Genomic DNA, 57,201 nt, shown 5'->3' with positions numbered 1-57,201 from the left:
CCTGCTCAGCCAGCAGGCGGCAGGCCAGGCGGTTGCCGCGGGCCAGGGCGTGGACCAGCGTCTGCGCGGCATCGGTCAACTGACGGCGAGCACGCAGGTCCCAGGCGACGACGCAGCCGGCCCGGTCGTCCACCCCCAGGCTCACTCCGTCGCCGCGGTGCAGCTCCCGCGCCTGCTCATCCAGCAGGGACAGGCCCAGGGCCAGGGCCTCGGCCACCACACAGCCCTGGGCGGCGGCCAGGTGCTCGCCTTCGGCCAGCCGCAGGTTCCAGACCCGGGCCCCCGCCTGTTCTGGCAGGGCCAGGGGAGGCGGCGCCAACCACGGAGAAGGCGCGTCGGCCGTGGGCAGCAGGCCGGGCAGGCGCTGCTGCAGGCGCGCCCACAGCTGTTGAAACAGCGGCTCGGCAGGCCCGGCCTGGCGCATCAGCCGACGACGCTGCTGCATGGCCTCTTCCAGGCAGCCAGGCAGCGGCCAAGTGGTGGGATGTTTCCAGATGCTAACGACGTAACTCATGGGTGATGCATGGCCCTTGGGGCCCAAGGGCCGAAGCCCCACCAGACAAGGCGCGAGAGGCTATCGGAAGGGCAGTGGCCTGCCCATCGGCCAGGGGGCGCAGGTCGCGCCATTCATCGCGGCCCGGGCACCATCTGGCCCGAGTGGCGTTCGCTGACGTGTCAGCGGTGGCGTTCGGGACCGGGAAAACGCCGAGCTCTCGGCCTGGGACGGTCCTCACCCGGACCAGGGGCCGGGCGCCCGCCTGTTGCAATTTCAGGGCAGGTTGGCCGCCTGCACCTGTGCCGCCTGCAGCGGCGCGAGGCCGCCCTGCGGGCGCAGCAAGGCGGCCCACAACAGCATCCACGCCTGGTCCCAGCCGGCGGCGGGAGACGTCAGCACCACCTCGGCGGTGTCGGTGCGCAGACGCCGGCCATGCGGGTCTTGCCAGGTCAAGGACCAGCGCAGCCGGGTCGGGCCCACCGGGAGGTTGGCCGTGGCCGGGGCGGGCGGGGTGGCGCGGCCCGGTGTCTTGAGGCCGCCGATGCCGTTCTGGACCACGCCCATGGTCACCTTGGGCGCGCCGGCCCGCAGCACCCGACGCACCGGAGCCAGGTCGGCATGGCTGAGGGCGGGCGGCTGCGCCTGCAGGGGGTCGCGAATCCGGGCGTCCGCCGCCCAGGGGCCGGGCGGTTCAAACGCGGCCAGCGCCGGCCGCAGGTCCAGCGGCGCACCGCCACCGTCGAACACCGCCTGCGGCGTGCCCAGCAGCACGGTCAGGCCGCAGTCCCGGGAACGGGGCGGCCGCCCCATGCCTTCCAGCTCCACCGCCACCGCCGCCAGGGCGCGGGCCTCCAGCGCGGTGCCGGCGCCGGGCTCGGCCCAGCGCAGGCACACCGTGGGGTCGGCAGGGACCGGCTGCGGCACAGGGGCCAGGAGCAGGGTCAGACCCGCTGGGGGCGCGGAGAGGGCGGCCGTTGGCCCCTGGGCACAACCCCCGCACAGGCCCGCCAGGGCGAGCAGGGCCAGCCCCCAAGGGACCCGGCGCAGGCCGGTCATGACCCGTCCCGTGCGGGCGGGGGCGGCGGAACTTCCTGGCCATCGGCCGGGCCTTCGGCCCGCCACTGGGCCAGCGCGTCGTCCATGCACTGGAGCTGGTGGGCAAATCGGGCGCAGTGGGCGCACATCCGCTGGTGCAGACCCATGCGCAGGCGCTCACCCAGGCGCAGGGGCCGGTCCTGGGCGGCCAGGGCCAGGGCAGTGGTCTCTCGGCAGTTGGGCAGCAGGGCCATGGCGGGGGACTTGGAGGGGAAAAGGAAAATGAGAACCGGGCGTCAGCCGCGGGCCAGGCCTGGGGTGGCCGCCCCGGGCACCGGCAGACCCGCCGGCGCGAACCAGTGCAGCTGCAAGCACTCCCGCAGGCGCAGCCGGGCACGGTGCAGCAGCACGAACAGGTGGGCGGCGTTGACGCCGGTCTGCTCGCAGATTTCGGCGGTATCCAGCTCCAGCCACTCGCGCATCAGGAACACGCGCCCTTGCTGACCAGGCAGGCGCTCCACGCAGGTCTCCAGCACCGCCATGAACTGCTTCTGGGCCAGCAGGGCGCCGGGTGCGCCCCAGTCGGCGGGCGGCTCGCGCCAGTGGCCTCGGGCGTCAAAGAGCAGGTCGTCCAGGTCGGCGCCGCCTTCGTCCTCCGCCGACGGGGTCAGGTCGGCAACCAGCACCTCGCGGCCATGGCGACGGATCTGGTCCACCACCTTGTGCTTGAGGATGCCCACCAGCCAGGTCTTGAGCGCAGACGCCCCGGCATAGGCCTGCGGGCGCTCCAGGGCGGCCACCACGGTCTCGGAGACGGCGTCCTCGGCCCAGGCGGCATTGCGCAGTTGGTGCTGGGCAAAGCGCAGGAGCTGGGGACGCAGGGCCTGCACCTGACGCAGGAATTCCGGCTCGGTCATGACGGCGACGGTGGGGAACAGTGAAGACGATGAGTCTAGGCGCGGGCGGCGGCCCCGGCACATCCCGAACTCCGGCACCCCCGGATGCGCCATCGCCGGCCACGGCCCACAATGCGCCGCTGCCCTGCTCCCACCCCTGCCGACGATGCACGCCCCCCACGTTCCCGCCGCCCCCCGCCGCCGCGCGCTGCACCGCCTGCTGGGCCTGGCGGCCGCCCCGTGGGCGGCCGCCGGCACGACGCAGGCCGCCACGGCAGTGCCTGCCTTCACCGCCGCCGGCATCGTGCTGCTGCAGGACGGCGCCCTGCTGCGCGAACGCCTGGGCGACATCGACCAGCTCCACTTGTACCTGGACGCCCTGGGCGAGGCCGCCGGCCAGGCGCTGGCGCCGCTGTTTCCGGGGCGGCCCGCGGGTGGCTTTGTGGTGGTGGCGCTGCGCCCCGGCGGCGCACGCCGGCTGTGGCTGGACTTCGAGCCCGAGCTGCCGCCAGCGTTGCAGGCCCGCCTGCAGCCGGCTCTCGCCTCGGTGGCCCCGCCACCGGTGCGCGACGGGCTGGTGGTGGCCGCGCTGCAGGCCAGCCTGTGGCGCGGACGGCTGCCCACCCGCCCCGCCCCGGCCCCTACCGAATGGCGCGAAGCCGCTGCCCGGCAGGCCGAGCGCCTGGAGGTGGCCGCGCTGGTGGACCGGGTCTGGCCCCCCTGACCGGCGACCGCCCCTGCCACCCCCCTTCCCTGCGGCCCCATACCCCACCCTGCCCACCCCCCAGCCCTATGCGCGACCTGCCCGACTTCCGCTCGCCCGACTTCCTGCGGGCCCACATCCAGCACACCCTGGCCTTCTATGCCCCGCGCAACCTGGACGCCAGCGGCGGCTTCTTTCACTTTTACCGGGACGACGGCACGGTCTACGAGCGCGTGGAGCGCCATCTGGTCAGCAGCACGCGCTTTGTCTTCAACCACGCCATGGCCTGGCGCCACTTCGGCCAGCCCGAGGACCAGCGCCGCGCACGCCACGGCCTGCGCTTCCTGAGCCAGGGCCACCAGTTCGAACCGGGCCGGGGCTGCCCCAGCCTGGAAGGCCCCAACCCCGGCCATGCCTGGCGCGTGCGCTGGGACGGCCAGCGCGCCGAGCTGCTGGACGGCACCCTGCACGCCTATGGCCAGGCCTTTGTGCTGCTGGCCCATGCCCATGCCCTGATGGCCGGGGTGGACGAGGCCCGTGCCGGCCTGCAGGCCACCGCTGAACGCCTGGAGGCCCGCTTCTGGGAGCCGGCCCAGGGCCTGTATGCCGACGAGATCGCGCCGGACGGCACCCTGCAGCCTTATCGCGGCCAGAACGCCAACATGCATGGCTGCGAGGCCATGCTGGCCGCCCACGAGGCCACCGGCGAGGCCTTCTACCTGCAACGCGCCCTGACGCTGGCCGAGTCCGTCACCCAGCGGCTGGCCGGCCTGGCCGACGGCCTGGTGTGGGAGCACTACCGCCACGATGCCCGGGGCGCCTGGGTGGTGGACTGGGACTACAACCGCGAGGACAAGACCAACATCTTCCGCCCCTGGGGCTTCCAGACCGGCCACCTGACCGAGTGGACCAAGCTGCTGCTGCAGCTGCGTGCCCGACTGGCCGCCGGCGCCCAGCCCGAGCCCACCTGGCTGCTGCCCACCGCGCGGCACTTCTTTGACACCGCCATGGCCCGCGGCTGGGACGGGGTGCACGGGGGCCTGGTCTACGGTTTTGGCCCCGACGGTGCGGTCTGCGACGCCGACAAGTACTTCTGGGTGCAGGCCGAGAGCCTGGCCGCGGCCGCCGGCCTGGCCGTGGCCACCGGCGAGGCCGCGTACTGGCAGTGGTACGACCGCCTGTGGGCCTACGCCTGGGCGCACATGATCGACCACCGCCACGGCGCCTGGTACCGCATCCGCACGCCCGACAACCGGGCCTATTCCGACGAGAAGAGCCCCGCCGGAAAGACCGATTACCACACCATGGGGGCCTGCTACGACGTGCTGCGCTTCCTGGGCGCCTGAGGCGCGGGCCTGCTCAGACCCACAACCGCACGATCCAGAAGGACTCGTCCTCGACAAAGCGGCGCGCAAACTCGCCGGGGGCAAAGCCGGTGATGCGCCTGGCGCTGCGCACCAGATGGGCCTGGTCGGCAAAGCCTTCGTCTTGGGCCAGGCCTGCCCAGTCAAAGGGCAGGCCCTGCGCCTGCCGGTCGCGGGCGGCAAAGAACAGTCCCTCGGTGCGCACCAGGGCCTGCCAATCGCGCAGCGAACGGCCGGTCCATTCCTTGAGGCGCCGCTCCACCTGGCGCGGGCTGCGGCCCTGGCGCCACTGCAGCGCCTGCAGGGCCAACCGCCCCACCCAGGCCCGGCCGACCTGGCGCAGGCTGGGTGCCTGGCCGGCACGGCCCTGCAGCACCTGCCAGCGTGGCCCCAGCGCCGCGGTGATCAGGGCCATGGCCGCTGCCGGCGTGGTGGCCTGCGGCAGGGCCCGCAGCCACGGCTGCCAGCTGCGGTCCAGCACCGCCGCCGCTGGCGCCAAGCCATCCACCAGGGCCGCCGGGTCCAGGCCGAAGAGCGCCTGGGCCACATCCGGGGTGAAGCAGAGCATGCCGCCAAAACCGGTGCGCGGCGCCCAGGTCACCCGCGGCGTCAGCTGGCTGCCAAAGACCACCACGTCGGCGCCAAACGGCGACCAGGCCCCGTCGGGCTGCATGAAGCCCACCTCGGCGCCATGGAACCACGACAGGCTCATCAGCGGCGAGGCCGGAAAGTGGCTCAGCCGCTGGGCATCGTCCAGGGACACGCCACGGGTGTCGCGCATCACCACCGCCACCAGCGCCCCTTGCAGCACCGCCGGCACCGGCTGCAGCCAGGCACAGGACTCGCCCTGGGGATGCCGGGGCGCTCGTTGCATCGGATGCAGCCCCCCGCGAACAGGCGACCTGGAGGCAGGGGCGGGGGTAGCGTGCGGCACAAGGTCGGGCATGTCGTTTGGGTTCAAGACGGCCAGTTCAGCGGCCGGCAGCATGCCATGCCATGAACGCCGACACCACGCCCCTGCCGCCCTGCCCCGCCGCGGCGCAGCCGCCCCGCGGCACCTGCCCGGTGCACACCACCGACACCACCACCGCCACCACCGCCACCACCGCCAAGGCCCCGCCAGCGGCCCGGCCCGGCCCCTGGCCTCCCGGCCCGCCGAGCGGCCCCACCGGCTGGTCCTGGCTGTGGCGCATGCGCCGCGACATGGCCGGCACCCTGGAAGGCCTGCAGCGCGACTGGGGCGACCTGGTGCACCTGCGCATCGTGCCCGAGCAGGTGGTGCTGGTCATGCACCCGGGCCTGGTGCGCGAGCTGCTGGTGCAGCAGCACGACCGCCTGATCCGTGCGGAACGGCCGGTGGAGGTCTTCGCCGGCCTGCATGGGCAGAGTGTGCTGGTGCGCGAAGGCGCCGACTGGCATGCCCAACGCCTGGCCCTGCAGCCCGCCTTTGCCCCCAAGGCGGTCAAGAGCCTGGTGCCGGGCCTGGTGGCCACCGTGCGCGGCCAACTGCAGGACTGGCCGACGCAGCACGCGCGCTGGCCGGTGGAGCAGCGCCTGACCCAGCTGACCATGGCGGTCATCCTGCAGGCAGTGTTCTCCAGCCGCCTGGAGCCGGCCGCGCTGGAGGCGGCCGAGCAGGCGGTGCAGACGGTCAGCCGCATCGCCCAGGGCGAGTTCTTCTGGCCCGCCAGCTGGCCTGACGCCATGCCCTGGAAGGCGCGCAAACGCCACGCCATGGCCGTGCTGCGCGGCCTGGTGGAGAACCACCTGCAGGATCGCCTGGCCCAGCCCGAGGACAGTTGGCCCGATGACCTGCTCAGCCGCCTGATGGCCCTGCACCGCGCCGAGCCCGGACGCTGGACCCTGCGCGCGGTGGCCGACGAATGCACCACCGCCTTTCTGGCCGGCCACGAGACGGTGGCGGCCAGCCTGACCTGGTGGTGCTGGTGCCTGGCCGCCGACCCGCAGGAACAGGACCGCCTGGCCCGGGAGGTGGCGCAGGCGCTGGCGGGCGCCGATCCCGGGCCGCAGCACCTGAGCGCGCTGCCGCGACTGCGGGCCAGCCTGCAAGAGTCGCAGCGCCTGTACCCGGCCGCGCCCATGCTCATCAACCGGCGGGCCACCGCCCCGGTCACCCTGGGCGGGCGCACCCTGCCGGCGCGCACGCTGTTCATGATTCCGGTGCAGCAGCTGCAGCGCGACGCGCGCTGGTATCCGCAACCTGGGCACTTCCGACCCGAGCGCTTCCTGCAGCCCGACGAGCAACGACCGCGCGGGGCCTGGATGCCGTTTGGCGCCGGCCCCCGGGTCTGCCTGGGCCAGCACCTGGCACAAGACGAGATGACGGTGGTGGCCGCCCTGCTGCTGCAGCGCTGGCGCCTGGCGCCGGTGCCGGGCGCTGCCGCGCCACAACCCGAGATGGCGGTGACGCTGCGGCCCCGCACGCCCCTGCACCTGAGCCTGCAGCCCGCCTGAGACGGCCTGCCAACGAGTTGGCGCCCCCTCAGCCGCGCAGGCGGAAGCTGCCCACCACCTGGGTGAGGCGCTCGGCCTGCTGGCGCAGGCTCTCGGCGGCGGCAGCGCTCTGCTCCACCAGTGCGGCGTTCTGCTGCGTGGCCTGGTCGAGCTGGGTGACGGCATCGTTGATCTGGCCAATGCCGCTGGACTGGTCGGCGGCGGCCTCGGTGAGCTGGTGGATGCGCTCGCTGACGCTGCGCACCTGGGCCACGATGTGCGCCATGGCCCCGCCGGCCTCGCGCACCTGGCGGGTGCCGGCGTCCACCTTCTCCACGCTGGCCCCGATCAGGCTCTTGATCTCGCGGGCGGCATCAGCACTGCGCCCGGCCAGGGTGCGTACCTCGCCGGCCACCACCGCAAAACCGCGGCCCTGCTCGCCGGCGCGGGCGGCCTCCACCGCCGCGTTCAGCGCCAGGATGTTGGTCTGGAAGGCGATGCCGTCGATGACGCCAATGATGTCTTGGATGCGGCGCGAAGACTCGGCGATGTCTTCCATGGTCTGCACCACCTGGGTGACCTTGTGCCCGCCCTCGGCCGCGGCACCGGAGGCCTGGCCCGCCAGGCCGTTGGCCTCGGAGGCGGCGCCGGCACTGGTGCGCACCGTGTCGGCCAGCTGCTCCATGGACGAGGCCGTCTGCTGCAGGTTGCCCGCCTGCTCCTCGGTGCGCTGGCTCAGGTCGGCGTTGCCCATGGCGATCTGGGCTGAGCCGGTGGCAATGCTCTCGCTGGCCGAGCGCACCTGACTGACCACCTCGGCCAGGCGGTCGCGCATGGCGCGCATGGCCGCCAGCAGGCTGCTGTCGTCGCCGGCGCGCAGCTGCACCTGCACATCCAGGTGGCCCCGGGCGATCTCGGCCACCACCGCCTTGGCGTACTCCGGATCGCCGCCCAGCTGACGCTGGACCGAGCGGGTGATGACCAGGGCCGCAGCCACACCGGTGAGCAGGGCAGCGGCCGTCAGGGCCAGCATGATCCCGGTGGCCTGGCCGTGCGTGGCCTCGGCCTCGTTGCGGGCCTGCGCGCTGAGCTGCAGGTTGTGGGCCCACCAGGCTTCCACCGCAGCCACGGCCTGGTCAAACACCGCCTGTCGGGCGGGCATCTGGGCCTTGGCCCGCTCCAGCGCGGTCGGGTCCGCGGCCGTGGCCCGGGACAGGGCGCGCATGGCTTCCCAGCCCTGGAAGTAGGCCATGGCCGCCTGCCGGGTCTGCACCTCCAGTGCCCGGTCGCGCTCGTCGGACAGCAGGCCCTGGGCGTAGCGGTCCAGCGCCTCGACAAAGCGCGCCTTCGCCTTGGCCATCTCGGCCTCCACCGCGTCCATGGCCTGCGCGTCGTCGGTCAGCAGGTGACGCAGCTCGTAGCGCCGGAAGGTGCTCAAGGCCTGCCCCATGGTGTTCTGCTCGGTCAGCGAGGGCACGATGTTGGTGCTGAAGGCGTCCGTGCCCGCCTTGAGCCGGCCCATCTGCCCCTGGCCCACCCCCACCATCACCATCAAGAGCAGCAGCATGGCGCCAAAGCCCGCCAGCAAGCGGCCGCGCAACGTCAAGTTCCCAAACATCCAGACTCCCTTCCCGGCCGTTGATGACCTTGTGTCTGGCGGAGATATCGGCCGGCGGCCGCGCCCCTCAAGCGCAATCCGGTGCCAGGGCCGCCGCAGCGCGCGTGCGTTGCCCCAGGTTTGCGGCCGGTCAAGCCGGATCCAGCGCTACGCCACCTGCTGCCAGGCCTGGAGCAGCCGCTCCACGGCGCAGGCAATGCGTGCCTGCGGCGCACAGCCAAAGCCCAGCACCAGGCCCTGCACGCCAGGCGGATGCAGCGGCGCCAGGGCATAGCGGCTGAGTGGCCGCGCCATCACGCCCTGCGCCAGGGCCGCCTGGGCCAGCGCCACATCCGCCGGCCCCTGGCGCCACCAGAGGGTGAGGTGCAGGCCGGCCTCGCCCCCGGTGACCACCGCCCCATGCGGCCCGAAGGACTGCAGCAGGCAGGCGCGCAGCGTCTCGCGCCGCAGTGCATAGCGGCGGCGCATGCGCCGCAGGTGGGTGGTGTAGGCCCCGCGGACGATGAAGTCCGCCAAGGCCACCTGCTCGATCCCCTGGCCCGGGCGCAGCGCCTGGGCCGCCGCCGCAGCAAAGGCCGCCGCCCGCTCAGGCGGCACCACCAGATAGCCCAGCCGCAGGCCGGGAAACAAGGTCTTGGAAAAGGTACCGGCATAGATCACCGGCGCCTGCTCACGCAACCCCAGCAAGGCCGGCAGCAGCGCGCCGCCGCGGCGGAACTCGCTGTCGTAGTCATCCTCCAGGATCCAGGCGCCGTGGGTCCGGGCCTGCTCGATCAGGGCCAGCCGGCGCGGCAGCGACATCACCGCCCCCGTAGGGAACTGGTGCGAGGGCGTGACCACCACCAGCCGCGGGCGGTGGCGCGCCCAGTCTGCCGCCGTGGGGGCCAGGCCCTCGCCATCCACCGGCACACCATGCAACTGCAACCCGGCCAGGGCCAGCGCCGCACGCGCGGCGGGGTAGCCGGGGTTCTCCACCCAGGCGGTGTCACCGGCGTCGGCCAGCAGACGGGCGCAGAGGTCCAGCCCGGCCTGCGTGCCGGCGGTCACGATCACCTGCTCGGCGCGCACCGGCAGGCCGCGCGAGGCGCCCAGGTAGCCCGCCAGCGCCTGGCGCAACACGGGCTCGCCGCCACCGGGGGAATAGCCCAGCTGGCGGGCGCTGGCCTGCCGCCAGGCCCGGTCCAGACTGGCACGCCAGGCACGGGCCGGAAAGTCCGCCACATCGGGCATGCCCAGGGCAAAAGGCATCAGGGCCGGCTCCACCTCCTCACCGCGCAGGGTCTGGGCACGGCGCGACAGCGGCGGCAGGCCATCGGGTGGCGTGGCCGCCGCGGCGTCCGGGCGCCGGCGGGGGGACGGGGCGGTCACCGCCGGCGTGGTGGGCGCCACGGGGGCAATCCAGGTGCCATGCCGGGTGGCACGCAGCACCCCCTCGGCCGTCAGCTGCCCATAGGCCCACAGCACGGTGTTGCGGGCCAGCCCCAGCTCGGTGGCCAGCTCGCGGCTGGCAGGCAGACGGGTGCCCGCGACCAGGCGGCCGGCCAGCACCGCCGCCCGCAGCCGCGCATAGAGCAGGCGCTGCCGCGGCAGGCGGGCCACCGCCTCGGCCTCGGTGGCCGGCACCGTCAACAGCCAACGCCAGTCCATCGCTTCTCCTTGTCGGTGGCTCCATTCATGTCCACTGTGGTGGATCTTTTCATGATGCCACCACCCTCCTACCCTGCCGGCTGTGTTGAACCCCTGGCATGGAACTGGAACCCTGGCATGGCCACCCCGAACGCAGCCCCTTCCGAGCGCACCCGCGTGCGCCGCCTGCCCGAGCGCGCCACCTATGACGCTGAGGCCATCGCCGCCGTGGTCGACGCCGCGCCGCTGGCCCATATCGGCTTTGCCCACGAGGGCAGCGTGCATGTGATCCCCACCGCCGTCTGGCGCGAGGGCGGGCACCTCTACATCCACGGGGCCAAGGCCTCACGCCTGCTCAAGGCCTTGGTGGCCAGTGAATGCTGCGTCACCCTCAGCCTGCTGGACGGACTGGTCATGGCGCGCTCGGCTTTCCACCACAGCATGAACTACCGCTCGGTGGTGGTGTACGGGCGCTTTGAAACGGTGGACGGCACGGCCGCCAAATTCCGCAGCCTGCAAGCCTTCATGGAGAAGCTCTCGCCCGGCCGCTGGAACGCGTTGCGCCCGGTGAGCGACAAGGAGCTAAACGCCACCACGGTGCTGCGCCTGTCGCTGGCCGAAGCCAGCCTCAAGGCCCGCAGTGGTGGCCCCAAGGACGACGACGAGGACATGGCCTGGCCGGTGTGGGCCGGCGTGCTGCCCCTGTCCCTGCAGGCCGGTGCGCCGCAGACCGATCCGCAGAGTGTGGTGCGAGAGGCGCCGAGCGTGCCTCTGCGCTGGGGCTGACCGCAAGCCAGCACAGGCGGGCCGGGTCGCCCAGGAACGGTGGGGCGAGCCCGCATTCAGTTACCAAATCCAGCAGTTGGAGACGCAAGGGGGAACAGAGACTCCGCCCCCCGACACGACGCTGTGCGCAAGTGGCGTGCGGTCTTTCTGCACCTGGATATAAGGACGTTTTCATGCCCCGCCCATTCAAGACCACCGCCCTCACCTTGGCCCTGCTGGCCTGCACCGGCGCCGCGCAGGCTGCGGTCAACACCTATACCGGCAGTGACGACGGCGCGCCCACCTCCGGCCCCTGGACCCAATCCGCTGCCGCAGAAGCTCAATTTCAAGCCGCCGCGATCGCATTCGGCAGCCTGCAGACCCTCACTTTCGAGGGACAGAACCTGGGCATGGGCGGCTTCACCGAAGGCGCTGCAACGGTGTCCTTCTCCGGCAGCAACTTCGGGCCAGACTTCAGCGGCGTCAGCAACGCCAATTGGGGCAACCTGTACGGCTTCAACGTGACCGCCAACGGCAGCCAGTGGGCAGGCGCCCCTCAAGGCGGCATCACCTTCAGCTTCTCCGGTGGCACCCATGCCTTCGGTGGCTACTTCACCGGACTGCAAACCAGCTTCAGCGGCACCACGCAGATGGTCATCACCTTCGACGATGGGCAGACGCAGACCCTCAACGTCCCGGTCAACGTCAATGGCGGCGCCAGCTACTTCGGCTTCACCAACACCAACACCTTCCAGAGCGTCACGCTGAGCAACGTCAGCAGCGATGCTTGGGGCGTGGACAACATCACCTTTGCCACCGCCGCTGCTGTGCCCGAGCCGGCTTCCCTGGCCCTGATGCTGGCGGGTCTGGCCGCCGTGGGGGGTACACGGCGCCGCCTGTGCCGCAAGCAAGCGTAATCTTTCGCAAACAGGCGCAACACGCCGGCATCCCCGTGGACGGATTGGGACGGCGCCTGGCGCGCCCCGCTCAACGCGGGACCTTGACTCCACTGGCGAACCCCACGGGTGGTTGCGTGGGCGCCCACCGAATCGGTGACACCTTCCCGGGCCGCCACCACGCCGGTGTGGGCTGTGGCGCCGCCAACGCAACGCGGGCGCCAAACACCGGCGTCAGCAGCGGCACCTCTTGGGCTTCGGCGGCCTGAGCCACCCGCTCCAGCGGCTCGGTCCAGCGGTGGAAGGCCAGGTCAAAGGTGCCGTTGTGGATGGGCAGCAGCCAGCGGCCGCGCAGGTCGTGGTGGGCCTGCACGGTGTGCTCGGGCAGCATGTGCACCGCCTGCCAGCGGCGGTCGTAGGCGCCGGCTTCCAGCAGGGTCACATCGAAGGGGCCCAAGCGCTCGCCAATGGCCTTGAAGCCGTCAAAGTAGCCCGAGTCGCCGCTGAAAAACAGGTTCAGGCTGGGTGCGGTGGCCGTGGCGGCGGTGCGCAGCGCCCAACCGCACCACAGGCGCTGGTTGCGGTCAAACAGGCCCCGGCCCGAGAAATGCTGCGCCGGCGTGGCGGTGAGCGTGAGCCCGCCCACCGTGGTGTGCTGCCACCAGCCCAGCTCCTGCACCTTGGCCGCCGGAATGCCCCAGTCCACCAGCAGCGCGCCCACACCGGTGGGGGTGATGAAGTGCTGGGTCCGCGGCGCCAGGGCGCGCACGGTGGCTTTGTCGAGGTGGTCGTAGTGGTCGTGCGAGAGGATCACGCCGGCCAGGGGCGGCAGGTCTCCCAGCGCAATCGGCGGCGCATGAAAGCGCGACGGCCCGGCAAACGACACCGGCGAGGCCCGCTGGCCAAACACCGGGTCGGTGATCCAAAAGCCTCCCTCCAGCTTGAGCAGCACGGTGGAGTGCCCCAGGCGCCACAGGCTGCCCACGGGCGCCGCCGCCAGATCGGCCGGGCGGAGGGCCTGCACCGGCACCGGTGCCACGGCGTCGGGCCGGGTGCCTTCCGGCTTGTCAAACAGCATCTGCCACGTCAGCTTGAGGCCTTCTCGAAAACTCATGTCGTCAGCTCCGGCGGGGGTGGGGGTGGTGTCGGGGGGCGGCAGGGTGGCGGAGGTGCAGGCGCCCAGGCCAGCGGCGGCCACCAGCGCTGCCGCTGCGGTGGACCCGCGCCAAGGTAAGCGCAGGCTCACAGCGCGCTTTCCAAAATCTCTTGCACCACCTCACGGGTGTAGAGATCGGCCAGGCCAAAGTAGCGGGCGTTGCCCAGCACGTTCTCCACGGTGGCAGGCAGCTCATCGGGGGCGATGCCCAATTGCGACAGCCGCGTGGGCGTGCCGATCTTGTCGAACCAGGCCTGCAGCGCGGCAATGCCGGCCTCGGCGCCCTGCACCTGAAACACCTGCTGCGCAAAGCGCTCGAACTGCGCCGGGTGGCGGCGGCTGTACCAGCGCATCCACGCCGGCATCACCACCGACAAGCCGGCGCCGTGCGGCACGTTGAACAGCGCCGACAGGCTGTGCTCGATCATGTGGTTGGGGTAGCTGTAGCCGGCGGTGCCGGCGTAGAGCGTGCCGTTCAAGGCCTGGGTGGCGGCCCAGGCGAATTCGGCGCGGGCGGCGTAGTGGGTTGGGTCGGCCAGCAGGGTCTCGGTGGTGTCGATCACCGTGTTGACGATGGCCTCGGTCAAGCGCGAATGAAAACGCGGCTGCACGGTGGCGGTGAAGTAGCCCTCGATGCTGTGGGCAATGATGTCGGCGGCGGAATAGGCCAAGTAGTCACGCGGCACGCTCTGCATCAACGCCGGGTTCACCACCGACACCTTGGGGAACAGCAGCGGCGACTGGATGGCGAACTTCTCCTGCGTGGCGTCATTGGTGACCACGGCGCCCGCGTTCATCTCACTGCCGGTGGCCGCCAGGGTGAGCACCGCAAACACCGGCAGCGCCTGGGTGATGGGCGCCGTGCGCAGGAACAGCTCCCACACATCGCCCGGGTGGGGCACACCAGCGGCAATGGCCTTGGCGCTGTCCAGCACCGAGCCGCCGCCCACGGCCAGCACCCCGTCCACCCGCTCGCGGCGCGCCACGGCCATGGCCTCACGCACGGTGGACAGCAGCGGGTTGCTGACGATGCCGCCAAAGGGCACCACCGCCACGCCCTGCTCGGCCAGGCTGGCGACCACCGTGTCAAACAGACCGTCGCGCCGAATGCGCTCGCTGCCATAGGCCAGCAGCACCTTGCGCACGCCATGCGCCGCCACATGCTGGCCGATCAGGCGCTCTTTGCCGGTGCCAAAGTCAAGCTGCGTGGGGTTGTGAAAGAGGAAGTTGTCCATCGGGCGCCTCGGTCTCAAAAAAGAGGGAATGGCGCCACTGTAGAAACTGCCGGCATCCGCGAATAGGCGGTATTGCCTGAACAGATTGACAAGCTGAGCTTGTCATTGAAAAGCGTAAGGGCTGCATCAAGGCCGCATCAGGGCAGCGCCAGACGGTGCAGGGCCACGTCTTGCAGCGTGTCCACATCCTGCACATAGGCGGGGTCGGACAGCGGCAGGGCCTGCACGGCCTGCGGGTGGGCGGCCAGCCAGGCGCGCACGCCGGCGGGGCCGGCGTCTGGCGGCTGAGCCAGCACGCCGACCACGGCGGTGGGGCTGAGCAGCACGGGGTGGCCGCGCTGGCCGTGGACCACGGGCATCAAGGCGTGCACGCCAGCGGGGCGCTGCGCCCAGGCGGCCAGCAGGGGCGCGAGGTGTTCAGCGCTGAGGTGCGGCAGGTCACTCACCAGCAGCAGCAGGCTGGCGTGCGGGGCGGCGGCGGCGGCGTGCGCCGCCAGGGCCAGGCGTTGGGAGTCGATGAGGCTGGGCCCATCCAGGGTGTGCAGCAGCGGCGTGATGCCGCCCGCCTGGGCCAGCGGCAGCAGGCGCTCGCGGTAGGGGCCGATGACGGCGCTCACCTCGGCCACGCCCGCGGAGCGCAGGGCCTGGGCGTGGCGGGCCAGCAGCGTTTGGCCGTCTGCGGCGTGGCGCAGGGCGGCTTTGGGCACACCGCCCAGGCGGCTGCCCAGGCCGGCGGCCAGGATCACCGCCCGCACTTCTGCCGGAGCCACCGCCTGCCCCACCGGCAAGGTCAACGGTCCGAGCCGAGGCCGGCCCCCAGGCCGCAGGTAGCGGGCACGGCGGCAACGGCCAGCCACGCGGCATGGGCGGCGTCGGCGCCGGCTGCTGCTTCCCGGCGCGCTTTGGCGGCAGCCACCTGGGCTTGGTCAGAAAAGCTCACGCCGTTCTTGGCGGCAACCACTTCGGCCAGGATGGAGAGGGCGATCTCGGCCGGCGTTTGGCTGCCGATGTACAGGCCGGCCGGGCCGCGCAGCCGGGCCAAGGCGGCTTCAGGCACCTCAAAGTGCTCGCGCAGGCGCTCACGGCGCTGGGCGCTGTTGCGGCGCGAGCCAATGGCACCCACATAAAAGGCCGGGGTGGCCAGCGCGTCCATCAACGCCAGGTCGTCCAGCTTGGGGTCATGGGTGAGGGCGATGACGGCGGTGCGGGCGTCCGGGCGCAGGCGCTGCACGCAGTCGTCGGGCATCTCGCGGGTCAGGGTCACGCCGGGCAGCTCGCCGCTGAAGGACCAGCCCTGGGCCTGCTCCTCGCGCGGGTCGCAGACGATGAGTTCAAAGCCCAGGCCCAGCGCCATCTCGCACAGGAAGCGCGAGAGGTCGCCGGCGCCGATCAGGATCAGCCGGTAAGGCGGGCCGAAGGGCGTGAGCAGGCGGCGGGTGTCGGGCGCGCCGGGCAGCGGGTCAAGGCCGGTGGTGGCGTCCCAGCCCGGTGCGTCGGCCGCTGTGGCCGGGCGCAGCGTGACGGCGCCGGTGGCCAGGTCCAGCTCGCGGCACAGGGCCTGGCGCTGCTGGCGGGCGGCCAGCAGCTCGTCCAGGCGGCTGTGGGCGCCCACGGGCTCCAGCACCAGCTCCACCGTGCCGCCGCAGGGCAGGCCAAAGCGGTGCGCCTGTTCGGCCGATACCCCGTAGCGCAGCACCTGCGGGCGGCCGCCGGCACAGACCGCCGTGATGCCTTGGCTGCGGATGCGCTCGATCAGGTCGTCCTCAATGCAGCCGCCCGAGACCGAGCCCACCACCCGGCCCTGGGCGTCGATGGCCATGAAAGAGCCCGGCGGCCGGGGCGAGGAGCCCCAGGTGCGGGCCACCGTGACCAGCACCGCCGCCGTGCCGGCCTGCTGCCAGGCCAGTGCGGCGCGCAGCACGCGGGTGTCGAGATCGTCCATGCGGGGCTCCTGCGGTGCGGCGGGTCGGTCAGACCTGGAAGGGCAGGCTGCGCTGCGGTTTGCCGGTGAGGCGGGCCACGGCGTTGGCAAAGGCCGGGGCCAGCGGCGGCAGGCCGGGCTCGCCCATGCCGGTGGGCGGCTCGGCGCTGGGCACGATGGCCACCTCGATCTGCGGCATGTCGGGCATGCGCGCCACCACGTAGTCGCCAAAGTTGCTTTGCTCCACCACGCCGTCTTTCAGGGTGATGGCGGCACCGGGCAGGCACATGCCCAGGCCCATCAGCGCGGCGCCTTGCACCTGCGCCTCAATCGTGCGCGGGTTCACGGCCAGGTTGCAGTGCACGCCGGCGGTGACGCGGTGCAATTGGGGCTGGCCCTTCGTCACCGAGGCCTCCACCACATAGGCCACCACGGTCTGGAAGGACTCATGCACCGCCACGCCCCAGGCGCGGCCGGCCGGCAGGCGCTTTTTGCCGTAGCCGCTGCGGGCCACGGCCAGCTCCAGCGCGGCGCGGTGGCGCGGGTGCTGGGTGCCGAACTGGGCCAGGCGCCAGGCCACGGGGTCGGTCTTGGCGGCGCGGGCGATCTCGTCCACCAGGGTCTCCATGACAAAGGCGGTGTGGGTGCTGCCCACGCTGCGCCACCACAGCACCGGCACGTTCACCTGGGGGTGGTGCACGGTCAGGCGCATGGGCAGGGCGTAGGGCTCGCGCATGCCCTCCACCGCCGTGGCGTCAATGCCGTTCTTGACCATGAAGCCTTCAAAGAAGGTGCCGGTGAGGATGGACTGGCCGACGATGGTGTGGTCCCAGGCCAGCACCTGACCCTGGGCGTCCAGGCCGATGCGGGCGCGGTGCAGGTGCATGGGGCGGTAGTAGCCGCCACGGATGTCGTCCTCGCGGCTCCAGACCATGCGCACCGGGGCCGAGAAGCCGGCAGCACGGGCCGCCTTGGCCACTTGGCAGGCCTGCACCACGTAGTCGCTGCTGGGCACGGCGCGGCGGCCAAAGCCGCCACCGGCCATTTGCACGTTCACCTGCACCTGCTCGGGCTTGAGGCCCAGGGTGGCGGCCGCCGCCATGGCGTCGGTGCCGGGGAACTGCGAGCCCACCCACAGCTCGGCCTTGTCGGCGCTGAGCTGCACGGTGCAGTTCAAGGGCTCCATGGGCGCATGGGCCAGGTAGGGGAAGGTGAACTCGGCCTCAATCGTGCGGGCGGCCTGGGCCAGCGGCGCCATGTCAGCGTCAAACTGGCGCGGGCCGGGCTGGGCGGCCAGGGCGCGGTACTGCGCCAGCTGGCGGGCGCTGTCCACCTTCTCCACCGCCTCGGTGGCCCAGGTGGCCTGCAGGGCGTCGCGGCCCTTTTTGGCTGGCCAGTAGCCGTCAGCAATCACGGCCACAGCCTCACCGCCCCGGTCTCCGGGGATGCGCAGCACGGCCTTCACGCCCTTGACGGCGCGGGCGGCGGCATCGTTGAGCGTGGCCAGCTGGGCGCCAAACACCGGCGGGTGCGCCACCACGGCGGTGAGCTGGCCGGGCAGCGCCATGTCGATGCCAAAACTTTGCTGGCCGCTGCTCTTGGCCGGGGCGTCCAGCCGCGGCGTGGGCTGGCCGATGAGGCGGAAGTTTTTCGGGTTTTTCAGGCTCACCTGGGCGGGCACGGGCAGCGCCATGGCGGCCTGGGCCAGCTCGCCGTAGCCCAGGCGGCGGCCGTCCGGGGCGATGACCTGGCCGGCCTGCGTGCGCAGGCTGGCGGCGTCTACACCCCAGCGGGCGGCGGCGGCCGTCACCAGCATGGCGCGGGTGCGGGCGCCCAGCTCGCGGTACTGCATGAAGCTGTTTTTCACCGAGTTGGAGCCGCCGGTGAGGTGCAGGCCAAACAGCGGGTCCGCATGGGCGGGCCGCTGGTCGCCGTGCCGGGCGCTCACGCGGGCCCAGTCGGCGTCCAGCTCTTCGGCAAGGATCATGGGCAGTGCGGTCAGGATGCCCTGGCCAAACTCCAGCCGGTTGACGGTGACGATGACCTCGCCAGCCGGCGTGATCTCCACGAAGGCAGCGGGCTGCTGGGTGGGCTTGAGGCCACCGGCGGCGGCGCCTTCAGCCGCTTGGGCGTCATCGGCAAACACGCCCAGGGCCAGGCTGCCGGTGGCGGCGGCGCTCAGGCCCATGAGTTTGAGGATGCTGCGGCGCGGCAGGGCGGCGGTGGTTGCAGCGGCAGGCGCTGTGTCGGTGGTCTGCAACTCGCGTTCCAGCATCAGCTCCAGGGCGCGGGGCATTTCAGTGCGCAAGCGGCGGGCCAGGGATTCATCCACTTGAGTGGGCAGCATGGTGGGTGTCTCCGGAGGGGTCAGGCCAGGGATTGGGCGGCGTCAGCCACCGCAGCGCGGATGCGGGCGTAGGTGCCGCAGCGGCAAATGTTGCCGGCCATGGCAGCGTCAATCTCGGCGGCGCTGGGGCGCTTGCCCTTGGGCAGGGACTTCAAAAACGCGGTGGCGGTCATGATCTGGCCGCTTTGGCAGTAGCCACACTGGGCCACGTCGTGCTTGATCCAGGCGGCCTTGACGGCCGCGCCCACCTTGTCGGCGCCGCTGGTAGCGGCTTCCACGGTGGTGATGCGCTTGCCTTCTGCCGAAGCGATGGGCGTGATGCACGAGCGCACCGCCTGCCCGTCCACATGCACGGTGCAGGCACCGCACAGACCCGCGCCGCAGCCGAACTTGGTGCCGGTTAGGCCCAGGCTGTCGCGCAGGGCCCAGAGCACGGGGGTGTCGGGGTCCAGGTCCACGGCACGCGGCTGGCCGTTGATGTTCAAGGTGGTCATGGGGTGGGCCTCTGGCGGCAAGGGGTGGGGAGGTCGGCGGACTGTAGACAGCGGCGCACCGGGCTTGTAGCCGGGCAAACCTTGCCGCTGCATCAATCCAGCGTTGACAATGTCACATGCCAATGCATCACATCCGCGCCATGGCGGTGCTGTCGCAAGCCGTGGAGCTGGGCAGCCTGCGCCGCGCCGCCGCCGCCCAGGGCATCAGCCCGCAAGCCGCCAGCCAGGCCCTGGTGCAGCTGGAAACCCACTTGGGCGTGCGCCTGCTGCACCGCACCACCCGCAGCCTGGCCCTGACCGAGGAGGGCCAGCAACTGCTGGAAACCGCCCAGCCGGCCATGGCCGCACTGGAGCGGGCCCTCAACCGCGCCCGCAGCGCCAAGGATGACGTGGCCGGCCCGTTGCGCATCGTGGGGCCGCAGTCCTCCTTCGCGCCGGTGCTGTGGTCGGTGCTGGACGAGTATTGCCAGCGCCACCCCGAGGTGCAGCCCGACATCCAGCTCGATGACCGCATTGGCAACTGGGTGGAAGACCGGGTGGACGTGGGTTTTCGCGTGGGGGTGTCGCCGCAAGAGGGCCTAGTGGCCCGGCGCCTGCTGCCCATGCAGATCCTGACCTGCGCCGCACCCGCCTATCTGGCCCGCTACGGCGCCCCGGCCAGCCTGGAGGCTTTGGCCAGCCACCGCTGCAGCCTGTACCGCCACGCCGGCTCGGGCCGCCTGCTGCCCTGGTTCTTCCGCCAGGGCGACGCCATCATCACCCGCGAGCTGCCGCCCACCCTGAGCGTGAACGACGCGGCAGTGGAGCTGGAGGCGGTGCTCAGCGGCCAGGTGATCGCGCAATTGGCCTCATCCCAGGTGACGCAGGCCGTGCGCCAAGGCAGGCTGGTGCCACTGTTCACCGAGCAGATGGCCGACCACATGAGCCTGTTCATCTACTGGGGCAGCCGCCGCACCCAGCCCAGCCGGGTGCGCGCCTTCATTGACCTGGCCGTGGCCCGGCTGGCGGACAACCCCGCGCTTTTTCTCAGCCACGCGGAACTGGCAGACGCGGAGGCGCGGGGGCGGGCGGCGGTGGCTTGAGACGCCGGACCACGCCTCAGGCACACCGCCACCGCAGGCGCCCGCGCGCTCAGCCCACCTGCGCGCCGTCTTCCTGTTGTTGCAGCACGCGCCACAGGAGCTTGCCGCTGGCGCTCTTGGGCAGGGCCTCCGTGAACTGCACGGTGCGCGGCACCTTGTAGGCGCTCATGTGGGCCTTGCACCAGGCGATGACGTCGGCCTGGGTCAGGGTGGCACGGGCGCTGTCTTTGGGCACGATCACGGCCTTCACGCTCTCGCCGCGGTAGGGGTCGCGGGTGGCGATGATGCAGACCTCCTGCACGCCGGGGTGGTGGTGCATCAGCGCCTCCACCTCCGCCGGCCAGACCTTGAAGCCGCTGGCGTTGATCATGCGCTTCAAGCGGTCGGCCAGCGTGTAGTAGCCGGTGTCATCCACCCGGCCCAAATCACCGGTGCGAAACCAGCGCTGGCCCTCGCGCTCAAAAAACGCCGAGGCCGTGGCCTGGGGGTTGCCCCAGTAGCCCTGAAACACCTGCGGGCCGCTCACCACGATCTCGCCCACCTCGCCCGTGGCCACGGGTTCCAGGGTGTCCGGGTCCACCACCTGCGCCTGGGTGCTCAGGTAGGGGATGCCCAGGCACTGGCGGCGCGCGCCGCCGCGCGGGTTGCAGTGGGTGGGGGCCGAGGTTTCGGTCAGGCCGTAGCCCTCCAGGTACTCCAGGCCGAACTGCTCACGCAAGCGGGTGGCGATGGCCTCGGGCATGGTGGTGCCGCCGCCGCCCACGTAGCGCAGGCACGAGAGGTCAAACTCAGCCAGCCGGGGCGAGCCCAGCAGGTCGATCACCATGGTGGGGATGTTGGGCCAGTGGGTCACGCGCTCGGCACTGATGAGGCGGGCCGCCAGGTCCCGGTCCCAGCGCGGCATCAGCACGATGGCGCCGCCGGTCTGCACCGTGGCCAGCAGGGCCATCACCAGGCCGGTGATGTGGAACATGGGCACCACCACCAGCGTGGTGTCGCCCGGGCGCATGTCCAGCCAGGGGCCGCCGCTCAGGGCGTTGTGCAGCAGGCTGCCGTGGCCGTGCATGCAGCCCTTGGCCGCACCGGTGGTGCCGCTGGTGTAAGGCAGGATGGCCAGGTCGGCCGCTCGGGCCTGGGGCGTGCCGGTGGGGCGGGCCGGCGCCGCGGCCAGCAGCCCGGCCCAGGTGTGCACCTCGCCCCCGGCCAGCGCCGGCTGCGGGTGGCGGAACTGCAGCCACGGCTGCCAGGCGGTGGGCCAGTGCGCGGGCCAGCCCACGCCGGGGGTTTGCAGCCCTTCAGGCAGGCCTTCCGACAGGTGGAACACCACCAGATGCGTCAAGCCCACTTGACCCGCTTGGCCGCTGGCCACCAGGCCGTCGCTGGCACGGGCCATTTCGCCCGCGATGTCGGCCGAGGCGATGGCCACCTTGGCAGCGGCGTCATGGATGTAGTGGCCCAGCTCGTCGGCCTTGTTCATCGGGTTGACGGGCACCACCACGGCGTCCAGCCGCAGCACGGCAAAAAAGCTCAGGATGAACTGTGGGCAGTTCTGCATGAACACCAGCACCCGGTCCCCCCGGCCCACGCCCAGGCCCTGCAGGCCGGCGGCCAGGCGCTCGGCCTCGGCTTGTAATTGGCCCCAGGTCCAGCGGCGGTCCATGAAGGTCAGGCCCACGGCCTCGGGCTGCTGCGCGGCACGGCGTGCCAGCCCCCACCACAGGGACTCGTCGGGCACCGCCAGGCGGCGGGGCACGCCTGCCGGCCAGTGGGCGTGGTGCGGCCCATCAGGCGGCAGCGGCGGCAGCAGCGGGGCGGCCTGGGGGTGGGAAGCAGGCAGGTGGTTCATGGCTTTTCGTCAATTATATTGACATTATTCTGAGAGAGGCCGGCTTGCGCTGCATCATGGTTAGCCCGGAGCGGGGGCCACCACCGCTGCGACGTCGCGCCCCTGAAAGGCTGGTGCAACCTGATTGGGGTCAAACTTGCGGCTCCATCCACGACCAGACATCCAGCGGCAAAGCTGGCGCAACACACCATGGGAGCGACTTACGGGATGGCGGCCGCCGGCTTCTGGGGGCCGGCCTTCGACCTGCTGCCCGAGGCGGCCTTCGTGCACGACCACGACGGCCGCCTGCTGGCAGCCAATGCGCAGGCCCAGGCCCTGACCGGCCATGCGCCCACGGCCCTGGTTGGCCGCGAGCTGACCGGGCTGGACCTGGAGTTCGAGCTGCCGGTGGCCCAGATCTTGTGGGCCCAGGTGCAGGCCGGCGTGCCGCAGGCGGTGCATGGCCGGCTGCGGCATGCCGACGGCCGCCTGGTGCCCGTGGCCTGGCAGATCACGCTGCTGCCCGGCGACCCCGACCGGCGCCTGTACCTGCGCACCGCCCGCGAATGCCCACCGCCCCTGAGCCCGGCCACGCCGCTGCCGCCCGAAGCGGCGGCCGCCCAGGCCGCTGACGAGGAGCACTTCCGCCGCATCTTCGAAACCTCGCACCTGGGCTTCTCCATCACCCGGCTGGCTGACGGACGGCTGCTGGAGGTCAACCCCGCGTTTGCCCGCATGCTGGGCATGCGGGCCGACGAGCTGGTGGGGCGCACGGTGGGCGAGCTCTCGTTGTGGGTGGACACCGCGCAGCGGGCCGAGTTCGTGCAGCAGGTCAGCGCCGGGCGCGAGGTGACCGCGCTGCAGGTGCAGCTGCAAGGCCGCGGCCGGCGGCTGGATGTGCAGCTCTCGGCCAAGCGCCTGCGCCTGCGGGGCGAGGCCGTGCTGGTCAACGTGGCCACCGACATCACCGCCACCGTGCAGGCCCAGGCCCAGTTGCAGCAGCGCGAGCACGAGGTGCTGGCCATCGTCGACAACATTCCCGCCCTCATCGGCTACTGGGACCAGCAAGGCCTCAACCGCTTTGCCAACACCGCCTATGCCGCGCGCTTCGGCCTGACCCCGGCCGAGCTGCTGGGGCGCCACCTGGCCGAGGTGATGGACCCAGGGCAGTACCAGGCGCTGCAGCAGCCGCTGGGCGCCGTGCTGGCGGGGCTGCGCCAAAGCTTCGAGCTGCCGATCAGCAGCACCGCCAGCGGGCTGAGGCACCAGGGGCTGGCCCAGTACATCCCCGACCTGCGCGACGGCCGCACCGTGGGCTTCCACGTCATCATCACCGACATCACCCCGCTCAAGGAGGCCCGGGCCGAGCTGCAGCGCCACCGCGACCAGCTGGAGGAGCTGGTGGAGGAGCGCACCCGCGAGCTGACCGCCGCCAAGGGTGAGGCCGAGCAGGCCAACCGGGCCAAGAGCACCTTCCTGGCCAACATGAGCCACGAGATCCGCACGCCCATGAACGCCATCGTGGGCATGGCCGCGCTGCTGCGCGACACGCCACTGGACGCCACCCAGCGGCAGCGCCTGGACAAGCTGGAGGCGGCCAGCCAGCACCTGCTGTCCCTGCTCAATGACGTGCTGGACTTCTCCCGCATCGAGGCCGGCCGCCTGGGCCTGGAGGACATCGACTTTTCGCTGGACGAGGTGCTGGGGCGCGCCGCCAGCCTGCTGGAAGGCGACGCCCTGGCCAAAGGCCTGACGCTGCGGTTTGAGCACCAAGGCCTGCCCCTGTGGCTGCGCGGTGACCCCACGCGCCTGCGGCAGTGCCTGCTCAACCTGGCGGGCAACGCCGTCAAGTTCACCGAGCGGGGCCAGGTGCAGGTGATCGCCAGCGCCGACGGCCCGCCCGACGCCACCGGCGCGCTCACCCTGCGCATCACCGTGCAGGACACCGGCCCCGGCGTGTCCGCCGAGCGCCTGGGCGGCCTGTTCGCCCCCTTTGAGCAGGCCGACCACAGCACCACCCGCCGGCATGGCGGCTCCGGCCTGGGCCTGGCCATCACCCGCGAGCTGGCCCGCCTGATGGGCGGCGAGGCCGGGGCCCGGAGCCAGCCCGGTCAGGGCAGCCGCTTCTGGTTCACCGCCCGGGTGCGCGCCGGGCGCGCACCCGCGCCACCGGCGCCGGGTGTGGCGCTGCTCACCCCGGCCCAGCGCCTGCGCCAACGCCGGCAGCCAGCGCGGGTGCTGCTGGTGGAAGACCATCCGGTCAACCGCGAGGTGGCCACCGCCATGCTGCAGGCCGCGGGCTGCCAGGTGGACCACGCCGCCGACGGCGTGCAGGCCCTGCAACGGCTGCAGCCCCTGGCCCACGACCTGGTGCTGATGGATGTGCAAATGCCTGTCATGGACGGCCTGGAGGCCACGCGGCAGCTGCGTGCCCTGCCCGGCTGCGCGCGCCTGCCGGTGCTGGCGATGACCGCCAACGCCTTTGCCGAAGACCGACAGGACTGCCTGGCCGCCGGCATGGACGACTTCATCGCCAAGCCGGTGGAGCCCGAGGCCCTGCATGCACTGCTGCTGAAGTGGCTGCCGGCCGAGGCCCCGCCGGCCCCCGTGCCCGCCAACCCGCCGGTGGCCCCGGCCGCCGGCCGGCCCACCGTGCTGCTGGCCCACCTGGCCCGGGTGCCGGGGCTGGACGTGCCGCGCGGCCTGGGCTTCAGCGGCCATGACAGCGCCCTGTACCTGCGCCTGCTGCGCCTGTTCCTGGACAAGCACGGGCAGGACACCGCCGCCCTGTCCCGGGCCCTGGCCGACGGCGACCTGGCCGGTCTGCACGCCCTGGTGCACCGGCTCAAAGGCTCGGCTGGCAGCGCCGGCGCCATGGCCCTGCACGACCAGTGCCAGGCGCTGCTGCTGCGGGGCCACACCCTGGAGCGTGCCGCCGGCGGACGGCTGCCCGACCCTCAACATGCCCGGGACGTCACCGCCCTGGGCGACGCCCTGCAGGCGCTGCTGCACGGCCTGCGGCAGGTGCTGGGCTGAGGCGGCGGGGGGCCCTCAGGGCTGCTGCACCACCCGGTTGCGCCCTCCCGCCTTGGCGGCGTACATGGCCTGGTCGGCGCGCCGCTGCAACTCGGCCAGGCCACCCGGCCCACCACGTCGCTGGCGCGGAACTGCTGCTGCAGGCAGTGCGCCACCGCCCGCAGCACGCGGTCGCCCACAGCACCACCCCCGAGGCCGCGCCCACCCAGGCCCCCAGCAAGATGAAGCTGCCCGAAAGGTGCATGAAGAACCAGATCACGCGCAGCTCATCCGCCGGGGAGTTCAGCAAGCCCGAGAGGTTGACCACCAGGCTCAGGCCCCAATGTGCCCAGCACGCCACCCCAAAGCGCTGCGGATGGCCCCACAGCAAGCCAAACGTCAGCAGGTTGGCCACCAAAAACACCCGCACCACCCAACGGTGCACCGCACTCAAGCTCACGGCCCCCAGGGCGTCGGCGGTGGTGAAGACCGCGGTGATGAGCACCGCAATGCCCAACACCGCCAGCAAGAAGCGGTAGCGGAACTGCTCGTGCTCCTGGTCCTCGCCAAAACGCGCGCCGCCCCATTGCCAGCGGCTTGAACAGGACAAGGACTGGGCGGGGTGGGCGGCGGGCGGGACCACACCCGTTGGCGAACGATGCGTGAAGTTCACGGTGGCTGGCCGACGTTGGCGCGGCGTGCGGATCAATACCGTGGAGCCTACTCCTGCCACCGGCCGGCGCCAAGCCGGGCGACGGCCAAAACCTCACGGCGCCGCGTCGCGCAGCGCCTGCAGCAACTGCTCGCGCAGCGCCGGCTTTTCGGCAAAGGGGTCGCTGGGGTTGCGGCCCTGCACGATGTCCTGCATGCGCGTGGCCACCGTGCCCAGGGCCTGCGGGTGGCTGTAGATGTAGAACTGCCGCTCGGCCACGGCGGCAAACACCTTGGCCGCGATCTCTTCGGCCGTCACCCGGCCCTTGGCCACCGAAAGCTCGGTGAGTGCCGCCGCCACCCGCTGGCTGGGCGTGGCCGCCGCCACACCTTCGCCCTCCCCCCCCTGCCCCGCCGCCCAGCGTGCCTGCGAGGCGGCAATGCCCGTGGGCACCGAATACGGGCACAGCACCGAGGCCCGCACGCGCTCGCTCACCAGCGCCAGGTCTTGGTACAGGGTTTCACTCAGCGCCACCACCGCATGCTTGCTCACCGTGTAGGCGCCCACATTGGGCAGGCTCAGCAGCCCGGCCATGGAGGCGCTGTTGACCAGGTGGCCCTCATAGGCCGGGTCGCGCGCCGCCTCGGCCAGCATCAGCGGGGTGAACAGGCGCACGCCGTGCACCACGCCCATCAGGTTGATGCCCAGCAGCCACTCCCACTGCGCCAGCGTGTGCTCCCAGATGAAGCCGCCGCAGGTCACGCCGGCGTTGTTGAACACCAGATGCGGCACGCCAAAGCGCGCCAGCGTGGCGTCCACCAGGCCCTGCATGGCCGTGGCGCTGGACACGTCCACGCCCAGGGCCAGCACCTCGGCGCCCTGCCCGGCCAGCTCGGTCGCCACGCGCTGCGCGGCCTGCTCCTGCACATCGGCCAGCACCAGCTTCATGCCCCGGCGCGCCCCTTCACGCGCCAGCGCCAGGCCAAAGCCCGACGCCGCGCCGGTGATGACGGCGGTGCGGCCCTCAAACGTCTGCATGGCGGGGGCTCACCGGTAAGCCGAGAGTTCGAGCTTGGCCACGTGGTTGCGGTGCACCTCGTCCGGGCCGTCGGCCAGGCGCAGGCTGCGGGCGTAGGTGTAGGGGTGGGTCAAGCCCATCGCGTGGTCCATGCCGCCACCGCCGTGGGCCTGAATGGCCCAGTCGATCACCTCGCACGCCATGTTGGCGGCGGCCACCTTCATCATGGCAATCTCTTTGGCCGCCACCTTGTTGCCCACGGTGTCCATGCGCCAGGCGGCGTGCAGCACCAGCAGGCGGGCTTGGTTGATCTGGATGCGGGCGTTGGCAATGCGCTCGCGGGTCACGGTTTGGTCGGCCACCGGGCGGCCAAAGGCCACGCGGCTGAGGGTGCGGCGGCACATCTTCTCCAGCGCCCGCTCGGCACAGCCAATCACGCGCATGCAGTGGTGAATGCGGCCCGGGCCCAGGCGGCCCTGGGCGATCTCAAAGCCCCGGCCCTCGCCCAGCAGCAGGTGGCTCACCGGCACGCGCACGTTGGTGAACTCCACCTCGGCATGGCCGTGCGGCGCATCGTCGTAGCCGTAGACGGTGAGGTGGCGCACGATGCGGATGCCCGGCGTGTGGCGCGGCACCAGGATCATGCTTTGCTGGCGGTGGCGGTCGGGGTTGTTCGGGTCGGTCTTGCCCATCAGGATGAACACGCCCACACGCGGGTCGGCCGCGCCGGAGGTCCACCACTTGCGGGCGTTGATGACGTAGTGGTCACCGTCGCGCTCAATGCGCGCCTCGATATTGGTGGCATCGCTGCTGGCCACGGCCGGCTCGGTCATGGCAAAGGCGCTGCGCATCTCGCCGGCCAGCAGGGGCTGCAGCCACTGGGCCTGCTGCTCTGGGGTGCCGTAGCGCACCAGGGTTTCCATGTTGCCGGTGTCGGGTGCGGAGCAATTGAAGACCTCGGAGGCCCACATCACCCGGCCCATCTCCTCGGCCAGCGGGGCATATTCCACATTGGTCAGCCCCGCGCCCAGTTCCGACTCCGGCAGGAACAGGTTCCACAGCCCGGCGGCCTTGGCCTTGGGCTTGAGCGCCTCGATCAGCGGCAGCACCTTCCAGCGCTCACCGCTGTTGACCTCTTCTTCGTAGCGCGCCTCGTTGGGGTAGATGTGCTCGGCCATGAAGGCCTTGAGGCGGGCCAGCAGGTCTTGCGAACGGGGCGAGTGGCTGAAATCCATGGGGTGTCTCCGGCAAATGCGTGGTGCGATGGGGGCACTGTGGCGGGGCCGGACACATCAGTCCAATGTATTTCAGGAATCACATTTCATTAATTTCATTGATGACAAAAGCCTCATCCCGCCACATCGCCAGGCGCCACCGCCCCCCAAGAGCGGCCTCAGGCCGTCCAGTGCGCTGACAACTCCTCCGCCTGCTGGAGCACCAACTCCACCGCCTGGGGTTGCTGGTCGGGCGGGTACTTCCATTTCTGCAGGCAGCGCCGCACCAGAATCCGCAGCTTGGCGCGCACGCTCTCGCGCACCTGCCAATCCACCGTGGTGCTGGCGCGCAGCTTCTCGGTCACCTCCACGGCAATCTTCTTCAGCACCTCGTCGCCCAGTTCGCGCACCGCGCTTTCATTGCTGGCCAGGGCGTCATAGAAGGCGATTTCGTCGGGGCTCAGGCCCAGCGCCGCCTCGCGCTCCAGGGTGGCCTGAAACTCCTTGGCCATCTGGATCAGCTCTTCGATGACCTGGGCCGTCTCCACCGCCCGGTTGTGGTACTTGCGCAAGGTCTCCAGCAGGCGGTCGCCGTACTTTTTCTCCTGCACCACGTTGTGGCGGGCCCGCGCCTTGATTTCATCGCGCAGCAGCTTTTCCAGCAGCTCCACCGCCAGGTTGCGGCTTTTCATCTGGCGCACATCTTCAAGGAACTCGTCGGACAGCAGGCCGATGTTGGGCTTGTCCAAGCCCGCCAGCGCAAACACATCGGCCACACCGTCGGCAATGATGGCGTTGTCCAAAATCTGTTTGAGCGCGCTGTTTTTCTCGGCGTCGCTGCGTTTTTTGTCCACGGTGGTGAACTTGGCAATCGCCGCCTTGATGGCCGAGAAGAAAGCAATCTCTTTGCGCAACGCCCCCGCCTCGTCCAGCGTGCCGCACAGCGAAAACGCCTTGGCCACCGCCACCATGGTGTCCAGAAAGCGGGTCTTGCCATCCTTCAGGCCCAGGAGGTGGTTGGCCGCCGGCACCAGCAGCGGCAGTGCTTGGGTTTCATAGGCGCTGTAGTCAAAGCCGTGCATCAGGCCGCGCACGATGTCCATCTTCTCTAGCAGCACGGCCAGGGCCTCGGCGGCGTTGTGCGTGGGGTCGCCTTTGCCCTTGGCGTCGGTGTAGGCCTTCAGGGCCGCCTTCAGCTCGTTGGCAATGCCGATGTAATCGACCACCAGCCCGCCCGGCTTGTTCTTGAACACCCGGTTGACGCGGGCAATGGCCTGCATCAGGTTGTGGCCCTTCATGGGCTTGTCGATGTACATGGTGTGGCAGCACGGGGCATCAAAGCCCGTCAGCCACATGTCGCGCACGATCACCAGCTTCAGCGGGTCGCGCACATCCTTGAACCGGGCCTCCAGCCGCTTCTTCACCTGCTTGCTGTAGAGGTGCGGTTGCAGCAGCGCCTTGTCGGCCGCCGAGCCCGTCATGATGATCTTGATGGCACCTTGTTCGGGGTCGGTGCTGTGCCAATCGGGCCGCAGCGCCACGATGGCGTTGTAGAGCTGCGCGCAGATGTCGCGGCTCATGCACACGACCATGGCCTTGCCATCCACCACCGAGATGCGCGCCTCAAAGTGCTGGATCAGGTCGCGTGCCACCTGCTGCAAGCGGGGCTCAGAGCCCACCAGCTTCTCCAGCGCCGCCCATTCGCTCTTGGTTTTCTCGCGGTGGGCGATGTCTTCTTCATCCTCCACCACCTCGTCCACCTGGGCGTTGAGCGAGTCGATCTCGGCCTGGTTCACATCCAGCTTGGCCAGGCGGCTCTCGTAGAAGATGGGCACGGTGGCACCGTCGTCCACCGCATCCTGGATGTCGTAGATGCTGACGTAGTCACCAAAAACGGCGCGGGTGTCTTTGTCTTCCAGCGCAATCGGCGTGCCGGTGAAACCAATGAAGGTGGCGTTCTGGAGCGCATCGCGCAGGTGCTTGGCATAGCCAAACACGTACTGGCCGGTCTTGGTGTCCAGGCGCCCTTTGGTGCCGTACTGGCTGCGGTGCGCTTCGTCTGAAATCACCACGATGTTGCGGCGGGCCGAGAGCAGCGGGTGCGCCTGCTCACCCTCCAGCAGGGCGAACTTCTGCACCGTGGTGAAGATGATGCCGCCGGCCTCCCGCGAAGCCAGCATCTTGCGCAGCTCATCACGGTCGCCCGCTTGCACCGGCGTGGTCTTGAGCAAATCAGCGGCCGCACTGAAGGTGGCAAACAGCTGGCCGTCCAGGTCGTTACGGTCGGTCACCACCACCAGCGTGGGGTTCTTCATCTCGGGCTGCTGCAGCAGTTTGCCGGCGTAGCAGGCCATGGTGATGCTCTTGCCCGAACCCTGCGTGTGCCACACCACCCCGGCTTTGCGTGAGCCCGGTTGGACCTCTTTGCCGTAGGTGGCCCGCTCTTCGTGCACGGCCAACAGGCCCTTGTCGGCATCTTGGGCGGCAATCACCGTGGCGCGCACCGCCTCGCGCACGGCATGGAACTGGTGATAGCCCGCGATCTTCTTGACGATGTGGTCGCCGTCCTGCTCAAACAGCACAAAGTGCCGCACGTAGTCCAAAAACAGCTCGGGCTGGAAGAAGCCGCGCACCACGGTTTCCAGCTCCATCTGCAGGCGTGGCCGGTCGTCTTCATGGGCGATGGTGCGCCAGGGCAGCATGCGCTCGGCATTGGCGGTGAGCGAGCCCACCCGTGCCGTCCAGCCGTCGCTCACCACCAGGGCCGCGTTGCTGTTGAACAGGTCGCTGATCTCGTCCTTGTAGGTCTGCAGTTGGTTGAAGGCATCCCACACATCGGTCTGCTCGTTGGCGGGGTTCTTCAGCTCCACCACGGCCAGCGGCAAGCCGTTCACAAAGGCAATCACATCCGGCCGGCGCGGCTGTTTGGTGCCGGTGATGGTGAACTGGTTCACCACCAGAAAGTCGTTGTGGCGGGGCTGCGCAAAGTCGATGAAGTGCACCAGATCGGTCTTCTTCTCGTCGCCCACCGCAAATTCCACCATCACCCCGTTCAGCAGCAGGCGGTGGGCGCTGCGGTTGCGCACCACCATCTGGGGTTCGCTCAGGCGCTGCAACGCATGGGCCGCCTGCTCCAGCGCGGCGGGGGGCAGGTGCGGGTTGATGCGCGCCAGCGCCGCCAGCAGCCGCTCACGCAGCACCACCTGGCGGTAGTCGGTGCGCTCAGGCGCGGCACTGTCGGGGGCAATGTCTGGGCCGTGGGCAAAGTGCCAACCGGTTTCCTGGAACCAACCCAGGCAGAGTTCTTCAAGTTGTTGTTCGTTCAGCATGTCACGGCTCCAGCACTTCCCAATGGCCACCCTTGTTCGGTCCGACGCGGCGCAGTCGGCCCTGCGCCTTGAGCTTGGCCAGTTGCTTTTCAACGGCCCGAGGCGTCAGACCCAAGCGTTGGGCCAAAGTGGGTGAGGTCAGCTTGGGGTTCTGTTCCAGCAGCGCCAACAGGGTTGCGGAGGTTTCTACCGAACTTTCTACCGAACTTTCTACCGAACTTGGCGGGGCAAGTTCGGCAACGGCCCAGCGCATCTCCAGCACCGAATGCTCCTGCGGCTCGAACAGCTCCACCAGCCGCACCGTGTGCCCCAGGTCCTGCCAGCCATGCAGGATGCGTGACATCCCCGAGCCCGCTCGCTCGCCCAGGCCAATCATCAGGAACATCTGCTGCATCGTGCGATTGCGGCAGTCGCTCACGCCGCCTTGCAAGGCCAGCGCAGCCGGCACCCGCAGGCCGCCCGGATTGCGAAAACTGAACCCCGCGGGCTCCTTCACCACCAGCACCGAAAGCCGCCCGCTGAAGTCCGCATGCACCAGCGCGTTCACCAACGCCTCGCGCAGCGCTTTGTGCGCCGGGGTGTCGTCCTGGCGCACGCCGTCTTTCAGCACGAACGGCACTTTCAGATCCGCTGTCAGCCGCGTGACCACCCGGCGGTAAAAGTCAAACACGTTGCCCGACCAAGCGCCATCCGGCACCACACGATCCAGCCAGCGCACGCTGGTGGCGTAATCGGCCGGGCGCTCCTGGTAGTCCAGAAAGTAGTGCGGCAAGGCCTCGCTGATGGCGATCCACTGCCCAAACATCAGCAGCCCGGCCAGCGTCAAACCCGCCTCGCCAGTGGCCCGGTCTTCCCGCCAGCCCCCCAGCATGCGCAGAAAACCCTGGTCATCCAAAGCCAGCCAGGGGTGGTCGGGTTTGTCGGCGCGGAAGATGTTGCGGTAGGCCTTCAGGCTGTCGGCGTCCAGATCCTTCAGGCCAAAGAGTGGAAGGATGCGGCTGTCGCGGCTGTCCTCCATCTGCTCGGCCAGCATGCGTTTGACGTCTTCGTCAGGCAGCGGCCGGTCGCCCTCGTTCAAGCGCCGGTAGGTGTTGCCGCCCAAGGGATTGGGCGTGAGGTACACCGGGCGCTGCTGCCGGCGTGCGCGGGGGATCTCGACGACCAGCAAGGTCTTGCCCGCCACACGCCATTCACGCACCTGCTGATCAGTCAGCAGGTTGGCGCTTACCTTCTGGCGGTTGTTGAGGTGGTTGAACAGCTCGGTGCGCACCTTGTCGGGGTTCTCGATGCCCACGGGTTCAAAGTGGCCCTTGCGCTCGCGCATGCCCAGGATCACCACGCCTCCGTCCGTATTGGCCATGGCGCTGTAGGTGGGCCAGAAATCCTCTGGCAGGGCCCCCTTGCCGTCACGGCCACCCGCGAGCTTGCATTCGAGCGCGACAGATTCGCGCAACCGGCCGAGGTCTTCGAGTGTTTCGTTCAGCATCTTGGATGCCCTTGCGCTTTCACATGCAGCCTGACGAGCGGCAACGCCAGCGCCGAGATGCTTTGCTCGTCGTACTGCTGAAGCAGGCTCCAACTGCGGGCGTAGTCGGCAATCACCGCCAGCACGGCGGCGCCTTCGGCGTTGACCCGTTGTTGGTGGTTCAGCGTGCGTGAGAGCAGGCTGAGGGCCTGTTCAAAATCGATGCCGCGTTCGGCCAGGCGTTGCTGGTGCAGGGTGTAGCCCTGGACGAGGTGGTCTTTCAGGGTGCGGGTGGCCCATTGGCGGAACTGGGTGGCGCGTTTTGAACTGACCCGGTAGCCCACCGAAAGAATGGCATCCAGGTTGTAGTGCTTGATGCGGCGGCGCACCTTGCGCTGGCCTTCGTCGCGAACCACTAAGAATTCCTTAGCAGTTGCTTCCTCGGCCAGTTCCTCGTCCTTGAAGATGTTCTTCAAGTGCATGAGGACGTTCTCGGGCGTGGTATCGAACAACTCACCCATTTGTGCTTGGCTGAGCCAAACGGTGTCCCTGTCCATGGCCACAGTCAGTTGTGCTTGGCCGTCTTGTGTGGTGTAAATCGTGACTTGTTGGGTCATCTTTATTCTCCCTGCCGATTTGGACGCTACAGGCTATTTAGCGTGCTCCATCGGTATTTCTGAAACGCAGATTTCGCCGGAGAGAAGTTTGGGGAGGAGGGCATCCCGCGTTTTCGTCAATTCTCGCGATTGCAACCGAATCGAAATAATTTCATCTATCAAAGGCGATATCAATTTTGCTGCTTGAGCAAAAAAATCCGCCGATGGAGTCGCGATTCTTGCATCTGTAAGGTGCTTGCGCTGAATATGACCCATGGTGGTCGCCTTGTTTGCAGCAATCTCGCGGAAATTGGCTAAATGATGCTTAGTTGCTAGCAAGTAAAACCACTTTGGCACAACAGATGATGTTACTTTGAAAAGGTGCTGATTAAGAGCGCCGACACCTCCAGTCCAAACATCTACTTCCAACGATCCCGACCAAGAAAAAAGCACATCGCCGTCGCACACGATATATTCAGGTTTTAGTTTGGATGCGGCTTTATCAGCACCACCAGTATGCCCGGCACGCAACTGTGCAATTTTAATTACCGGCAAGAAGTCGGACACGCTCTGTGGTGGAAATTTCTGAAGTGCGAGTCCATTCAGATAATTTGCAACAGAATCAAGCGACTTCGCTTCCCACCCCTTCGGAATCTCCCCCAACGCCGATTCCACCATCTCATCGGGAAACAGCGCGGCGGTGGCGGCGAGTTGCTCGAAGCTTTCAGTGGGCAGCGCGTCGAGTTCTTCTTCGGGTTTGCCGCTGATGGCGCTCATCGCGGCGCGCAGCGGGTCGCGGCCTTCGGCAAGGGCTGCGATTTTGGCTTTGACCGGGTCGAAATCCACAAACCATGATTTGAAGATGGCTTGCGCCATGGCTTCCAGGGTTTGGTTGATGCGGCGGTTGAGGTCAATCTTCTTATCAATTGAATGGATCACTTGGGCGATCCGGTCTTGAATGTGCCTGCCTGGAATCCACAACGGCATGCCGTAGATGTAGTTCCTGTTCAGCGAAGGTTGGGCACTGCCGGAGTTATACCTGGCAAGATCAAGTTCTGCTAATTTGTAGAAGGCAAAGAGCGGATTGTTTTCGAGAAAATCTGTGACGTAGAGGCAGGTGTTGTGCGGCCAGTAGTCTGTTTCACAGTAATGAACTCGGCCCATTGATGCGCCACTTCGCCCAATCACAACACCTGGGCCAAACGCTTTGAATTCCGAGTGGGTTCCGTTTTGGCCGGCAGATCCCATAACAGGAAAATGGCCTGGCCGCTGTTCGCTTGCGGTTAAATCATGCCCCCGCTGGAGTCGAACAAATTCCCCCAGGGTTATCTGATGCCAGTCAGATTGCATAACCCAGCCCCGCCAAATTCTTCTTGATCTCCGCCTCCAGCTTCGCACTCTCAGCAAACTGCTCCGCCAGTTGCGCCGTCAGCCGTGCCATCTTGTCGGCAAAGGCTTCGCCGTCTTCTGCCTGCTCTTCGGCGCCCACATACCGCCCCGGCGTCAGCACATGCTCGTGCTTGCGGATGTCATCCAGTGAGGCGGAATAGCAAAAGCCCGGTGCATCGGCGTAGCCCTCGCCATGCTGCCAAGCGTGGAAGGTGCTGGCGATTTTTTGGATGTCTTCCACCCTGAAGTCGCGCAGCACGCGGTCTTTCATGTAGCCGAGTTGGCGGGCGTCGATGAACAAAAACTGGCCGCGCCGGTCGCGCTTCTTTTTGTTCAGGTTGAAGCCGTTGGCCTTGTCTTTGGTGAGGAACCAGATGCAAGCCGGGATTTGCGTGTTGGTGAAGAGCTGGCCGGGCAGCGCCACCATGCATTCCACCAAGTCGCGCTCCACCAAAGCTTTCCGAATCTCGCCTTCGTTGTTGGTGTTGCTGCTCATCGAGCCATTGGCCAGCAGCAGGGCCATGCTGCCGGTGGGGGCCAGGTGGTGCAGCATGTGCTGCAACCAAGCAAAGTTGGCGTTGCCGGGGGGCGGGGTGCAGCCGGGCAGCCAGCGCGGGTCGTGCTCCAGCTTGGCGTTCCACCATTCCTTCATGTTGAAGGGGGGGTTGGCCATCACGTAGTCGGCGCGCAGGTCGGGGTGCAGGTCGTTTTGCAGGGTGTCGCCGGGTTGGCCGCCAAAGTTGAAATCCAGGCCCCGGATGGCCATGTTCATGGCGGCCAGCTTCCAGGTGGTGGGGTTGCTTTCTTGGCCGTACACGCTGATCTGGCCGGCTTTGCCCTGCACCAGCGCGCTGCCGTGCTGGGTGATGAATTCTTCGCTCTGCACAAAAAAGCCACCCGAGCCCATGGCGGGGTCGTACACCCGGCCTTTGAAGGGCTGCAGCATTTCCACAATCAGCGTGACGATGCTTTTGGGCGTGTAGTACTGGCCGCCTTTTTTGCCTTCGGCCAGGGCGAACTGGCCCAGGAAGTACTCGTACACATGGCCCAGGATGTCTTTGCTCTTCAGGTCCAGCGGCTGGCCGTTGTAGCTGGGCTGGCTGAAGTTGGTGTCTGAAAAGTGGGCGATCAAATCGGCCAGCTTGTGGCTGTCGATCTGGGTGCGCGCAAAGTCTTTGTTCAGCACGTTCTTGAGCCGGCTGTTCTCGCGCTCCACAGCCTCCATGGCGTTGTCGATCAGCCAGCCCACGGTGCGCATCTTCTCGGGCGTGTCTTTGCCCGGAGCGTTCCACGGCAAGGCCTCGCCGGGCGGCAGTTGGGCCAGGTCGCGCAGGGTTTGCCAGCGCGCCTCAAAGGGCACCCAGAAGACGTTTTTCTCGGTGTAGTAGTCGCGCACTTCCAGCTCGGCGGCCAGGTTGGCTTCGTACTCTTCGGTGCCGGCGCCGCCGTAGGCGTCGGGGTCCATGAAGTAGTCGTGCGCGGGGTCTTGGAACTGCTGGCGCAGTTCACGCTGGCGCTCTTCAAAGGCGTCAGACACGTACTTCAGAAAGATCAGGCCCAGCACCACATGCTTGTAGACCGAGGCGTCCAGAGAGGAGCGCAACTTGTCGGCGGCGGTCCAGAGCTTTTTTTCCAGCTCGTTGAAAAAGTGCTGTTCGTTGGGGTTCATGCGCGGTCTCGCGGACAAAGGTCAAAGACTGGGGCGGTGTGGGCTGGGGCCTTGCGCAGGCGCCACGCCGCCGGCGGCCGCAGCGGGCCGGCGCGAGGGCGGCAGCGGCGCCGAGGTGGGCAGGCCATGCTGCCGGGCGTACTCCAGCACCAAGACTTCCACCATCGACGCCACCGAGCGCCGCTCCAGCTCTGCCGCCTGGCGCAACAGCTGCTTGATGTCCGCCGAGGTGCGGATGGAAAGGGTTTCGTCCTTGAAGCGCGGCATGGCGGCATCCCGTCAATGGTGTGCCGCCAATGTAATGCCTAACCGGCAGTGCGCCGGAGGCGCGGTGGGGTCAGATCAGGCCAAGCGCGCCCGCGCCCCCGCCGCCACATCCTTCACCCACGGCTGCGCAGCCCAGTGGGCTTGCGCAAACGCCTCAGTCTGCGCACGGTAGGTGAGCGAGAGGCCGATGCTGTCCAGCCCTTCCAGGAACATGCGGCGGTGGCGGGGCAGCAGCTCAAAGCGGGTTTGAAGGGTGGCGCTGTGCAGGGTTTGGGTGGCCACGTCCAGGGTGAACGGGGTGTGGTGGGGGTCGTCGGCCTCGTCCATGAGCTGGGCGATGTGGGCGGGGGGCAGCATCACCAGCAGCAGGCGGTTGTTCATGGCGTTGCTGTAGAAGATTTCGCCAAAGCTGGGGGCGACGATGGCGCGGATGCCGTACTGCTGCAGGCCCCACACGGCGTGCTCGCGGCTGGAGCCGCAGCCAAAGTTGGCACCGCCCACCAAGATGGCGGCGCCGGCCCCGGCGGGCTGGTTGAGCACGCAGTCGGGGCGGGGCTGGCCCTGGGCGTCAAAGCGCAGGTCGTAGAGCAGGCCGTCTCTCAGGCCAGATTTGTCGATGCCGCGCAGAAACTGCTTGGGCATGATCTGGTCGGTGTCGAGGTTCTCGATGCGCAAGGCGGCGGCGCGGCCGGTGATTTGTGCGGTGTCGGCGGCGGTGTTCAGGCTGTCGCTCATGCCAGGATCTCCAGGGTGCGGGCGTCGGTGAGGCGGCCGGTGACGGCGGCGGCAGCCGCCATGGCGGGGCTCATCAGGTGGGTGATGGCGCCGCGGCCCTGGCGGCCTTCAAAGTTGCGGTTGGTGGTGGAGGCGCAGCGCACGCCGGGGGCGAGCACGTCGTCGTTCATGGCCAGGCACATGGAGCAGCCGGGGCGGCGCCATTCGCAGCCGGCGTCCAGAAACACGCGGTCCAGGCCCTCGGCCTCGGCGGCGGCGCGCACGGCGCCGCTGCCGGGCACCACCATCACGCGCACGCCGGCGGCCACGCGGCGGCCGCGCAGCAGGGCGGCGGCGGCGCGCAGGTCTTCGATGCGGCCATTGGTGCACGAGCCGATGAACACATGCTGGATGGGCGTGCCGGCCAGCGGCGCGCCTTCGGCCAGGCCGGTGTAGGCCAGGGCGCGGCGGGCGCTTTGGCGCTCGGGGCCATCGGCCAGGTCAGCCAACAGCGGCAGGTGGCCGTCAATGGGTGCCACCTGGTCGGGGCTGGTGCCCCAGGTGATTTGCGGGGCCAGGCCGCTGGCGTCGAACTGGTGCTCGGTGTCAAAGCGGGCGCCGGGGTCGCTGCGCAGGTCTTGCCAGGCGGTCAGGGCGGCGGCGCGGTGCGCGGCCAGGTCAGGCGCACGGGCCATCACGTAGTCGATGGCGGCGGCATCCGGGGCGATGAGGGCGCCCCGGGCGCCGGCTTCCACCGCCATGTTGCACAGGGTGAAGCGGGCCTCGATGCTGAGCGCGTCAATCGCCGGGCCGCTGAACTCCACCACATGGCCGCGCGCGCCCTGGGCGCCGATGCGGCCGATGATGTGCAGGATCAGGTCTTTGGCGGTCACACCGGTGGCGAGCTGGCCGTTCACGCGGATGTGCATGGCCAGGGCCACGCGGTAGGCCAGGGTCTGGGTGGCCAGCACATGCTCCACCTCGGTGGTGCCAATGCCAAAACCCAGCGCGCCCAGGGCGCCATAGGTGGTGGTGTGGCTGTCGCCGCAGATCACCACCATGCCGGGGCGGATGAGGCCGTGCTCGGGCGCCACCACGTGCTCAATGCCCTGCAGCGGGTCGTGGGTGTCAAACAGCGGGATGCCGAAGTGCTCGCAGTTCTTGTTGAGGTTGCTGGCCTGCAGGGCCGAAGGCGCGTCGGCAATCACGCGAATGGCCGTGGGGTGGGTGGGGATGATGTGGCTGACCACGGCCACGTTCTGGCCGGGCAGCGGCACACCGCGGCCCTGCTCGTACAGCCCGGCAAAGGCCTGCGGGCTGGTGTATTCGTTCATCAGGTGCAGGTCGCAAAAGAGCAGCACGTTCTCGTCGTCCAGGCGGGCGACGGTGTGGCTGTCCACCAGCTTTTGGTAGAGCGTGCGGGGGGTGCGGGGCGTGGTGGTCATGGGGCGGTGGGGTGGCGACGCGGGGAGGTTCAGGCGGCAAAGAAGGGCAGCACCTCGTCCAGCAGGGCTTGGGGCGCCTCTTCGGCGATGTAGTGGCCGCAGTCCAGCGCGCGGCCGCGCACGTCGGTGGCCACGGCGCGCCATTCGTGCAGCGGTTGGAAGCAGCGGTGCACCACGCCCTCGCGGCCCCACAGCACCAGCAGCGGCATGGGCAGCAGGCGGTGGGCGTCGCGGTCGGCCTGGTCGTGTTCCAGGTCGATGCCGGCGCTGGCGCGGTAGTCCTCGCACAGGCCGTGGGCGGTGCCGGGCAGGGCCAGGGCGCGCTGGTAGGCGGCCAGGGCGCGGGGGTCAAACGGGGCCAGGCCGGCACTGCGCCGGCCCATCACGTCACGCACATAGGCGGCGGGGTCGGCCTCAATCAAGCGCTCGGGCAGCGGTGCGGGCTGGATGAGGAAGAACCAGTGCCAGTAGGCGCGGGCAAAGGTCTCGGTGGTCTGGCGGTACATGGCCAGGGTGGGGGCGATGTCCAGCAGCGCCAGGCGGCGCACGGCCCGCGGGTGGTCTTGCGCCAGGCGGTGGGCCACGCGGGCGCCCCGGTCGTGGGCCAGCACGTCAAAGCGCTCGTGGCCCAGGGCGCGCATCGCGGCCAGCAGGTCTTGCGCCATCACGCGCTTGCTGTAGTTGGCATGGTCAGGCTCACCCGGGGGCTTGGACGAGTCGCCATAACCCCGCAGGTCGGCCAGCACCAAGGTGTGGTGCTGGGCCAGGGCTGGCGCCACACGGTGCCACAGCGCGTGGGTTTGCGGGTGGCCGTGCAGCAGCAGCAGGGGCGTGCCCCGCCCGCCGCTGCGCACATGGATCTGCACGCCGGGGGCGGTCTGCACGGTGTGGGTGGTGAAGCCGGGGAAGAGGTCGTCGGGCGGGGTGGTCATGGCGGTGGAGGCGTTCAGGTCGGGTTCAGCGCAGCGGGTGTGCCCATGCTAGTGATGAACACAGTCCACATAATGTTTTCTGAAGACTCGCTTTGTGTCTTTGAATTCATGAATGTGCAGCCATGGACGGTTTTTCTGACCTCGCTTTTTTCAGCCTGCTGGTGCGCCAGGGCAGCTTGGCGGCCACGGCCCAGCAACTGGGGCTGACGCCCCCGGCGGTGAGCAAGCGCCTGGCCGCGCTGGAGCGGCGGCTGGGCGTGCGCCTGCTGCTGCGCACCACGCGGCGCATCAGCCTGACGCCTGAGGGCGAAACCTACCTGGCCGGCGGCGCCCGGGTGCTGGAGGAGCTGCAGGCGCTGGAGGCCACGGTGGCCGGTGCACGCAGCCAGCCGCAAGGCCTGCTGCGGGTGAGCGCCACGCTGGGATTTGGCCGGCGGCACATCGCGCCCCTGCTCTCAGCCTTTGCCCGGCGGCATCCGCAGGTGGAGGTGCAGCTGCACCTGAGCGAGCGGCCCCTGAGCCTGGTGGAAGAAGGGTTTGATGTGCAGGTGCGCTTTGGCGAGGTGCCCGACGGCCGCCTCTCCGCCCGGCTGCTGGCGCACAACCAGCGCGTGCTGTGCGCCGCCCCCGCCTACCTGCAGCGCGCCGGCACGCCCGCCACCCCGCGCGAGCTGGCGCAACACGCCTGCCTGTTCATCCGCGAGGCCGACGAGATCTTTGGCCACTGGCACCTGCGCCAAGGCAGCAAGGCAGAAACCGTGAAGGTGCGCGGCCCGCTGGCCGCCAACGATGGCGAGTGCGTGCTGGCCTGGGCGCTGGAGGGGCACGGCATCTTGATGCGCTCGCTGTGGGAGGTGGCCCCCCTGCTGCGCGCCGGCACCCTGGTGCAGGTGCTGCCGGATTGGACCCTGCCGCCGGCCGACATTCACGCCGTGTTCCCCGCGCGCCCGCTGCTGGCGGCCAAGACCCGGGCGCTGGTGGATGCCTTGCTGGCGGCGTTTGAGCCGCACCGGCAGGCGGTGGATGGGGGGTGGTGAGGCGGCTTGAAGACACGGGCAGGTGAGCCGGCATCGTGAACGGCGTGCAGAACCGGCAAAAACCTGGCGCCGCCGCGGTTGGCGCTCAAGTCGCCCCCCCGCCGGACGAAAGTATGCGCAAAACCCAGTCTGAGCGCCCCCCAGGGACGCCACTGCAAATGTCATCCAGTCTTCATGCCCGCTTTCGGCGTGCCTTGCTGCTCACCTCTGCGGTCCTCGTCCTGGCCATGCTCGCCTTGGTCTGGCCGCTCGCGGCGGAACACCGGCGCCAGGAGCTGAACCAGACCGTCGAAGCCGCCGTGCAGGCGATGGTGCCGTCGCTGGCCGCTGGGGCCTATGCCTTTGACGCCACCGTGCTGCAAGAGCTGGGGGCCGGCCTGGTGCGCCTGCCCGCGGTGCAGGCCGTTGAGGTGCGGCTGGTAGACCGCACGCTGGCGCCGTCGGTCCAGCTGGCACGCCCCGGGACTGACCTCAGCCTGCTGGCCACCCCCCATTGGACCGTACCGCTGAGCTCGCCGTTTTCAGCCACGGAAACCGTGGGCTGGCTGCAGGTGTGGATGAACACCGGCCACCTGGAGGAAGAGGTACGCACGGAAGTCCTGCGCCTGCTGCTGCTCCAGGCCCTGCTGGTGGCCACCACGCTGGCGGTGGTCCAGCGGCTGGCGCGCCGTCTGCTCTCGCAACCCATGCACCAGCTGGCTGAGCGGCTGGCCAGCGCCCAGCCGGGGCAGGCATTGGGCCTGCCACTGCCGCCGGAGCATGCGCACGACGAGATCGGCACCGTCACCCAGTCGGTCAACCAGCTGCTGCAATTGCAACTACAGGCCCTGCAGCGCGAACGGGCCCTGCGCGCGGAGATCGCGGCCATGGAGCAGCGCTACCGCAGCATCTTCGTGGCCAGCGCTGCGGGACAGTTCCTGCTGGACGGCGAAGACCGGCTGCTGGACGCCAACCCAGCCCTGGCGCGCCTGCTGGGCTGGCCCGAAGGCCGCCAGCAACTGGCTGCCCAGGGCGGCGCCGTGGGCCTGCTGGACCCCACCGGCGCGGGCCTGGCCGATCTGGTGGCTGCGGTGCGCCAGACCGGCCAGACCCAGTCGGCTGACCTGCCGCTGGTGGCCGCCGGCCGGCCCGTCTTCTGGGCCCACTGTGTGCTGAGCCCCTTGCCCGTGGAGGACACCGACCGGCAGCGCTGGAGCGTGGAGGGCGCACTGCATGACATCACCCAGCGCAAACTGGAAGAAGAGCGCACCCGGCACCTGGCCGACCACGACACCCTGACCGGCCTGCGCAGCCGCGCCTTCTTTGAACGCCACCTGCAACATGCGCTGAACCAGGCACGCGACCGTGGCGAGCCGCTGGCGCTGCTCTACATCGACTTGGACGGGTTCAAGGCGGTCAACGACCAGCTCGGCCACGCCGCTGGCGACCAGGTGCTGGTGACCACGGCGCAGCGGCTGCGGCTGATCTTCCGGCGCCGCGAAGACCTGGTAGGCCGGCTGGGTGGCGACGAACTGGTGGTGCTGCTACCGGGCTTGGACGCTCATGCCCCCGAGGTGCGCCAGCAGGCCCTGCAGCTCATTGAGCAGCTGCGCCAACCCGTGCCGCTGACCGATGGCCGCAGCTGCCAGGTCGGGGCCAGTGTGGGCGCCGCAAGCTATCCCCTTCATGCCCACTCGCCCGTGGGTCTTTTGGCCGCTGCGGATCAGGCCATGTATGTCGTCAAGCAGGCGGGCAAGGGCTGCTTTGCGGTGGCTGAAGCGACTTTGGACGCCTTGACACCGGACACCGCCCATGCCGCTTGATCACCTGGCACCTGTGGCCCCGCCCGCCGCCCCGGTCACGTCGCCCAGCCTGGCGGTGCTGGGTGTCTGGGGATCCGCACTGCTGCTGCCGCTGCTGGGGGCCGTGCCAGCCACCACGGGCTGGGCCCAGGGGGTCGCGGCCACGGACCCGGCATCGGCCCCGCCCGTCGGCCAGACTGCAGCCAGTCCGCCGACGTCGGCGGGGGCTGCGGCGGGGACCCGCGACCCCGGGACCTTCAGCCTGAGTGGCTTTGGCTCCTTGGTGCTGGGCCGCACGGCCGGTGCCTGCAGCGCGGCGCAGCTGGGTGGCACCCAGGCCGGGCCGTGCACACGCTTTGTGGCCGACTGGGCCCATGGCGGCCTGTACCAGGACCACTGGAGCCTGCAACCTGAAACCCGTGCCGGCCTGCAGGCCGACTGGCGTCTGGCCCCCCAACTGAGTCTGACCACCCAGCTCACCGCCCGCACCGCCCTGCGCCGCCCGCTGCAGCTGGAATGGGCCTACGCCACCTGGCGGCTCAGCCCCGACTGGCAGCTGCAGCTGGGGCGCAAGCGGCTACCGCTATACCACTACTCCGACTTCCAGGACGTGGGCTTCGCTTTTGACACCGTGCGACCCAGCCCCGACGTCTACGGCTGGGACGTCGTCAACTACAACGGCCTGAGCCTGGCCTACACCCATCGGCAGGGCGCACTGAACTTGCGCGCCGAGCTGCTGCTGGGGCAGGAACGCAGCACCGACAACGCCTTCCTGGGCCTGTTCGACCTGCGCTCGCGCACGCTGGAATGGCGAGACATCCGCGGTCTGGTGCTGGAGGCCTCCCAAGACGGCTGGAGCGGCCGGCTCAGCCACCTGCAGGCCCAATACCGCCAGACCGACGCCAGCACCGGCACGGTGGAGGTGCCGTTGGGCGGCCCGCCGCAGCGCTTCTCGGGCCTGGCCATCAACCGCGACTGGGGGCCCTGGGCACTGCGCAGCGAATGGGGCCAGACCCACCGCCCCGCCCTGCACTACCGGGCGCGCTTCCACCTGGCCACGCTGGGCTGGCGCGACGGGGCCAGCACCTGGACCGCCGGACACAACGCTTACCAGGAAACGTCTTTGGACACCGGCCTGGGCACTTACGGCCACCATGGCTGGCTGCTGGCCTGGCGCCGGGAGCTGCATCCCGGCACGGCCTTCAAGCTGCAGTGGGACCAACTGCACGACACCAGTCAGCCCAGCCCGGCGGTGGGCAACGCGCAGGTGTTCAGCGCCTCGTATGACTTCATCTTTTGAGGTGGGGCTTGCCATGCACCACCCCCTCCTTTGCCACGCCTTCACCCTGGCCATGGCCACCAGCCTGGCCGGGCTGGGCGTGCCCATCGTCGCCCGGGCCCAGGGCGGGCCCGAACCCGAGCTGCTGGTGGTGGTGGGCCAGGGCAGTGCCGTCACCACCGCCGAAGTGCGCCAGCTCTTTGACCTCTACACCGGCCGGCGAACCGCCCTGCCCGGTCACCCCGCCACCCAGCCCATTGAACAGCACCGCGGCGCCGAGGCCCGCGCCCTGTTCTATGCCGGCCTGGGCCAGGCCACACCCGCCCAGGTGGACAGCCACTGGGCACGCCTGCAGTTCTCGGGTCGCTTGCGTCCGCCCCTCCAGGCCCGTGACGACGCGGACATGGCACGGCGTCTGCGCGCCGACCCCAACGCCATTGGCTACCTGCTGGCGCCGACCAAAGAGCCCGGACTGCGCGTGGTGCTGCGCCTGCCGCCCCGGCCGGCCAGCAGCCCCTGAGTCGCCGCCACACGCCGGGCCGTCCAACCTTCAAACGCCCAAAAAGCGCCGCAGCCGCTGCACGCCCTCGCGCAGCTTGTGGTCATCGCTCACGGCGTGGCACCAGCGCAGCCAGCCTTCGCCCTCGGCGCCAAAAGCGGCGCCGGGCGCCAGGCCCAGGCCGACTTGTTGCACCAGTTGTTTGGCCAGCGCCAAAGAGTCGCCGTGGCCGGCCAGGCGGAAGAACACATACATGGCGCCGCCGGCCTCGGGCACCTCCACACCCGGCAGCGCGGCCAGGGCGGTGCTCAGCAGCTGGCGGCTGTGGCTGAGGGATTCGCGCAGGCGGGCCACGTCGGCCTCACCCTGTTGCAAGGCGGCGGTGGCGGCACGCTGCACCGGCTCGAACTGGCAGGAGAAGTTGTACTCGGCCACCTTGCCGGCGTCGTCCACCAGGCTGGCGGGCAGCACCATCCAGCCGGCGCGCCAGCCGGTCATGCACCAGGCCTTGGAGAAGCTGTTGACCGAGATGAGGCGATCCTGCGGGTCGGCCGTTCGCAGCAGCGAGGGGGCGCTGGCCTGGGTGGGGTCATAGACCAGGCGCTCGTACACGTCGTCGCTCAGGATCCAGATGCCGTGGCGGCGGCAGTGCGCCTGCACGGCCTGCAAGCTGGCGGCATCAATCGTCCAGCCGGTGGGGTTGTTGGGTGAGTTGAGCACCAGCAGGCGGGTGTCGGGGGTCAGCGCGTCCAGCAGGCGCTGCAGGTCCAGCGACCAGCGGCCGTCTTGAACAACCAAGGACACCCGTGCCACGCTGGCGCCGAACAGGCGTGGCGCCTCCACCAAGTTGGGCCACAGCGGGGTGACGGCCACCACCCGGTCACCGGGAGAGAGCAGCAGCTCATAGGCCATCAACAGGCCGGCCATGCCGGAGGGCACCGACACCACACGCTCTGGCCCCAGCGGGCGGCCGTGCAAGGCGCTCAGGTAGACGGCGATGGCCTCACGCAGGTAGGGCCGGCCCAGGTTCTGCGCGTAGAAGGTCTCCCCCTGAGCCAGCGACTGCTGCGCCGCCTGATGGATGTAGGGCGCGGTGGGCCGGTCGGATTCGCCAAACCAGAAGGGCAGCACATCGGTGCGGCCCATGCCGGCGTTGGCCACTTCGCGGATGAGGGAGCCCGCCAGTTGGCGGACGGCGGGGCGGGCCTGGGGCGCGGCGCCAGAAAGTGCAGTGGACATGAACAGAGGCCTGGGAATGAGGAGGAGAAAGGCGCGGGCACCCAGGGCGGGCACCGGCCGGCACGGCTTCATCATCCGTGCCCCGGGCTGAAAAAGGCTGCCAATTCCTGCCCCGGAAAGCGCAGGTTCTTGGAATATTCTTCCAATCTCGACCCACCTACCGGATACACCTCCGGCCCCACCGCATGAAGTCCGCCCCCGACCTGGACCGCATCGACCGCGAGATCCTGCGCGCCCTGCAGACCAACGGCCGCATCACCATGGCCGAGCTGGCCGAGAAGGTGTCGCTCTCCCCCTCGCCGTGCTGGCGGCGGGTGCAGCTGCTGGAGCAGGCAGGCTTCATACGGGGCTACCACGCGGCGCTGGACCGGCGCCTGCTGGGCCTGGACGTGCACGGTTTTGTGAGCCTGAAGATGAAGGACCACACGCTGGAGACCGCCGCAGCCTTTGAGCGTGCGGTGGCGGGATTGAGCGGCGCCTTGTCCTGCCAGAACCTCTCGGGCGGCTACGACTACCAGATTGAGCTGGTGGCCACGGACCATGACGCCTTTGCCCGCCTGGTGCGGCAGGTGCGCGCCTTGCCCGGCGTGGCCGAGGTGTACACCAGCTTCACACTGCACGAGGTGCCGCTGGCCCGAGCCTTGCCAGTGGTCGACTGATTCACCCGGGCCGGTCAGCCGCCCGCAGGCTCACAAATAACCCAAGCTGCCCAGCGCGGCGCCGGCGGCCAGCATCCACAGCAGGTGGAGCTTGGTGCGCCACACCAGCAGCATCACCACGCCGGCCACGGCCCAGCGGGCCTCCGGCCAGCGGCCACCGCTTTGGCCCTGCAGCAGCAGCATGCTGGCCGCCCCCAGCACGCCCACCACCACCGGCGCCAGGCCCTGACGGAAGGCGCGCACGCCCAGGTGTTGACGGTGGCGCTGGGTCCAGCGGGTGAGGGTCAGGGTCAGCAGGCTGCTGGGCAGCAGCAGGGCGGCCAGCACGGCCAGCGCGGCGGCCAGGCCGCACAGCCCCTGCCACCACCACGGGCCGCCGGCGGCGCTGTGCAGGCCCACCTGCCAGCCCAGCAGGGCGATGAACAGCGCGTTGGGCCCTGGCGCGGCCTGGGCCAGGGTCAGGGCCTGGGCAAACTCGGCCTCGCTCAGCCAGGCGTGCTCGCCGACGTGGTACTGGTGCAGCGCCGGCGCCAAGGTGATGGCGCCTCCCACGGCCAGCAAGGAAAGCGTGAGGTGACGCCAGATCAGGTCCAGCCAGTCGGTGGGGCTCATGGGGTGCGATCCTGCGGGGGGTGGGCCGGCGCAGCGGCGGCACGTCCAGCGTGATGGGCGAGATCGGCCCGGTGCAGGCGCCAGGCGGTGAGGGCGCAGGCCACGGTGCCCAGGCCGGGCACCAGGGCGGTCAAAGGCCAGCCGGCCACCACCAGGCCCGCAAAGGCGCAGGCAGCGACCGCCCCCGCACCAGCCCAGCGCAACGGGTGGCCGCGCAGGGCCATGAAGAGTTTGAGCGAGGTACCGGCAATCAGGCCGGCAGCCACCGCCCCCATGCCACGCAGCGCGCCCTGCAGCGGCGCCTGCCAGGCCGGGTGGCTGGCGGCACCGCCCACCAGCACCGCCAGCGTCAGCAGGATGAGCAGCGGCGCCACCAGCAGGCCGGCCAGCGCCGCCAGCGCCCCCCGCCAGCCGTGGGTGCGGTCGCCCAGCATCAGCGCCAGGTTGCACACATTGGGCCCGGGCAGCACCTGGGCCACCGCCCAGTCCTGCACAAAACCCGCGTTGGAGTACCAGCCCCGGCGCTCCACCAGCTCACGCTGCACCACCGCCAGCACACCACCAAAGCCCTGCAACGCCGTCCAGGTGAAGGCGGTGAACAGCTCCCCCGGGCCACCGGGCTGCTGCGGTGCAGCCTGCGGATCCAGCGGGGCGGGGGCCGAGGGTGGCGGCGGGACGGTCATCGTGCGTTTGTACCTGCTGCCGCCGGCTGGCCCACCGGGTCCAGGCCGGTGGCGCGCACCATCGGCGCCACCGCCGCCGAGCGCAGAAAGCGCACCAACTGCTGGGCCACCGCCGCCTGCTCACTGTCCTGCACCAGGCCGGCGGAGAAGAACAGGCTTTGCTGCACCTCTTCGGGCAGGGTGCCCACAAAGTCCAGCTCCTTGAAGTAGATCAGCTCACTGACCTGCTGAAAGCCCAGCTCGGCATCCCCGCGGGCCACCACGGCGCCCACGCGCTCGCTGAAGATCTTTTTGCCGGTCTTCTCCAGCTGCTCGGCCACGCCCAGCTTGGGGAACAGCACGGTGGACAGGTAGGTGCCGCTGGCACTGGCCGAGTACGCCACCGACTTGGCGTTCAACAGCGTCTGCTTGAGCGCGGCCACGGTGGAGATGTCGGGCTTGGGCGTGCCCTTGCGCACCGCCACGCCAATGGCCGAGCGCGCCAGGTCTTGCCGCGAGCCGGGCACCAGCTTGCCAGCCTTCTCCAGCGCCTCCAGACCGGTCTCAGAAAGGATGACCAGGTCAAACTTCTCACCCCGGGCAAAGCGGCTGGGGATGGAATCGGGCGCGTTGCCCACCGAGGCGCCAAAGCTGCTGAGCACGGTGTGGCCGCTGGCCGCCTCGAACAGCGGGATCAGCTGCTTGTAGGCCTCGGTGAAGGCGCCGCTGGTGATGACACGCAGCTCAGCGGCCAGGGCCTGGCCGCTGGCCAGCAGGCTGCCCATTGCCAAGGCGGTGCCCAGCGCGGCACGACGGGACCAGCGCACGGAGGCATTCAGGACGGGGTTCATCTTGGTTTCTCCTGCGCGGCTCATTGCATGACGATCTTGCGGTCGCGGATCACCCGGCCCCAGTAGGCCGATTCACGCGCGATCTCCTGGCCCAGCTCCTCGCGGCTGCTGGGGGCGGGCGGCATGCCGTGGTGGTTCAGCTCGGCCACCACGTCAGGCGACTTGAGCACCTTGACCAGTTCGGTGTTCCAGCGGTCCAGCACCGCCTTGGGCACCTTGGAGGAGGCGACAAAGGCGTACCAGTTGGTGGCGTTGTAGCCGGGGTAGCCCGACTCGGCGATGGTGGGGATGTGGGGCAGCTGCGGCAGGCGCTTGGGGCCGGTGACGGCCAGCGGGATGAGCTTGCCGGTGTCGATGTGCTGCTGCGCCGTGGAGTAGGTGCTGTAGTAGCTGGTGACGCGGCCGCCCAGCAGGTCTTGCAGGGCTGGGGCGCCGCCCTTGTAGGGGATGTGCACGGTGTCGATCTTGGCCATGTCGTCCATCAGCTCGCCCGCCAAGTGCGAGGCCGAGCCGGGGCCGGTGGAGGCGTAGTCCAGCTTGCCGGGGTTCTTCTTGGCGGTGGCGATGAACTCGGCAAAGGTCTTGATGCCGGCACCGGCATGCACCACCAGCACATTGGGGAAGTTCACGCCCATGGTGATGGGGGCCAGGTCCTTGACCGGGTCGTAGCCCACCTTCATGAGGTGCGGCGCAATGGCCAGCGGGCCCACCGAACCAAACAGCAGCACGCTGCCATCGGCCGGGCCCTGGGCCACGTACTGGTGGGCCAGGTTGCCGCCGGCACCGGCGCGGTTGTCGATGACCACCGTCAGGCCGGTCTGGTCGCCCAGCTTCTTGCCGATGACCCGCGCGGCCAGGTCAGCGGCGCCACCGGCGGCAAAGCCCACCACGAGGGTCACGGTCTTCTTGGGCGGGAACTCCTGGGCCGGGCTGGCCAGGGCGGTGGCGGCCAGGGCGGTGGCAGACAGCGCGCGCAGGGCAGCACGGCGCGTTGTGGTGAGCGGGAAGGGGGCGTCGGCGGTCATGGTGTCTCCAGTCTTGTGGTGGGGTGTGGGGGGAGGAAAGGCGCCAGGTCGGCGGCGTGCAGGTGGCGTAGGGCCAGGTGGCGTAGGGCCGTCAGTCGGCGCCCAGCCCGATGGGGTTGGGCAGGCGGCGCTCCACGTGGTGGCGCAGCAGCGCGGCGCTGCGGTAGAGGCCGTGGGCGAACTTGCCGTAGGGCATCGTCAGGAACAGGGCCATCACCGCGCCCAGGTGCCCGCACAGCAGGGCCGGCATGGCCGGCTGGCCACGGGCGGCCCACAAGGCCAGGCCGCTGCCCGCGCTCAAGGCCAGCAGGGCGATGAAACCCAGGTCCATGGGCTTTTGCGCGGCGTCGCCGTGCAGGGGGTGGCGGCGCCAGCGCAGCAGGCCCAGGCCCAGCGAGCCCACGAGCAGGCTCAGGCCACCCACCCCGCCCAGCAGCTTGGGCAGGCTGGGCAGGTCATAGGGCGCGGGCTGGCCCAGCACGTAGTGCATCAGCGTGGCCACGCCGGTGGCGGCCAAGCACAGGCCAAAACCGTAAAAGGTGAGGTGGTGCAGGCGGCGGCGCCAGAGGGTGTAGGCCTCGTCGGCCTCATGGCAGCCGTCGCCGTGGCCGCCGTCCAGGTGCTTGAGGGTGAGCACGTCGTGGGCGGCGTCGGCCTGCGCCGGGCCGGCGGGGGGCACGGCGCCCGTCACCGGGGTGATGCCGCGCCAAAAGCGCCGCAGCCCCAGGCCCAGGGCCAGCACCACCCAGGCAAACACCGGCAAGAACAGGCTCACCAGCAGGTGGTGCGGGAACACGCTGTAGAAGTTGGCCCCGGCGGGCGCCTGCCACAGGCCAGCCCAGCCGCCCTGCACCACCACGCCGCCGGCCAGAAAGGCCGCCAGCGCGGCCAGCAAAGCCAGGGCCACCACCAAGCCGTTGCGCTGGTAGAGCATGCCCAGGGCCGGCGGCCAGGCGTGGGTGGTGTAGGTCTGGCCGCGCACCCGGGCCATGGCCTGCGGCACGTTCACCGCAAATTCGTGCGGCGGCGCGTACTGGCAGGCGTGCAGGCAGGCGCCGCAGTTGTGGCAGAGGTTGGCCAGGTAATGCACATCGGCGGCCGGAAAGTCCAGCCGCCGGGTCATGGCCGGGAAGACGGCGCAAAAGCCTTCGCAGTAGCGGCAGGCGTTGCAGATCTGCAGCACGCGGGCCACCTCGGCCTCGGCCGCGCCGGCGTGGGCGAAGGGGGCGTTGGCCAGCGCGCGGGCCTGGCGGGTCAGGTCGATCAGGGCCGGCGTGCTCATGCGGTGGCCTCCGATTCATCGCGGACGGTGGTGGCGTGGCCGGCGGCGGTGGCGGCGCCGGCCCCGGCGATGCGGCCAAAGGCCGTGCCAATCGACATGCCCACGCCGGCGGTGTAGCCCTGGCCCAACACATTGCCGGCCATCATTTCGCCGGCCACGAACAGGTTGTCGCTGGGCTGACCGGCAAAGCGCACGGCGGCGGTGTCGTCGGTCTTCAGGCCCAGGTAGGTGAAGGTGACGCCGGGGCGCAGCGCGTAGGCGGTGTAGGGCGGCGTGTCCAGCGGGCGGGCCCAGTGGGTCTTGGGCGGCTGCAGGCCCTGGGTGTGGCAGTCGTCGAGCACGGTGTGGTCAAAGCGGCCGCCCTGGCAGGCGGCGTTGTAGTCGTTCACGGTCTGCAGGAAGGTGGCCTCATCCAGGCCCAGGGCGCGGGCCAGGGCGGGCAGGCTGTCGGCCACCACGCCGGGGAACACCGGCGGCATGAAGCGGCCGGCCGCCTTGGCGTCGATCACGCTCCAGGCGGTCTGGCCGGGCTGCTGGGCTACCAGGCGGCCCCAGATGGCGTAGCGTTTGGGCCAGAAGTCCTCGCCCTCGTCGTAGAAACGCTTGGCCTCGCGGTTGACCACGATGCCCAGCGAGACGCAGTCGATGCGGGTGCAGATGCCGCCGTCATAGAGCGGGGCGCGGGCGTCAATGGCCACCATGTGGGCCTGGGTGGGGTCGCCAATGCGCTCGGCGCCGTGGGACTCCAGCAGGTGGCGCAGCAGCACGCCCTGGTTGAAGCGCGTGCCGCGGATCAGGAACTGGTCCGCCGGCCACTCACCCCGGGCGTTCTGGCCCCAGGCCTCGCGCAGCCATTCGCGGTTGCTCTCAAAACCACCGGCGGCCAGCACGCAGGCCCGGGCGGTGATGCGCTCCTCACCGGCCCAGGCCGCCACAAAACGACCGTTCTCGATCTCCAGGCGCTGCACCGGCGCCTCGTAGCGCACCTGCACGCCCAGGCGCTCGGCGCTGCGGTAGTAGGCGTTGACCAGGGCCTTGCCGCCACCCATGAAAAAGGCGTTGGTGCGCGCCACATGCAGGGCACCGGAGAGCGGTGGCTGAAAGCGCACGCCATGGCGGCGCATCCAGCCCCGGCAGGTGGACGAGGCGCGGATGGTGAGCCGCGCCAAATGCTCGTTGGTGCGTCCGCCCGTCACCTTGAGCAGGTCCTGCCAGAACTCTTCTTCGGGGTAGGCCTCCACCAGCACGTCCTGCGGCGCGTCGTGCATGCAGCGCAGGTTGCGGGTGTGGGCGGAATTGCCGCCGCGCAGCGCCCGCGGCGCGGACTCCAGCAGCAGCACGCGCGCCCCCGCCTCAGCGGCGGTGAGCGCAGCGCACAGGGCGGCGTTACCGCCGCCAATGACCAGCACATCGGTGTGCATCGTGAATCCGCTCCGTCGCGGCCTGGTGTTGACGGAGGCGGATTCTTCCCATCACGCATTGATGCGTGAAATGAATTCCAGTCGGCTATTGATGCTTCATGAGCATCAATGAATCGCCCGCGGCGTCGGGCCTCAGCCCGGGGTGGGCGGCACCGTGTCCGGTGCGGCGGCCCAGTCCACCTCACGCAGCAACTGCACAAAGGCCTGCGCGGCCGGAGACAGCACCCCATGGCGGCGCTGCAGTAGACGCACCTGGCGGCGCACCGTGGGCTGGGTCAGCGCCAGGCGGCGCACACCGGGTCGGTCGCCCTCACGGAAGGTGGAGGCCGGCAGGATGGCGCAGCCCACACCGGCGGCCACCAGGTTGAGCGCGGTGGCGTGGTGCTGCACCTCATAGCGCGCCGCCAGGGTGATGCCGCGTTTGGCCAGTTGGTAGTCCATCTCGATGCGGGTGGCCATGAAGCCGTTGACCCCCACCAGGTCCTGGCCGCGCATGTCGTCCCAGCGCAGGCTGTCTTGCGCGGCCAGGGGGTGACTCTCCCGGCAGATGAAGACCAGCGGGTCCTCGAACAGGGCGGTTTCCGCCAACTCGGCATGGCGCTCACCGGCCAGTGCCACGCCCAGCTCGGCCTGCCCACCCAGCACGGCCTGGCGCACCTCGGTGGAGGCGCCGTCCAGCAGGCGGATGTGGTTGCCGGGATGGCGCTGGGCGTACTGGCTGATCAGGCCGGGCAGCACATGCGAGGTCATGCTGGGGATGCAGGCCAGGGTGAACTGGCCGTGGCCGTGTTGCGCCATCTCTTTGAGGCGGTGCATGGCGCCGCTCACGTCTTGCACCATGGCGCGGGCCTGGGGCAGGAATTCGCGGCCCACGGCGGTCAGCGCCACCCGCCGGGTGCTGCGCTCCACCAGCTGCAGGCCCAGCCAGCCCTCCAGCTTCTGCAGCCGGCGGGTGAGCGCGGTCTGGGTCAGGTGCAGGGTTTCAGCCGCCTTGCCAAAGCCGCCCAGGTCGGCAATGGCCACAAAGGCCTGCAGGCCGTCAAAGTCGATCTTCATGGCCGGCAGTGTCGCGCGCACCGGCGGCGGCCGTCATCACGGACAGCCCCGAAACCCGTGGCCTACGGTCTGGGCGCTATCCTGAGAGGTCAGGGGTTTCGCCTAACGTGCGGCGCCAGGCGTTGGGCCTGGCGCGACGCGGCCCCAGCACGGGAAGTAGTGATGAGGATCCAGGAAGAAGAGCGCCCGGACACGGCACCGGACGCTCCATCAGAACAACAAGCGCAAGCACAGCGCCAGGGGACCGGGGTGGTCCTGCAGGCGGCCCTGGTCAGCCGCCTGAACCTGGCCGATTTCCAGAACGCGGTACCGGCCCTGCATGAGCTGGTGGTGGTCAACCACAGCGCCCATGCGCTGCAGGCGCTGACGCTCTCGGTGAGCGCTGAGCCACCGGTCTTCCAGCCCCGCCAGTGGGCGCTGGACGCGGTGGGGCCGGGGCAGACCTTCCACGTGGCGCCGCTGGACCTGCCGCTCAACGGCGCCCACCTCTCGCGCCTGACCGAGGCCGAGACCGCCACGGTGGTGTTTGAGCTGCGCAGCGCACAGGCGCCGGCCGAGGTGCTGGCGCGCTGCACCCGTACCGTGGCGCTGCTGCCGCGCCAGCAGTGGGGCGGCTTGCAGGGCATGCCCGAGATGGTGGCCGCCTTTGTGCAGCCCAACGATCCGGCGGTGGACCGGCTGCTCAAGGCCGCCGCGGTGGCGCTGCAGTCGGCCGGGCGCGTCGGCGCCATCGACGGCTATGCCCAGGGCCCGCGCCGGGCCTGGGAACTGGCCTCGGCCCTGTGGACGGCGGTGCTGCAGTGCGGCCTGCACTACGCGCTGCCACCGGCCAGCTTTGAGCAGACCGGCCAGAAGGTGCGCAGCCCCCATCAGGTGCTGGAGGCGGGTCTGGGCACCTGCCTGGACCTGAGCCTGCTGTTTGCCGCGGGCCTGGAGCAGGCCCACCTCAACCCGCTGCTGGTCTTCACCCGCGGGCATGCCTTTGTGGGCCTGTGGCTGCGCGAGGAGACCTTTGCCAGCGCAGTGGTCGACGACGTGACCGCCCTGCGCAAGCGCCTGAAGCTGCAAGAGCTGATCGTCTTCGAGACCACGCTGGCCGCCCAAGGCAAACCGGTGGCGTTCAGCCAGGCACTGGCCCAAGCGAACAAGCAGCTGGACGAGGCCCTGGACGCTGACTTTGAGCTGGTGGTGGACATCCGGCGGGCGCGCCTGTCGCGCATCCGCCCGCTGGCCCTGGCTCAGGCCCTGACCCCGCCGCCAGACGACGCGGAGCCCACCGACACCGCCACGGGCACCGGCGCCGTGGAGCCACCGCCCGAGCTGCCCCCCGGCCCCGGCGGCGAGCCGCCCCCCGCCGAGCTCGACCCCAAGGACCGGCTGGCGCGCTGGCAGCGCAAGCTGCTGGACCTGTCGCTGCGCAACGCCCTGCTGCATTTCAAGCCCGGCAAGAAGTCCCTGCTGCTGGAGGCCGCCGCCCCCGCGCTGGAGGACGCGCTGGCCGGCGGCCAGGCCCTGAAGCTGGTGGCCAGTCCCGCCCTGATGGAGGGCCGCGACCCCCGCAGCCAGACGCTGCATGAGGCCCGCACCCTGGAGGACCTGCACCGCCAGCACGCGGCCGAGGCCCTGCGACGCCGCGAACTCGTCATCCGCCTGGACGAGGAGGAGGTGGAGGCGCGGCTGGTGGAGCTGTTCCGCGGCGCACGCAGCGCCCTTCAGGAAGGCGGCGCCAACACCCTCTACGTGGCCCTGGGCTTCCTGACCTGGACCCGGCCCGACAAGCCCGAGACCCGCCTGAAGGCGCCGCTGGTGCTGCTGCCCGTGACCTTGCAGCGCAAAAGCGCCCGCTCGGGCTTCACCCTGGGTCTGCACGAGGACGAGCCACTGTTCAACCCGACCCTGGTGGAGATGCTGCGCCAGGACTTCCAGCTGGAGCTGGGCGTGGCCGCAGGCGACCTGCCACGCGACGACAACGGGCTGGACATCGGCGGCATCTGGAACCGGGTGCGCACCGCCATCAAGGACATCCGGGGCTGGGAGGTCAGCGAGGAGGTCGTGCTCTCGATGTTCTCGTTTGCCAAGTACCTGATGTGGAAGGACCTGGTCGCCCGTACCGAGGCGCTGCGGCGCTCGCCGGTGGTGGCGCACCTGTTGGACACGCCGCGCGAGCCCTATGCCTCGCCGGTGGCCTTTCCCGAGCCGCGCCGGCTGGACGAGGACTATCCGCCCCAGCAGGTCTTCAGCCCGCTGCCGGCCGACTCCTCGCAGCTCTCGGCGGTGATGGCCGCGGCCAAGGGCAAGGACTTCGTGCTCATCGGCCCGCCGGGCACCGGCAAGAGCCAGACCATCGCCAACCTCATCGCCCAGTGCCTGGCCGAGGGCAAGCGGGTGCTGTTCGTGGCCGAGAAGATCGCCGCGCTGGACGTGGTGTACCGCCGCCTGCGCGAGGTGGGCCTGGGCGAGTTCTGCCTGGAGCTGCACTCCAGCAAGAGCCGCAAGCTGGAGGTGCTGGGCCAGCTGCAACGCGCCTGGGACTGCCGCGGCGGCGTGGACGAGGCCGGCTGGGCCGCCCAGGCCCAGCAGCTGCAGCGCGTGCGCAGTCAGCTCTCCACCTACGTGCAGCGCCTGCACCAGCGCCACGCCAACGGCCTGAGCGTGTACCAGGCCATCGGCACCGTGGTGGGCGGCGAGGGCGTGCCCGCGCTGCGCCTGGCCTGGCCTTCGGCCCAGGTCCATGACACCGCGGCCCTGGCCGACCTGCGCGAGCGGGTGGCCCGGCTGCAGGTCAACGCCACGGCGGTGGGTGCCTGCCTGCTGCCGGATGGGCCGCTGGCCCCGGTGCTGGCCACCCAATGGTCAGCCAAGTGGCAGCAGGAGATGCAGCGGGCCGCCACCGTGCTGCGCACGGCCAGCCTGGACGTCTGCCGCGCCGCGCAGACGCTGTGCCGGCTGGCGGGCCTGGACCTGCCGGCGTTGAGCCGTGGGCCGCGTCTGGCCCTGGGACGACTGGCCCAGGCGCTGCCCCAGGCGGCCGCGCAAGACTGGAGCTTCTGCGCCCGCGAGGACGCCGACCACCTCCTGGCCGAGCTGCGCGCGGGCCAGGACCTGCTGACCCAGCACCGCGCCCTCAGTACCCGCCTGCCCGCCCCCTGGCCCGCCGCGCTGCGGCAATCGCTGGAGCAGGCCCTGGGCCAGCTGGCGCGGCGCCGGGCCCTGCAGGCCGAGCTGGGCACCCCCTGGCCCGCCCCCCTGGCCGCCGAGCTGGCCCAGGGTGTGCAGCGCCTGGAGGAGATGCACCGGCTGCGGGCCGGCCTGTCGGTGTCCTACGGCCCCGGCCTGGCCCAGCTGCCAGTGGGCCAGCTGCAGCGCGAATGGGCCAAGGCCCAGACCCGCCTGTGGCCCCTGTCCTGGCTGAGCCAGCGCCGGGTGCGCGCGGCGCTGGAGGCCACCATCGACGGTGCCGGCGAGCCCCGCGTGGCCGAGGACCTGGCCGCCCTGGTGCGCCTGCGCCAGCTGCACGAGGAGGTGCTGCAGCTCGACCCCGGCGCCCAGGCCGATGGCCTGTGGGCTGGCGCCCGGACCCGGGTGGAAGTGCTCCAGTCCGCCCTGCGCACCCATGCCGCCTTGCTGGCCGCGCGCCAGGGCCAGCCCTACCGCCTGGACGGCCTGGGGCTGGCCGCCGAGGGGGCTTGCGGCGAGCGCTGGCAGCGCGAGGCCCGGCGCCTGAAGGCCCTGCACGAGCTGGACCGGGTGCTGGCCGACGGCGCCTCCCTCACCGCACCCAGCCTGGGCCTGTGGCAGGGCCTGGCAACCGACGAGAGCGCCCTGCGCGCCGCCCTGGCCTTTGAGCAGGAGCGTGACGGCCTGGTGCTGCGCGGCGCCCTGGCCACCCCCCATGCCGAGGTGGCCGGGGGCCGCTGCGGTGCCGAACTGCAGCAGCGCCACGCCCTGCTGCAGGCCCGCGCCCAGCTGGAGGCCCGGCTGCACGCCCTGGACGGCCTGCAGGCCCGGTGTCCCGGCACCTGGCGTGGGCTGGACACCGAGGTCGAGGACCTGGGCCAGGTGGCCCGCTTCCAGGCCGAGCTGCACGCCGGCCTGCAGGGCCTGGCGCTGCCGGCCGAGGCCCTGCCCGGCGCCCGGGCGGCGCTGCGCGCGCTGCTGGCGAGCCGGCGGGCCGAGCTGG

The 57,201-nt window shown here is 70.2% G+C and carries 47 protein-coding genes (1 of these 47 only partly in view); 13 read left to right on the top strand and 34 right to left on the bottom strand.

From position 1 onward, the window contains the following. The 4 genes from G3A44_RS18335 to G3A44_RS18320 all read right to left on the bottom strand — a co-directional run. Nucleotides 1-514 carry the 5' portion of a tetratricopeptide repeat protein gene (locus tag G3A44_RS18335; protein ID WP_163459204.1) on the bottom strand. It extends 1,301 nt beyond the left edge of the window, so 514 of the gene's 1,815 nt are visible here — the first part of the coding sequence; its start codon is at nt 512-514; the stop codon falls past the left edge of the window. A gap of 255 nt (nt 515-769) precedes the next feature. Then, the gene (locus G3A44_RS18330; protein ID WP_163459203.1) at nt 770-1,552 is read right to left on the bottom strand and encodes a hypothetical protein; all 783 of its coding nucleotides are present in this window, start codon (nt 1,550-1,552) and stop codon (nt 770-772) included. Next, on the bottom strand, nt 1,549-1,785 hold the full coding sequence (locus tag G3A44_RS18325) for an anti-sigma factor family protein (protein WP_163459202.1): 237 nt from the start codon (nt 1,783-1,785) through the stop codon (nt 1,549-1,551). The genes G3A44_RS18330 and G3A44_RS18325 overlap by 4 nt, the downstream gene beginning before the upstream one ends. Before the next feature lie 42 nt (nt 1,786-1,827). After that, nucleotides 1,828-2,448, bottom strand: a complete 621-nt coding sequence (locus G3A44_RS18320) for a sigma-70 family RNA polymerase sigma factor (protein ID WP_163459201.1) — start codon at nt 2,446-2,448, stop codon at nt 1,828-1,830. A gap of 145 nt (nt 2,449-2,593) precedes the next feature. Between G3A44_RS18320 and G3A44_RS18315 the strand changes: the two genes are divergently transcribed. Beyond that, the gene (locus G3A44_RS18315; RefSeq protein ID WP_163459200.1) at nt 2,594-3,151 is read left to right on the top strand and encodes a hypothetical protein; all 558 of its coding nucleotides are present in this window, start codon (nt 2,594-2,596) and stop codon (nt 3,149-3,151) included. 68 nt (nt 3,152-3,219) lie between these two features. Then, a complete protein-coding gene (locus tag G3A44_RS18310) occupies nt 3,220-4,476 on the top strand; it encodes an AGE family epimerase/isomerase (protein ID WP_163459199.1) in 1,257 nt (418 codons plus the stop codon). A gap of 13 nt (nt 4,477-4,489) precedes the next feature. Here G3A44_RS18310 and G3A44_RS18305 read toward each other — a convergent pair whose 3' ends face one another. Further along, entirely contained in the window at nt 4,490-5,368 is an 879-nt protein-coding gene (locus tag G3A44_RS18305; RefSeq protein WP_203561465.1) for a helix-turn-helix domain-containing protein, read from the bottom strand. A 122-nt stretch (nt 5,369-5,490) separates the two neighbouring features. Between G3A44_RS18305 and G3A44_RS18300 the strand changes: the two genes are divergently transcribed. Beyond that, nucleotides 5,491-6,969 (top strand): cytochrome P450, encoded by a 1,479-nt coding sequence (locus G3A44_RS18300; protein ID WP_163459198.1) that lies wholly within the window; start codon nt 5,491-5,493, stop codon nt 6,967-6,969. Nucleotides 6,970-6,997: 28 nt separating this feature from the next. Here the strand turns inward: G3A44_RS18300 and G3A44_RS18295 are convergent, their stop codons facing one another. Both G3A44_RS18295 and pdxR read right to left on the bottom strand, forming a co-directional pair. After that, complete coding sequence (locus G3A44_RS18295) at nt 6,998-8,566, bottom strand: methyl-accepting chemotaxis protein (protein WP_163459197.1); 1,569 nt, start codon at nt 8,564-8,566, stop codon at nt 6,998-7,000. A 147-nt stretch (nt 8,567-8,713) separates the two neighbouring features. Further along, nucleotides 8,714-10,213: a MocR-like pyridoxine biosynthesis transcription factor PdxR gene (gene pdxR, locus G3A44_RS18290; RefSeq protein ID WP_163459196.1), complete on the bottom strand. Its 1,500-nt coding sequence runs from the start codon at nt 10,211-10,213 to the stop codon at nt 8,714-8,716. 117 nt (nt 10,214-10,330) lie between these two features. On the opposite strand from pdxR, the gene G3A44_RS18285 reads away from it, so the two are divergent. After that, nucleotides 10,331-10,978: a pyridoxamine 5'-phosphate oxidase family protein gene (locus tag G3A44_RS18285; RefSeq protein ID WP_163459195.1), complete on the top strand. Its 648-nt coding sequence runs from the start codon at nt 10,331-10,333 to the stop codon at nt 10,976-10,978. A 173-nt stretch (nt 10,979-11,151) separates the two neighbouring features. Then, nucleotides 11,152-11,874 carry a PEP-CTERM sorting domain-containing protein gene (locus G3A44_RS18280; protein ID WP_163459194.1) on the top strand — a complete coding sequence of 241 codons (723 nt, stop codon included), beginning with the start codon at nt 11,152-11,154 and terminating at the stop codon, nt 11,872-11,874. Between the two features lie 70 nt (nt 11,875-11,944). Here G3A44_RS18280 and G3A44_RS18275 read toward each other — a convergent pair whose 3' ends face one another. The 6 genes from G3A44_RS18275 to G3A44_RS18250 form a co-directional block, all read right to left on the bottom strand. Continuing rightward, nucleotides 11,945-13,012, bottom strand: a complete 1,068-nt coding sequence (locus tag G3A44_RS18275; RefSeq protein WP_239061955.1) for an MBL fold metallo-hydrolase — start codon at nt 13,010-13,012, stop codon at nt 11,945-11,947. Between the two features lie 83 nt (nt 13,013-13,095). Further along, a complete protein-coding gene (locus G3A44_RS18270; protein WP_203561464.1) occupies nt 13,096-14,244 on the bottom strand; it encodes an iron-containing alcohol dehydrogenase in 1,149 nt (382 codons plus the stop codon). 137 nt (nt 14,245-14,381) lie between these two features. Beyond that, the gene (locus G3A44_RS18265) at nt 14,382-15,038 is read right to left on the bottom strand and encodes a nucleotidyltransferase family protein (protein WP_163459192.1); all 657 of its coding nucleotides are present in this window, start codon (nt 15,036-15,038) and stop codon (nt 14,382-14,384) included. Further along, a complete protein-coding gene (locus G3A44_RS18260) occupies nt 15,035-16,186 on the bottom strand; it encodes an XdhC family protein (RefSeq protein WP_163459191.1) in 1,152 nt (383 codons plus the stop codon). The genes G3A44_RS18265 and G3A44_RS18260 overlap by 4 nt, the downstream gene beginning before the upstream one ends. Before the next feature lie 28 nt (nt 16,187-16,214). Continuing rightward, entirely contained in the window at nt 16,215-18,512 is a 2,298-nt protein-coding gene (locus G3A44_RS18255) for a xanthine dehydrogenase family protein molybdopterin-binding subunit (protein WP_375138678.1), read from the bottom strand. Between the two features lie 20 nt (nt 18,513-18,532). Continuing rightward, nucleotides 18,533-19,006, bottom strand: a complete 474-nt coding sequence (locus G3A44_RS18250; RefSeq protein WP_163459190.1) for a (2Fe-2S)-binding protein — start codon at nt 19,004-19,006, stop codon at nt 18,533-18,535. A 116-nt stretch (nt 19,007-19,122) separates the two neighbouring features. Here G3A44_RS18250 and G3A44_RS18245 point away from each other — a divergent pair, with 116 nt between their 5' ends. Continuing rightward, a complete protein-coding gene (locus tag G3A44_RS18245) occupies nt 19,123-20,088 on the top strand; it encodes a LysR family transcriptional regulator (RefSeq protein ID WP_163459189.1) in 966 nt (321 codons plus the stop codon). Between the two features lie 49 nt (nt 20,089-20,137). Here the strand turns inward: G3A44_RS18245 and G3A44_RS18240 are convergent, their stop codons facing one another. After that, entirely contained in the window at nt 20,138-21,934 is a 1,797-nt protein-coding gene (locus G3A44_RS18240; protein ID WP_163459188.1) for a long-chain-fatty-acid--CoA ligase, read from the bottom strand. 189 nt (nt 21,935-22,123) lie between these two features. Between G3A44_RS18240 and G3A44_RS18235 the strand changes: the two genes are divergently transcribed. Beyond that, entirely contained in the window at nt 22,124-24,949 is a 2,826-nt protein-coding gene (locus tag G3A44_RS18235; protein WP_163459187.1) for a PAS domain-containing hybrid sensor histidine kinase/response regulator, read from the top strand. Here the strand turns inward: G3A44_RS18235 and G3A44_RS18230 are convergent. The 12 genes from G3A44_RS18230 to G3A44_RS18175 all read right to left on the bottom strand — a co-directional run bounded on the left by G3A44_RS18230 (nt 24,888) and on the right by G3A44_RS18175 (nt 39,618). After that, nucleotides 24,888-25,538: a hypothetical protein gene (locus tag G3A44_RS18230; RefSeq protein ID WP_163459186.1), complete on the bottom strand. Its 651-nt coding sequence runs from the start codon at nt 25,536-25,538 to the stop codon at nt 24,888-24,890. The two genes, G3A44_RS18235 and G3A44_RS18230, sit on opposite strands and share 62 nt — an antisense overlap. 156 nt (nt 25,539-25,694) lie before the next feature. Beyond that, a complete protein-coding gene (locus G3A44_RS18225) occupies nt 25,695-26,618 on the bottom strand; it encodes an SDR family oxidoreductase (protein ID WP_163459185.1) in 924 nt (307 codons plus the stop codon). Nucleotides 26,619-26,627: 9 nt separating this feature from the next. Then, nucleotides 26,628-27,833: an acyl-CoA dehydrogenase family protein gene (locus tag G3A44_RS18220; RefSeq protein WP_163459184.1), complete on the bottom strand. Its 1,206-nt coding sequence runs from the start codon at nt 27,831-27,833 to the stop codon at nt 26,628-26,630. 158 nt (nt 27,834-27,991) lie between these two features. Then, nucleotides 27,992-31,141: a type I restriction endonuclease subunit R gene (locus tag G3A44_RS18215; RefSeq protein ID WP_163459183.1), complete on the bottom strand. Its 3,150-nt coding sequence runs from the start codon at nt 31,139-31,141 to the stop codon at nt 27,992-27,994. Between the two features lies 1 nt (nt 31,142). Next, complete coding sequence (locus tag G3A44_RS18210) at nt 31,143-32,720, bottom strand: DUF8451 domain-containing protein (protein WP_239061953.1); 1,578 nt, start codon at nt 32,718-32,720, stop codon at nt 31,143-31,145. Next, nucleotides 32,621-33,223, bottom strand: a complete 603-nt coding sequence (locus tag G3A44_RS18205) for a virulence RhuM family protein (protein WP_163459182.1) — start codon at nt 33,221-33,223, stop codon at nt 32,621-32,623. The genes G3A44_RS18210 and G3A44_RS18205 overlap by 100 nt, the downstream gene beginning before the upstream one ends. Before the next feature lie 33 nt (nt 33,224-33,256). Beyond that, nucleotides 33,257-34,552: a restriction endonuclease subunit S gene (locus G3A44_RS18200; RefSeq protein WP_163459181.1), complete on the bottom strand. Its 1,296-nt coding sequence runs from the start codon at nt 34,550-34,552 to the stop codon at nt 33,257-33,259. After that, entirely contained in the window at nt 34,542-36,260 is a 1,719-nt protein-coding gene (locus G3A44_RS18195) for a class I SAM-dependent DNA methyltransferase (RefSeq protein WP_163459180.1), read from the bottom strand. Before G3A44_RS18195 ends, G3A44_RS18200 begins: the two co-directional genes overlap by 11 nt. 21 nt (nt 36,261-36,281) lie before the next feature. After that, a complete protein-coding gene (locus tag G3A44_RS18190) occupies nt 36,282-36,527 on the bottom strand; it encodes a type II toxin -antitoxin system TacA 1-like antitoxin (RefSeq protein ID WP_163459179.1) in 246 nt (81 codons plus the stop codon). Between the two features lie 75 nt (nt 36,528-36,602). After that, on the bottom strand, nt 36,603-37,262 hold the full coding sequence (gene leuD / locus G3A44_RS18185) for a 3-isopropylmalate dehydratase small subunit (protein WP_163459178.1): 660 nt from the start codon (nt 37,260-37,262) through the stop codon (nt 36,603-36,605). Then, nucleotides 37,259-38,686, bottom strand: coding sequence for a 3-isopropylmalate dehydratase large subunit (gene leuC / locus G3A44_RS18180; RefSeq protein ID WP_163459177.1), 1,428 nt, complete (start codon nt 38,684-38,686; stop codon nt 37,259-37,261). Before leuC ends, leuD begins: the two co-directional genes overlap by 4 nt. A gap of 29 nt (nt 38,687-38,715) precedes the next feature. After that, nucleotides 38,716-39,618 carry an alpha/beta fold hydrolase gene (locus G3A44_RS18175; protein WP_163459176.1) on the bottom strand — a complete coding sequence of 301 codons (903 nt, stop codon included), beginning with the start codon at nt 39,616-39,618 and terminating at the stop codon, nt 38,716-38,718. A 122-nt stretch (nt 39,619-39,740) separates the two neighbouring features. Between G3A44_RS18175 and G3A44_RS18170 the strand changes: the two genes are divergently transcribed. The 4 genes from G3A44_RS18170 (at nt 39,741) to G3A44_RS18155 (ending at nt 44,235) form a co-directional block, all read left to right on the top strand. Beyond that, on the top strand, nt 39,741-40,655 hold the full coding sequence (locus G3A44_RS18170; RefSeq protein WP_163459175.1) for a LysR family transcriptional regulator: 915 nt from the start codon (nt 39,741-39,743) through the stop codon (nt 40,653-40,655). Between the two features lie 158 nt (nt 40,656-40,813). Next, the gene (locus tag G3A44_RS18165; protein ID WP_163459174.1) at nt 40,814-42,457 is read left to right on the top strand and encodes a sensor domain-containing diguanylate cyclase; all 1,644 of its coding nucleotides are present in this window, start codon (nt 40,814-40,816) and stop codon (nt 42,455-42,457) included. Beyond that, nucleotides 42,447-43,736 carry a hypothetical protein gene (locus G3A44_RS18160; RefSeq protein WP_163459173.1) on the top strand — a complete coding sequence of 430 codons (1,290 nt, stop codon included), beginning with the start codon at nt 42,447-42,449 and terminating at the stop codon, nt 43,734-43,736. The genes G3A44_RS18165 and G3A44_RS18160 overlap by 11 nt, the downstream gene beginning before the upstream one ends. Nucleotides 43,737-43,749: 13 nt before the next feature. After that, nucleotides 43,750-44,235: a hypothetical protein gene (locus tag G3A44_RS18155; protein ID WP_163459172.1), complete on the top strand. Its 486-nt coding sequence runs from the start codon at nt 43,750-43,752 to the stop codon at nt 44,233-44,235. Nucleotides 44,236-44,265: 30 nt separating this feature from the next. Here G3A44_RS18155 and G3A44_RS18150 read toward each other — a convergent pair whose 3' ends face one another. Beyond that, nucleotides 44,266-45,453, bottom strand: coding sequence for a pyridoxal phosphate-dependent aminotransferase (locus G3A44_RS18150; RefSeq protein WP_163459171.1), 1,188 nt, complete (start codon nt 45,451-45,453; stop codon nt 44,266-44,268). A 185-nt stretch (nt 45,454-45,638) separates the two neighbouring features. Between G3A44_RS18150 and G3A44_RS18145 the strand changes: the two genes are divergently transcribed. After that, nucleotides 45,639-46,112: an Lrp/AsnC family transcriptional regulator gene (locus G3A44_RS18145; protein ID WP_163459170.1), complete on the top strand. Its 474-nt coding sequence runs from the start codon at nt 45,639-45,641 to the stop codon at nt 46,110-46,112. 30 nt (nt 46,113-46,142) lie between these two features. Here G3A44_RS18145 and G3A44_RS18140 read toward each other — a convergent pair whose 3' ends face one another. From G3A44_RS18140 to G3A44_RS18110, 7 genes are all read right to left on the bottom strand, one after another. Next, entirely contained in the window at nt 46,143-46,724 is a 582-nt protein-coding gene (locus G3A44_RS18140; RefSeq protein WP_163459169.1) for a chromate transporter, read from the bottom strand. After that, on the bottom strand, nt 46,721-47,407 hold the full coding sequence (locus tag G3A44_RS18135; RefSeq protein ID WP_163459168.1) for a chromate transporter: 687 nt from the start codon (nt 47,405-47,407) through the stop codon (nt 46,721-46,723). Before G3A44_RS18135 ends, G3A44_RS18140 begins: the two co-directional genes overlap by 4 nt. Further along, nucleotides 47,404-48,237 carry a substrate-binding domain-containing protein gene (locus tag G3A44_RS18130; protein ID WP_239061952.1) on the bottom strand — a complete coding sequence of 278 codons (834 nt, stop codon included), beginning with the start codon at nt 48,235-48,237 and terminating at the stop codon, nt 47,404-47,406. Before G3A44_RS18130 ends, G3A44_RS18135 begins: the two co-directional genes overlap by 4 nt. Before the next feature lie 20 nt (nt 48,238-48,257). Continuing rightward, nucleotides 48,258-49,262: a Bug family tripartite tricarboxylate transporter substrate binding protein gene (locus G3A44_RS18125; protein ID WP_163459166.1), complete on the bottom strand. Its 1,005-nt coding sequence runs from the start codon at nt 49,260-49,262 to the stop codon at nt 48,258-48,260. Nucleotides 49,263-49,353: 91 nt separating this feature from the next. Further along, a complete protein-coding gene (tcuB, locus tag G3A44_RS18120; protein WP_163459165.1) occupies nt 49,354-50,544 on the bottom strand; it encodes a tricarballylate utilization 4Fe-4S protein TcuB in 1,191 nt (396 codons plus the stop codon). Continuing rightward, complete coding sequence (gene tcuA, locus G3A44_RS18115) at nt 50,541-51,965, bottom strand: FAD-dependent tricarballylate dehydrogenase TcuA (RefSeq protein ID WP_163459164.1); 1,425 nt, start codon at nt 51,963-51,965, stop codon at nt 50,541-50,543. The genes tcuB and tcuA overlap by 4 nt, the downstream gene beginning before the upstream one ends. 132 nt (nt 51,966-52,097) lie before the next feature. Further along, nucleotides 52,098-53,021, bottom strand: coding sequence for a LysR family transcriptional regulator (locus tag G3A44_RS18110; protein ID WP_163459163.1), 924 nt, complete (start codon nt 53,019-53,021; stop codon nt 52,098-52,100). 162 nt (nt 53,022-53,183) lie between these two features. On the opposite strand from G3A44_RS18110, the gene G3A44_RS18105 reads away from it, so the two are divergent. After that, a partial coding sequence (locus tag G3A44_RS18105; protein ID WP_163459162.1) for a DUF4011 domain-containing protein occupies nt 53,184-57,201 on the top strand: 4,018 nt, incomplete at its 3' end.

The organism is Ideonella livida (assembly GCF_010499455.1).
Classification (GTDB): domain Bacteria; phylum Pseudomonadota; class Gammaproteobacteria; order Burkholderiales; family Burkholderiaceae_C; genus Ideonella; species Ideonella livida.
Note: the sequence above shows the minus strand (reverse complement) of the source record. Positions and strands in the feature narration are given on the sequence as shown.

Coding starts and splice junctions, on each gene's coding strand:
- G3A44_RS18330 (WP_163459203.1), bottom strand. CDS start 1,552: ATGACCGGCCTGCGCCGGGTCCCTTGGGGGCTGGCCCTGCTCGCCCTG.
- G3A44_RS18325 (WP_163459202.1), bottom strand. CDS start 1,785: ATGGCCCTGCTGCCCAACTGCCGAGAGACCACTGCCCTGGCCCTGGCC.
- G3A44_RS18320 (WP_163459201.1), bottom strand. CDS start 2,448: ATGACCGAGCCGGAATTCCTGCGTCAGGTGCAGGCCCTGCGTCCCCAG.
- G3A44_RS18315 (WP_163459200.1), top strand. CDS start 2,594: ATGCACGCCCCCCACGTTCCCGCCGCCCCCCGCCGCCGCGCGCTGCAC.
- G3A44_RS18310 (WP_163459199.1), top strand. CDS start 3,220: ATGCGCGACCTGCCCGACTTCCGCTCGCCCGACTTCCTGCGGGCCCAC.
- G3A44_RS18305 (WP_203561465.1), bottom strand. CDS start 5,368: ATGCAACGAGCGCCCCGGCATCCCCAGGGCGAGTCCTGTGCCTGGCTG.
- G3A44_RS18300 (WP_163459198.1), top strand. CDS start 5,491: ATGAACGCCGACACCACGCCCCTGCCGCCCTGCCCCGCCGCGGCGCAG.
- G3A44_RS18295 (WP_163459197.1), bottom strand. CDS start 8,566: ATGTTTGGGAACTTGACGTTGCGCGGCCGCTTGCTGGCGGGCTTTGGC.
- pdxR (WP_163459196.1), bottom strand. CDS start 10,213: ATGGACTGGCGTTGGCTGTTGACGGTGCCGGCCACCGAGGCCGAGGCG.
- G3A44_RS18285 (WP_163459195.1), top strand. CDS start 10,331: ATGGCCACCCCGAACGCAGCCCCTTCCGAGCGCACCCGCGTGCGCCGC.
- G3A44_RS18280 (WP_163459194.1), top strand. CDS start 11,152: ATGCCCCGCCCATTCAAGACCACCGCCCTCACCTTGGCCCTGCTGGCC.
- G3A44_RS18270 (WP_203561464.1), bottom strand. CDS start 14,244: ATGGACAACTTCCTCTTTCACAACCCCACGCAGCTTGACTTTGGCACC.
- G3A44_RS18260 (WP_163459191.1), bottom strand. CDS start 16,186: ATGGACGATCTCGACACCCGCGTGCTGCGCGCCGCACTGGCCTGGCAG.
- G3A44_RS18255 (WP_375138678.1), bottom strand. CDS start 18,512: ATGCTGCCCACTCAAGTGGATGAATCCCTGGCCCGCCGCTTGCGCACT.
- G3A44_RS18250 (WP_163459190.1), bottom strand. CDS start 19,006: ATGACCACCTTGAACATCAACGGCCAGCCGCGTGCCGTGGACCTGGAC.
- G3A44_RS18245 (WP_163459189.1), top strand. CDS start 19,123: ATGCCAATGCATCACATCCGCGCCATGGCGGTGCTGTCGCAAGCCGTG.
- G3A44_RS18240 (WP_163459188.1), bottom strand. CDS start 21,934: ATGAACCACCTGCCTGCTTCCCACCCCCAGGCCGCCCCGCTGCTGCCG.
- G3A44_RS18235 (WP_163459187.1), top strand. CDS start 22,124: ATGGGAGCGACTTACGGGATGGCGGCCGCCGGCTTCTGGGGGCCGGCC.
- G3A44_RS18225 (WP_163459185.1), bottom strand. CDS start 26,618: ATGCAGACGTTTGAGGGCCGCACCGCCGTCATCACCGGCGCGGCGTCG.
- G3A44_RS18220 (WP_163459184.1), bottom strand. CDS start 27,833: ATGGATTTCAGCCACTCGCCCCGTTCGCAAGACCTGCTGGCCCGCCTC.
- G3A44_RS18215 (WP_163459183.1), bottom strand. CDS start 31,141: ATGCTGAACGAACAACAACTTGAAGAACTCTGCCTGGGTTGGTTCCAG.
- G3A44_RS18205 (WP_163459182.1), bottom strand. CDS start 33,223: ATGACCCAACAAGTCACGATTTACACCACACAAGACGGCCAAGCACAA.
- G3A44_RS18200 (WP_163459181.1), bottom strand. CDS start 34,552: ATGCAATCTGACTGGCATCAGATAACCCTGGGGGAATTTGTTCGACTC.
- G3A44_RS18195 (WP_163459180.1), bottom strand. CDS start 36,260: ATGAACCCCAACGAACAGCACTTTTTCAACGAGCTGGAAAAAAAGCTC.
- G3A44_RS18190 (WP_163459179.1), bottom strand. CDS start 36,527: ATGCCGCGCTTCAAGGACGAAACCCTTTCCATCCGCACCTCGGCGGAC.
- leuD (WP_163459178.1), bottom strand. CDS start 37,262: ATGAGCGACAGCCTGAACACCGCCGCCGACACCGCACAAATCACCGGC.
- leuC (WP_163459177.1), bottom strand. CDS start 38,686: ATGACCACCACGCCCCGCACCCCCCGCACGCTCTACCAAAAGCTGGTG.
- G3A44_RS18175 (WP_163459176.1), bottom strand. CDS start 39,618: ATGACCACCCCGCCCGACGACCTCTTCCCCGGCTTCACCACCCACACC.
- G3A44_RS18170 (WP_163459175.1), top strand. CDS start 39,741: ATGGACGGTTTTTCTGACCTCGCTTTTTTCAGCCTGCTGGTGCGCCAG.
- G3A44_RS18165 (WP_163459174.1), top strand. CDS start 40,814: ATGTCATCCAGTCTTCATGCCCGCTTTCGGCGTGCCTTGCTGCTCACC.
- G3A44_RS18160 (WP_163459173.1), top strand. CDS start 42,447: ATGCCGCTTGATCACCTGGCACCTGTGGCCCCGCCCGCCGCCCCGGTC.
- G3A44_RS18155 (WP_163459172.1), top strand. CDS start 43,750: ATGCACCACCCCCTCCTTTGCCACGCCTTCACCCTGGCCATGGCCACC.
- G3A44_RS18150 (WP_163459171.1), bottom strand. CDS start 45,453: ATGTCCACTGCACTTTCTGGCGCCGCGCCCCAGGCCCGCCCCGCCGTC.
- G3A44_RS18145 (WP_163459170.1), top strand. CDS start 45,639: ATGAAGTCCGCCCCCGACCTGGACCGCATCGACCGCGAGATCCTGCGC.
- G3A44_RS18140 (WP_163459169.1), bottom strand. CDS start 46,724: ATGAGCCCCACCGACTGGCTGGACCTGATCTGGCGTCACCTCACGCTT.
- G3A44_RS18135 (WP_163459168.1), bottom strand. CDS start 47,407: ATGACCGTCCCGCCGCCACCCTCGGCCCCCGCCCCGCTGGATCCGCAG.
- G3A44_RS18130 (WP_239061952.1), bottom strand. CDS start 48,237: ATGAACCCCGTCCTGAATGCCTCCGTGCGCTGGTCCCGTCGTGCCGCG.
- G3A44_RS18125 (WP_163459166.1), bottom strand. CDS start 49,262: ATGACCGCCGACGCCCCCTTCCCGCTCACCACAACGCGCCGTGCTGCC.
- tcuB (WP_163459165.1), bottom strand. CDS start 50,544: ATGAGCACGCCGGCCCTGATCGACCTGACCCGCCAGGCCCGCGCGCTG.
- tcuA (WP_163459164.1), bottom strand. CDS start 51,965: ATGCACACCGATGTGCTGGTCATTGGCGGCGGTAACGCCGCCCTGTGC.
- G3A44_RS18110 (WP_163459163.1), bottom strand. CDS start 53,021: ATGAAGATCGACTTTGACGGCCTGCAGGCCTTTGTGGCCATTGCCGAC.